Origin of the sequence: Paenibacillus sp. NPDC056722, from assembly GCF_042790635.1 — a bacterium.
Taxonomy (GTDB): domain Bacteria; phylum Bacillota; class Bacilli; order Paenibacillales; family Paenibacillaceae; genus Paenibacillus_AQ; species Paenibacillus_AQ agri.
In genome coordinates this window covers 1-57,671 of record NZ_JBHTYV010000020.1, presented here as the reverse complement: position 1 = coordinate 57,671, position 57,671 = coordinate 1, and the positions used below count along the sequence as shown (strand labels likewise).

Here is a 57,671-nt window from a genome sequence, read left to right as displayed (position 1 = left end):
AGATGATCTGCTTAGCAGTGAGCAAGGCCGTATAGATCTGTTGGGCAAGGTGGGAGAAATCCGAGGATTATTGTTAAACCTTGCTTTTTAAGAGTGATTTGGGAGGAATTTATGTCTTTTCATGATATATTGGGTCAGGAGGATGCCAAAAGGCTGCTTCAGAACGCACTGCGCAATGATACCGTGAGCCATGCCTATCTGTTCAGTGGGCCATCTGGCAGCGGACAGATGAGTACGGCGCTAACATTCGCCCAGGCCATATTTTGTACAGTGTCCGACGATGATGCTTGTGGGGAATGCCTGGAATGCCGAAAGGTAGAGCATGGCAATCACCCGGATCTGACGATCCTGCGGCCTGATGGAGCTAGCATCAAGATTGATCAGATTCGTGAACTGCAGCGAATGTTCTCATATCGGTCCGAAGGTGTTAATCCCAAGATCTACATTATAGATGAAGCGGACAAAATGACGGTGCAAGCCGGCAATAGTCTGCTGAAGTTTCTTGAGGAGCCTTCGGCACCGGCAGTGGGCATTCTGATCTCGGATAATAGCCGGGCGTTGCTGCCGACGATACAATCGCGAACTCAGCGTATCCCATTCAGTCCTGTACATCCGGATCTAATGCTGCAGGCGCTTGCTTCTGACGGAGTTCCGCTTCCCTTGGCCCGCTGCGCCGTATCCTTGACCTCTGGTCTTGAGGGCTGCAGGCAACTTTTGGAACAGAATTGGTTTGCAGAAATGAGAAATCTAGTGTTACAATTAGCAAAGGAGTCTTTGGGCAAAGGCAGCTCCGCGCTTGCAACTGCGGGGGTGAAGCTGTTCAAGACCGGGCTCGGTGAACATTTGGATACTCTATTCAGCATGTTCCATCTATGGTTCAAAGATATGCTCTACTTCCTGTACCGAAAGCACGAAAGTATCGTTTTCATAGATCAGTTAGACTTTATTTCCAGACATGCCCGTCAGCGGACTACGGAACAGTGGGTTGGATACATGGAGTTTGCTGCAGAGAGCAAAAGAAAGCTGCGCTCCAATGCCAATGCCCAGCTTTGTCTGGAGCAGTTCTTAATCCGTCTGGAAAGCTAAAGGATAATTATGAATATCCTCCATATGTCGCTTCAGCCTGGAAGTATTGGTGTAACCGATGAGGAAGGACAAGCATGCATTACCAGGGAGCGGACTTGCCCTTAGGTTCCTTTTACCGGCAAACAAGGGGGTTAATTTTTGTACAGCGTAGTAGGTGTCCGCTTCAAAAAAGCGGGTAAAATATATTACTTCGATCCGCTGGATTTTCCGATTGAACGGGATCAGTGCGTGATTGTTGAGACGGCACGTGGGGTGGAGTACGGTAAAGTCGTCATTGGCAAAAAAGAGGTGCAGGAGTCTGACGTTGTACTGCCTCTGAAGAAAGTCATGCGTATTGCCGGTGAAACCGACGCACGTGTGGTGGAAGAGAACAAGGGTGCGGCAAAAGATGCCTTTACCACCTGTTTAAATAAAATTCGTGATCATGGCCTTAAAATGAAGTTGGTGGATGTCGAATTCACGTTTGACCGCAACAAAATCATCTTCTATTTCACGGCTGAGGGACGTGTCGATTTCCGTGAATTGGTCAAGGATCTGGCTAGTATCTTCCGTACCCGGATCGAGCTTCGGCAGATTGGTGTGCGTGATGAAGCTAAAATGCTGGGTGGACTGGGTCCCTGCGGGCGGGTTCTCTGCTGTTCATCCTGGCTGGGCGATTTCGAGCCGGTATCTATCAAAATGGCCAAGGATCAGAACCTTTCGCTCAATCCGACCAAAATTTCCGGATTATGCGGACGGCTTATGTGTTGCTTGAAGTTTGAGCATGATAATTATGAAAGTGTGAAGGAAGAAATGCCGGCAGTCGGTAAGATGGTCATTACCTCTTTAGGGGAAGGCAAGGTTGTAGGCATTAATGCCGGAAACCGTACGATTCATGTGCAGCTGTTTGAAGTGGGCAAAGTGAAGGAACTTCCAATGGATGATGTTGTCGTCAAGTAAACCATATAAGGTTACTTTCGGGGTGGAAACTTGGAGAAGAAAAATATATTTGCACACATGCAGGATATGGAAGCGCAGATGGAAACGATGCGCGCCAATCTTGGCGAATGGAAACAGACGGTAAAAGAACTGATGGAAGCCAATCAAAGGCTCAGTCTCGAAAATGAACAACTTAGAAAAATATTAAAGAGGGAAGCACCCCTAGATCCTAACGTGGATTCGGCGGAAGCAGAAGCGCTTCTGGCGGCAAGCGAAGGAACAGAGGAGGTTGTCGGGGAAGGTTATGATAACCTGGCCCGTCTATACCATGAGGGCTTCCACATCTGTAATGTTTACTTTGGGCATTTGCGTACAGAGGGTGATTGTCTGTTCTGTCTTTCTTTTCTTAATAAATGAGGATATCCAGCCGTAGGGGATTTACGCCTACGGTTTTTTTGTAATATAGAAGAGATTTATGGTATTTCAATTTTTCAAGGGTAAGGAGAGCTACAAGATGAATTCGTTCAAAGATTCAGCCATTCCTCTGCTTCCGTCGGAGCGAGTGGATGATTTATTGACCCATGATTTGCATATTATACAAAGCGATGAGGTATTCAGCTTCTCGATGGATGCTGTGCTGCTGGCCCGATTCGCAGGTATTCCGCCGCGTGGAAGAGTGCTTGATCTCTGCACCGGTAATGGCGTTATTCCTATGCTCCTGACTACACGTACTAGTGCTTCTATAGAAGGAATCGAGATTCAACCTCGTCTTGCTGACATGGCCCGCCGCAGTGTGGCTATGAATGGTCTGGAGGAGCGGATTGTCATTCATGAAGGCGACTTGCGGGAGCTGCATACAGTGGCTGGCTATGGCGTATATGATGCAATCACCGTGAATCCGCCATACATGCCGCTGAACGGGAGTGATCTCAAAATGAACACGCACCAGGCGATGGCCCGTCATGAACTGGGCTGTACACTGGAGGAGGTCATTCAGGCCTGTGTCCGGCTTGTCCGTACTGGAGGTAAGGTGAGTATGGTACACAAGCCGCAGCGTCTTGCAGATATTATCAGCCTGATGCGGCAGTATAGACTGGAGCCGAAAAGTATCCGTTTTGTGCATCCGCGTGCACATCTTGAAGCGAATATGGTGCTGATCGAAGCAGCGCGTGACGGGAAGCCGGAGGTGCGTTTGCAGCCGCCGCTGATCGTTTATAATGAGAACAATGAATATTGTCCGGAGATCATGGACATCTATTTTGGAGCCGGAGAGGGTAGATCATGACAATATCTTGCCAGAGTAGTTTTCAAAACAGTAAAGATGGAGGGCGTCCAGAAGGGAGCGGTTCTCTTTATCTTGTAGCTACACCGATTGGCAACTTGGAGGATATGACTTATCGTGCTGTGCGCACCCTCCAGGAGTGCGATATTATCGCTGCTGAGGATACACGAAATACGCGAAAACTGCTGAGCCATTTTGAAATTACCCCATCCATGTTATTCAGCTATCACGAGCATAATAAGGCGGCAAGTGGGCCGGAGCTGATACGCTATATAATAGAAGGTAAAAATTTAGCGCTTGTGAGTGACGCTGGTCTGCCGGCCATTTCCGACCCTGGTTCTGACCTCGTTGCGCTTGCTATTAGTCATGGTATTCCGGTCATTCCAGTGCCGGGTGCTAACGCTGCATTGTCGGCGCTGATCGCTTCCGGCTTGCCGACGACAACTTTCACTTTTGCCGGTTTCCTGCCCCGGGAGCGAAAAGACATTCGTGCTGTCTTATCCCCTCTGCGTTCTGCCCAGGGAACACTGTTGTTTTATGAGTCTCCGCATCGGGTACTTAAGACCTTGGAGCATTTGCTGGAGGCGTTCGGCAACCGCCGTATCGTTCTGGCCCGGGAGCTGACCAAGCGGTACGAGGAATTTCTGCGCGGAACGATTGAAGAGTGCAGCGCCTGGCTAGCTGAGCATCCTCCGCTTGGGGAATATGTCATTGTCGTTGAGGGCGAGAGTAAAGAAGAGGCAGCTGCTGCCGAGTCCGCTTGGTGGCGTGAGCTGAGCATTGAAGAACACGTAGCCCACTACGAGGCCAACGACATCCCCCGTAAAGAAGCTATGAAAAAAGCGGCTTCCGACCGCGGCGTCGCCAAACGGGATATTTATAATGCGCTGCTGGAGCGGGAATAGCAGTCTAGAAGATTCGTTCATTAAAATGGATTTAAGTGTATAAATTGGATGAGTTATATGATGTTAGATAATGCTGAGGGAATATTGGGAAAACATTAAGCGGTTATTTTGGAGAGGTAATGCTAAACGCCGATGCCAGCGATTCCCGCAGGGAGAGCAGCCGTAGTCCGCACGACGTAACTCATTCGCCGAATCAGCTGTACGCCTATAGCCGAGGTAAGCCGATTCCCGGAGGGAGAGCGATCAAGCCCCGTCGTCAGTAGCTTATTCGGGGTTAGAAGTCCCATCGGTTCCAACGTAAGGCAATTCCCAAAGGGAGAGCGATGCCCCCCCCCGCCATCTGTAGCAAGCTGGGGTTAGACGTATCACCCGGCGCTAACGTAAGGCAATTCCCGAAGGGAGAGCCGCTACAGTCCACACGCCGTAACTCATCGAACCGCACTAAAAGTACGGATCACCGTCGACGCAAGGCGATTCCCAAAGGGAGAGCCGCCGCAGTCCGTTCGTAGTAACTCACCCATCCGCGCCGCATGACGAGGCCCGCAGGGCCGGGCCTACCACTACCGCCTGCTTCCGTCCGCGATTGCCGCACTGTCCGCGGGTGTGCCCTTCCGGGTGTCCAGAGGGCTGGCAGCCCTTTGGGGCCCTCCCTACAGGGAGGGTTTGGGAGGGTGCACCCACAAAAAAAGTGCCCCCCGCATAAACGGAGGGCCAAGGAGATATAAAAAGGTTAGAATTAACAATTTGATTTATTCTTATTATATACTATTTGTTTTAGTTTGTCACAGGGGTAGGGATAGTAGAAATGCATTCATGACAAACAATTTTTCCTTTGAAATAAGTTACATTCTCGGCATTGCCACAGAAGATGCAGGCAGGCTCATATTTCTTAAGCATGATCCGCTCACCGTCCACGTAAATTTCGAGCGCATCCTTTTCACCAATGCCAAGCGTACGGCGCAATTCAATTGGAATAACAACCCGTCCCAGTTCGTCTACTTTTCTTACAATTCCTGTTGATTTCATCATAGCCATCGTTGCCCCTTTCAAATATCAAAAGCGTCATTATTCGACATTCTTCACTGTTTTATGATATCCATAATACCAACGATTCCCAAAACAGTCAACCTTTTTTCTAACGAATTTTAGGGTAATTTTATGGAAATGTACAGTGCTGTTAGGTTTGAAGCAAAACCACCCAAAAATTACATAAATAAATTTTGTCGATTCAACCACTCATTTTGTGTCATAATTCGACAAAGTGCGACATTATTACCCATTATATACCGTCAAGAGCGAAATGACTAATTAAAATTAGATGAAGGAGTTGATCTCATGAAGAAGCCGCTCACAGAAGAGAAGGTTTTCAAAGATCCGGTTCACAATTACATTCACGTGCAGGATGTAATCATCTGGCGTTTGATTAATACTAAGGAATTCCAACGCTTGCGCCGGATTCGGCAACTAGGTACCTCTTATCTGACTTTCCATGGTGCAGAACACAGCCGATTCTCGCATTCTCTTGGTGTCTATGAAATTACACGTCGAATTATTTCCCAGTTTGAACGAAGTGGATATAAAGGATGGATTCCGGAAGAACGATTGCTCACGCTCTGTGCAGCGCTGCTTCATGATTTGGGGCATGGACCGTTCTCCCATTCTATAGAAGAAGCTTTTGAAATGAACCATGAGGACTGGACGTGCCGGATCATTCTGGAGAACACAGAAATCACCAATATTCTAAGGGATGTAGAGGAAGATTTCCCTCAGAAAGTCGCTTCAGTTATCGCAAAAACCTATGAGCACGCAATTGTTGTCAATTTGGTGTCTAGTCCCCTCGATGCTGACCGGATGGATTATCTTCTGCGGGATGCTTATTACACTGGTGTGAATTACGGTACGATTGATATCGATCGAATTCTGCGGGTGCTCCGTCCCTATAATGGAAGAGTTGTAGTTAAGGAATCAGGAATGCATGCGATAGAGGACTATCTGATGTCGCGGTATCAAATGTACTGGCAGGTATATTTTCATCCGGTAACCCGGAGTTCTGAAATTATTTTAAGACAGATTTTCCGCCGGGCCAAAGAGCTGTACTTAGAGGGGTATAATTTTAAATTTATGATTCATCCACTAGGTGACTTGCTTCAGGGGGAAGTGACAGTGCAGCAGTATTTGCTGCTAGATGAAGCGTTAGTTCAAACGGCCTTCATGCAATGGACACTGGAGGAGGATGGACTGCTAAGCGACTTGTGCAGCCGGTTTATTCATCGTAAACTGTATAAATATGTGGAGACGGAGAGTCTCAATCCGGAGACGATTGACGAAATCCGCCGCAGTTTTGCGGGAGCCGGGCTGGACCCGGAATATGATCTGGAAATTGATTTTCCGTCAGACCTTCCGTATGATGTGTTTCGTCCAGGAGAGGGTTTTGACAGCAATCAAATATTGCTGCTTGACCGGAAGGATCGGCTCCGTGAAATCTCGGAGGTTTCAGATATTGTACGTTCCATCAGCGGCATTCACCGTGGAAGATATCACCTATATTTTCCTCAAGATAAGCTGAATAAGGCGCTTTCACAACTGCCTGACTCTGTTGCTGAAATATTCGCAAAATAAAGATTAAATAGTTATTTTTGAACATAGAGACCAAGACCGGGAGGACAACAGTACATGTACTTATTCGACACACATACCCATCTGGATGCTCCGCAATTCGACGAGGACCGCGAACAGGTCATTGCTCGTGCGGTAGAGGCCGGTGTCAGCAAAATGATTAATATCGGATTCAATCGGGAGACGATCCCAACCACGATGCAGCTCGCAGAAAAGTATGATTATATTTATGCAGCAGTGGGGTGGCATCCACAGGATGCGATTGACATGAAGGAGGGGGACCTTGATTGGATTGCCTCGCTATGCAGCCACAAAAAGGTCGTCGCCATTGGTGAGATCGGACTCGATTATTACTGGGATACCTCACCGAAGGACGTGCAGCACGAGGTCTTCCGCAAGCAGATCGGACTAGCCCGCGAGCTGAAAATGCCAATCTGTATTCATAATCGGGATGCCCATGAGGATGTAGTGCGAATTCTTCGCGAGGAGAAGGCTAACGAGGTTGGCGGTGTAATGCATTCCTTCTCGGGTAGCTGGGAAACAGCGAAAATGTGCCTGGATTTGGGATTCCACTTATCCTTCGGAGGACCGATAACGTTCAAGAATGCAAGGGTTCCCAAAGAGGTGCTGGCGCAGACGCCGCTGGACCGTTTATTGATCGAAACAGACTCCCCGTATCTGACGCCACACCCCTTCCGTGGGAAGCGAAATGAGAGCGCTCATGTCAAGTTGGTGGCAGAAGCTGCGGCAGAAATTAAAGGGATAACTTGGGAGGAATTGGCTGAAATTACGTATGCGAACGCACTGGAACGATTTGGCATTGAGTGAAATCGGGAGGAAACACGGTGAAAAATAGAGTATAGCCGATGTATTAAACTTTTTTAACAAAAAAACAGCCGAATATTACAATATTTTAACCATATATTTGCGTAAACGTGGTTGAATCGTCCTTTACAACATGCATCAAAACAGGATATCATCTTTTCAGTGCAGTGAGCTGTTGTTACAGTGACAGCCCACGCTATCATGGATCGTCTCGCTGAGTCTCCGTATGGAGAACGGGGGAACCAATATTGTTTGCCGTATACAGAGCACATCAAGTACAGCTTAGAATGCCGCAGACAGTAGTTGATTTCTTCACGTGGTCTTTGGGGTGAATTTTAGGGCAACCGCCGTGAGCGGGTGACCCGAGATAGGGCGTCTCTCTTTCGTCCGAACCCGACAGCTAACCCCGTAAGCGAAAGTAAGAGAGGAAACCTCGTGCATGAGCCGCGTATTCTGACATCGGAGAAGCCACGAAAGAGTCCTCATAGAACTCTTTTAGGCTTCTTTTATTTTGAATATTGCGCATGTACCCTGCATACTGTTATATAACAGATGTGGGGGGAGCACTATGCCGGGCAGGCGATCCATGAGCAGGAGACGCAAAGGTATTGCAAATAGCGTGTCCTGTGACAATCTCGAATAGTTTCGTCCGAATGATAACAGTCATCTTGGTATACAGCTGACGACGGGGCTATGTAAGGAGGATGGAGAGAATGGGCGTATTCCAACCAGAAGTATCCCATGATTCGCAATCATCCAGCAGGTCTTACGCTTTACGGTGGGAACAAGTGAACTTTCGCGTACTTTCACTTGCCGGCGTGTTATCGATTTTGATCACGCTGATCATTCTGCTGTACGTGCACGGTCAAAGCAGCAAGCAGATCACTTTAGTAATTGACGGGAAAACGCAGTCTCTGGAAACGCGTGAAGCGATTCTCAGTGATGCACTAGCAAAAGAGCAAATTTCGCTGCAGCCGCATGATCAACTATCTATAGGCCTTAGTGATGAAATAAAAGACGGCGACCGTGTCGTGATTAACCGTGCGCAGCCATTCAGTCTTACTGCGGATGGTGCAAAAAAGATTTTTTATACGACCGAGAAAACAATCGGTCAGGCCATCAAGAAGCTGGGTATTGCCCTCGAAGGCCATGATAAGATTTTCCCTTCGCTAGATACCACTATCTCTGCCAATATGGATATCAAGATTGTCCGCATTAACAAACAAACTGTACAACGGACAACGAACTTGCCATATCGAGTCATCAAGACGGCAGACCCCTCCCTTACCAAGGGAACAGTTAGAGTGGCACAGGCGGGCGCACCAGGCGTCATGATCCAGCACATCGAAAAGATTTATCAAGACGGTGAACTGGCTTCCATGCGTATGGTTGGGAAAGAAGTTCAGACGGTGACCAAAGACAAGATTATCGCCGTTGGCACAAAGCCTCTCCCTAAACCTGTTACAGTGGCCCAAACAACAACTTCCAAAACAGCTAATGCTACCATTTCAACAAAAACCAGTGCCAAGAGCAGCAATGTCGCCACTAAATCGGGCGTCAATTTTGAATACAAGAAATTAATCAAGAACGTCTCGATGACTGCTTATTCTTCAGAAGAACCGGGCATTGGAACTCGTACCGCCTCCGGCACACGCGTAACGGAAGGACGTACGATTGCAGTGGACCCTAATGTAATTCCTATCGGTTGGTGGGTATATATCGAAGGCCTTGGCTTCCGCCGTGCAGAAGATACTGGTGGTGCTATCAAAGGCAATAAGGTGGATGTCTACTACGATTCGTTGAACCATGCACGTAACTTCGGACGCAAGTCGCGTACGGTGTATGTGATTGGACCTGTAAAACCGGAGCTTAACTAAGTCCTGGCTTTTGCAAAATTAGGTTGAATCAGCTATAGTGAGGGTAGCAGTTAAGAATAACATGTGCTCATGAAATGATCGCAGAGCTACCGCTCATCACTTATACATTCTTTAGCCAAAAAGAAGGGGAGCGAATCCTCTTCTTTTTGCGTTTACGAGAAGGAGTCAACACTATGATCAAGGAAGTGATCGTTGTCGAAGGCAAGAGCGACACGATAGCCATCAAGCGGGCGGTACAGGCTGATACCATTGAGACTGGCGGCTCCGCGGTGGACAAGAAGGTGATTGCCAAAATCGCGCTCGCCATGGAGCGGCGGGGGGTAATCATTCTAACCGATCCGGACCATGCAGGAGAGCGTATCCGTAAGATCGTTTCAAGCAAGGTGCCAGGCTGCAAGCATGCCTTCATCCCCGAGAAGGATGCGACCCGCAAGGGTGACATTGGCGTGGAGAATGCTACACCTGAGGCGATTCGCCACGCGCTGGCACATGTACATACGTCCTTTGAGGGCGCACCGGCCCTGATCGGGCTGGATGACCTGATGGCGGCAGGTATGCTCGTGCATCCCCGGGCCGCAGAGCGGCGGATGGCACTTGGCAATCTGCTTGGTATTGGGTACTGCAATGGCAAGCAGCTCTTCAAGCGGCTTGCAATGTTTGGTATTACGCGGGAGGAGTTTGCCGGAGCCCTCGCCCAAATTGAACAGGGAGGCATAACTTCATGACTGACAAAGAGAGCGTTTCAACCCCTAAACGGACAAAGGAAATCATTCAACGGTACGGATTCTCATTCAAAAAAAGTTTGGGCCAGAACTTTCTGATTGACCAGAATATTCTCGACAAAATTGTAAATGCTGCTGAACTGGACGATACTGCAGGTGCTTTGGAGATCGGTCCTGGAATCGGGGCGCTGACAGAGCGCCTGGCACAAACGGCGGGTGCAGTAACGGCGGTCGAAATCGACAGACGGCTGATCCCGATTTTGAAGGATGTACTGTCACCATATCCCCATGTAAAGGTTCGTAATGATGATGTCCTGAAGGTGGACTTACAGCAACTGTTCAAGGAGGACTTTGCCTCCGTAGATCGAGTAAGCGTAGTTGCTAACTTGCCCTACTACGTTACGACGCCGATCCTTATGAAGCTGCTAGAAGAGAAGCTGCCGCTTGATAATATCGTTGTTATGATCCAGAAGGAGGTTGCCGAACGGATGGCAGCATCTCCAGGTGGCAAAGAGTATGGCAGTCTGAGTATCGCCGTGCAGTATTACAGTGAGCCTGAGTTGGTCTGCATTGTGCCGCATACCGTATTCATCCCGCAGCCAAATGTGGAGTCGGCAGTGATCCGACTCAAGGTACGTGAGCGTCCGCCTGTAGAGGTTGCCGATGAGAAGCACTTCTTCGATGTGGTACAGGCCTCCTTTACCCAGCGGCGCAAGACGATCGCTAATAACCTCAAGGCCCGTTTCTTCCCGGGAGAGGGACGCGAGCGCCTGGAGGCGCTGCTAAGCGAAGCAGGAATCGAGCCAACAAGACGCGGAGAGACACTTAGCTTGGAGGAATACGCCCGGCTAAGCGGAGTTCTTTTGGCTGCAGGAGTCGTCTGAGTTAAGCAGAAACAGCTCCCATCCTTAACTGGGGCCAGATATTTTAAAATCACGCTGGAATACGAACCAACCGCGGCCTTTGCCCATACGATGGGGTAAAGGTGGTGTTTTGATGAATTCAGGAGACTTGGTCGTTCGCAAATCTTATGGCGGTGACGTGACTTTTCGAGTAGAGCGCATCGTACAGACCGGAGCCGTTATCAAGGGGACAGAATTCCGTCTGCTGGCGGATTCCCCCCTGGACGACTTGGTACAGGTGCCTCCTACCCGGATCACAGAGCTGGGGCAGCGAGCGCAGATAAAGGCAAAGGAATCGTTAACACAGCTGCACAAGGACCGTCAGGACCAGACACAGCGCAGCGGTAACAGTACGGGCGGGCTGTGGAATCAATCCTCTGCAGAAGCGGCTTATTTTGAAGTACCAGGCAAAGTGCTGCATTTGGACGGGGATGCGTCCTATTTGAATAAAAGCCTTAGCTTGTATGAGCAATTGCGGATTCCTGCGGAGGGTCATCATGTTCATGAGTCTTCCATGGCGGATACGCTACACCGGCTACTGCCCCGTGTCCGTCCGGATATTGTGGTGATTACCGGTCATGACGGGGTGTTAAGGCAGCAGCATACTTATGATCTCTACAGCCTGAACAGCTACAAAAATTCGCAGAATTTTGTGTCCGCGGTTCGGGTCGCGCGGGAGTATGAACGGAATTTTGACTCGCTCACCATCATTGCGGGTGCTTGCCAATCGCATTTTGAGGCACTGCTGGGCGCAGGCGCTAACTTTGCCAGCTCGCCGGGACGGATTCTGATTCACGCGCTGGACCCTGTCTATGTGGCCGCCAAAGCGTCATTTACCTCCGTCCGGGATACGGTTAACCTGAACGATGTGCTTAGCAATACAATCAGCGGCAATCAGGGTGTGGGAGGCATTGAGACACGCGGCAGCTTCCGGGTGGGGATGCCACGCTTGCAGAACCTCTCTGCGCTGAAGGTTACCCCTTCAGTCGTTTAACACGGGTTTACGCGTCTTAGAGGAAGAGAGAGCCGTCTCGCGGCTATATAATTTATCAGAGCCGGGCTTCCGCCCGGTTCTTTCTTTTTCTTTTAAAAAAGGGTCTTTCGCTCATAATCTGGCGGGAACAGGACACACTCCTCATAAGGACAATTCAAGATCAGTCGATCCAGGCGAATAACTATTACTGATAACAAGGTAATTATTACAGCCAATCTTTCCTCCGAAAAAAATCCATTGACATCCTTTTTGGCATAATTTATAATTATTTATTTACTTTGACAAGGTCTGTAAAATGATGTATAATGGACAAGGAAAGAGGTGGTCGTCAGGCAATGGCTAATAACGCGCTGTTGGAAATCAAACGCAGTCTCGAAGCTCACGTCGGTCATAAGATTACGCTACGTGCAAATGGTGGTCGCCGTAAAACCGTCGAACGCACCGGTGTCCTGGAAGAAACGTACCCTTCTGTTTTTATTGTCAAACTAGATCAGGAGCAGCAAACGTTCAAACGAGTCTCCTACAGCTATGCCGATATACTTACCGAATCTGTGGAAATCACAGTGTGTGAAGATGACGGGCAGATGCGGATCATGTATATTAAATCTTAACGATTCATGGGCAGCCTCCTTTTGGGGGCTGTTTTTTGTTGGATGAATGATCTCTTCCCCTGGCAAGCATACTAGTAAGGCAAGTTGCTCATCATCAAATACGCATTAAGGGAGGAACCTTAAGTGAGCCGAAGAAGACGTAGCACGATGTCGGAGGAACTGAAGACCGAGCTGGCCAAAGAACTGGGGTTCTATGATACTGTGGAGCGCGAAGGCTGGGGCGGAATCAGAGCGAAGGATGCCGGGAATATGGTCAAGCGGGCCATTCAGCTCGCTGAGCAGGCTGCACGCAGATCGGATTGAGGCTTGGGGTGTATGAACCTGAAGAGGGCGCTGCCACAATGGGGCGTCTTTTGTGCTGTCTTGGGGCCCATTACATTTGAAGAATGGACTTCGATACCAGTTTCTCATATAATATGTTAAGTTGTTTTTAGGGGAAAAGCTGAAGGTGGGTGAACGCCTTGAAAATGTACGAAAAAGCGCCGGCCAAAATCAATTTGATGCTGGACGTATTGAATAAGCGCGCTGACGGTTTTCATGAGGTGGAAATGATAATGACGATGGTGGATCTGGCAGACCGTTTGGAGCTATCAGAGACGCCGAGGGATTCGATTATAATATCCAGCCAGGCGGGATACATCCCCCTGGATGAGAAGAATTTGGCCTTTCAGGCAGCAAGGCTGATTAAAGACCGCTACAATGTGCGGAGCGGCGTACATATCCATCTGGATAAAAGAATTCCAGTCGCTGCCGGGCTCGCCGGCGGCAGCAGTGATGCCGCAGCTACGCTGCGCGGCCTTAACCGGCTCTGGCGCCTCGGGATCCCCGCGCAGGAGCTGCAAGAGCTCGGCGCCGAGCTGGGCTCGGACGTGCCTTTCTGCGTGACGGGCGGCACTGCCCTTGCGACGGGCCGTGGGGAGCAGCTGACGCCGATTGCAAGTCCCCCGCAGTGCTGGGTGGTGCTGGCGAAGCCGCCGATCAATGTATCGACGGCTGAGGTGTACGGCCGCGTGCGTGCCGGGAATATCGCCGTACATCCGTCCGCTAGCGAAATGCGCGCGGCGATTGAGGCTGGCGATTTTCACGGTGTGTGCAGCAAGCTAGGCAACGTCCTGGAGGACGTGACACTGAAGCTGCACCCGGAGGTGCAGCAGCTCAAGGATGCAATGATCAAGCTGGGAGCCGACGGTGTGCTGATGTCTGGCAGCGGGCCAACCGTATTCGGACTGGTGTCCAAACAATCTAAAGTAGCGCGGATCTATAATGGACTGCGCGGATTTTGTAAGGAAGTATATGCAGTACGGTCGCTGACATAGCAGGCTTCTCTTGTATAAACCCGTACAAAAGTGATATATTTTTCTATAATATTCGGTTTTGGCGAGGAGTATTCTGTGAAGAAACTAAAACGAAGTCAGCGTTTGGTTGACATGACCCAATTTTTGCTGGAGAAGCCGCATGATTTGCTGCCGCTGTCCATTTTTGCGGAGCGTTACGGTGCGGCGAAGTCATCCGTAAGTGAAGATCTGGCTATTATAAAAGAGGTATTTGAAGGTGAAGGCATGGGCGAGCTTCAGACCCTGGCTGGTGCAGCAGGCGGAGTGCGCTATATTCCGATGATTCCGAAGGAAATGGCGCTAGAGTTTGCCAAGCGTCTGTGCGAGCAGCTCGAGCATAGTGATCGCATTCTTCCGGGCGGATATTTGTATATGTCTGATCTGCTCGGGCTTCCTTCCTTGATGGAGCAGGCTGGCAAGATCATTGCCACTGCCTACAGCAATCAGGACATCGACGTGGTTATGACGGTAGAGACCAAGGGAATTCCCCTGGCTTATGCCACGGCAGCGCAACTGGGATTGCCTGTGGTAATTGTGCGCCGTGACCATCAGGTGACGGAAGGCTCGGCGGTGAGCATTAATTATGTGTCCGGATCGCATAAGAGCATTCATACGATGTCACTGTCCAGACGGGCCCTGAAGGAGAAATCCAGGGTACTGATCGTGGACGACTTCATGAAAGCAGGCGGAACCATTCGCGGAATGGTGGATTTGCTCGGTGAGTTTAATGCCGAAGTGGCTGGTGTTGGTGTGCTGGTGGAGTCTGGCGCGGTAGAATCAGAAGAGAGGCTGCTGCACGAGTATGTGTCGCTTGTGAAGCTAAGCGAAGTGGACGCCAAGGAACGGAAAATTTCCGCACATCCGGGGAATTACTTTTTTTAACGGAAATGTGAATTGAGATACGCGGGCCGGCTGGAATGCCGGGTTCGCGTATTTTTCAAATACGGAGTAATTTGTCGAAATTATGAGGAATAAACCGTAAACCGCCCGAAACGTGTCGAAAACAATGGATGTTCAAAAATAATCTTCTTAAACAGTCATTTTTTGGTATGGAAAAGAAGGATTTAGCATTGTTGTGTGGAATTATACACCAAGTCTCTGATGGAAAAAGGTGGTGAACACACACATGCAAATTACGGATGTCAGACTCCGCCGGGTTAACTCTGAGGGGAGAATGAAAGCAATTGCATCCATTACCATCGACAACGAGTTTGTTGTTCATGACATTCGCGTCATCGACGGGAACAATGGGATGTTCGTTGCTATGCCGAGCAAGCGTACACCGGATGGAGAATTCCGCGATATCGCACACCCGATCTCTTCGGGCACACGCGAGAAGATTCAATCTGCGGTTCTGGCCGAGTACGATCGCGCCGCTACAGAAGAAGAAGAAGTCATCGAAGAGGGAGCCTAGGATGCGCTTTCTACTCGCTGACAGCTGCCTTTCGGGGCGGTGCCAGGCCATGCCGTTATTTATAATATCAGAAAGTATGAGCATCCCTTTGAAGTGACTTCCTGATATTGCAAAATGGGCCGCCTTTACTGATGGTTTTCTATACGTCATTTAAGGTCCAGCATGAACGGTCTTTCTCATTGGGGTTCGGAGAAAAGGGAACCATGCCTACATGGTTCTCTTTTCTTTTTGCCCGGAATGAGATATATTCAGTAGTGAGTTCAAGAGTAGGAGGTTGGCATTCTTGAAAAGAATGGCTGTAGTACTTGCCGCAGGCCAGGGCAAGCGGATGAAATCTAAATTATACAAGGTGCTGCACCCCGTTTGCGGAAAGCCGATGGTTGGGCACGTGCTTGATACAGTAAAAGCGACCGGATGCCAGCGGAGTATTGTCATCGTCGGACACGGCGCGGAAGCGGTTCAGGCTTATTTGGGCGACAAGGCGGAATATGTGCTGCAGGAACAGCAGCTCGGAACCGGCCATGCCGTGAAACAGGCCAAGGATTTGCTGGGCGGTGAAGAAGGAACAACAATTGTGATCTGCGGGGATACCCCACTGGTTACAACTGAGACGCTTAACGGGCTGATGACGCTGCATGAAGAGAACCAGGCGGCAGCAACTGTGCTCAGCGCTGTTATGGATGATCCAACAGGATACGGACGCATTATCCGCGGGGAAGACGGCGGAGTACAGAAGATTGTCGAGCAGAAGGATTGCACTGCCGAAGAAGCTGCTGTACAGGAGATTAATACAGGCACTTATTGTTTTGATAATGCTAAATTGTTTGCTGCTCTGGAGAAGGTCACGAACAGCAATAATCAGCAGGAGTATTACTTGACCGATGTAATCGGTATACTGCGGGCTTCGGGCGAGGTTGTACTGGGTTACCAGACAAAGGATGCCGCGGAGTCTATTGGTGTGAATGACCGATTGGCGCTGTCAGAGGCTGAAGGCCATATGCGTAGCCGTATCAACCGTTACCATATGCTTAATGGAGTAACCATTATCGACCCTGCCTCAACTTATATTGGAGCAGACGTAGTCATTGGAGCGGACACTGTTCTGTATCCGGGGACAATCCTGAAGGGCTCAACCGATATCGGAGAGAACTGCGTGATCGGTCCTTCAACAGAAATCGAGGATTCCCGTGTGCTTGACGGAGCCGAGATCAAGCAATCCGTACTGAATCAGGCAGAAGTTGGCGCACGGACCACCGTTGGGCCTTTTGCGTATTTACGTCCTGGTGCTGTACTTGGTGAGGAAGTCAAAGTTGGCGATTTCGTAGAAATCAAGAATGCCACGATCGGCGACGGTTCCAAGGTATCGCACCTTAGTTACATTGGTGATGCATCAGTCGGCTCCAATGTAAATGTGGGCTGCGGTGCAATCACCGTCAACTATGATGGTTATAATAAAGCCAAGACAGAGATTGGCGATGATGCCTTTATCGGTAGCAATGTGAATCTCATCGCTCCCGTTAACGTGGGCAAAGGGGCCTATGTTGTTGCGGGGTCAACCATTACCCGTTCCGTTCCGGATCATGATCTTGCCATTGCCAGAGTGCGGCAGGAGAACAAAGAGGGCTATGCGGTCAAGATCCGCGCCCGTGCGAAAGCTAAGAAAGATCAATCCAGTCCATCGTAAAGTCCTGCTGTAACCGCCGGACGGACTGAACATCTCCGCTCCGGCGCCTTTGGAAAGCTAAATTCCGTCACGGAGGGTTTATATTTTATGACTTATTGTGATTCCAAGCTAAAAATTTTCACCTGTAATTCTAATCCCAAGCTGGCCAGTCAAATTGCGGACTATATCGGTATTCCGATGGGTGAATCGCATACTACCAGTTTCAGTGATGGCGAGATTCAGGTGAAGCTGTCGGAAAGCGTACGGGGCTGCCATGTATATGTAGTACAGTCGACCTGTGGGCCAGTCAATGACAACCTGATGGAGCTTCTCGTCATGGTAGACGCACTCAAACGCGCTTCCGCGAAGAGCATCAACGTTGTTATTCCATACTACGGGTATGCGCGTCAGGACCGTAAAGCGCGTTCACGCGATCCGATTACGGCCAAGCTGGTGGCGAACCTGATTGAAAAAGCAGGAGCGCACCGCGTCATTACGATGGACCTTCACGCAATGCAGATTCAAGGCTTCTTTGATATTCCAGTGGATCATTTGCTCGGCGTGCCGATTTTGGCCCAGTATTTCCGCTCGAAACAAATCGAGAATCCTGTCGTTGTGTCTCCTGACCACGGCGGTGTGGTTCGCGCCAGAAAACTGGCTGATTTCCTGAATGCTCCGTTGGCCATTATCGACAAACGTCGTCCGGAGCCAAATGTCAGTGAAGTTATGAACATCATTGGCAACATTGAAGGCAAAACAGCGATTCTGATTGACGATATCATTGATACAGCCGGAACGATTGTACTGGGTGCTAATGCCCTGATGGAAGGCGGCGTGAAGGAAGTATACGCTTGCTGTACCCACCCGGTTTTGTCCGGACCTGCGCATGAGCGTCTGGAGAACTCGCCGATCAAGGAGATTATCGTGACGGATACCATTCCAATCCGCAGCGAGAACCCTACTTCGAAGCTAAAAGTGCTATCCGTTGCTCCACTGATGGGCGAAGCCATCATCCGCGTGCACGAGGAGCTGTCGATCAGCAAGTTGTTCGAGATTGAATAAGATAGATAGACTAGAAGTAACTGTATAATAAATAAAGGGTTACACCTCTCCTATCAGGAAGATGTAACCCTTCTCGGCGTGATGCCGGGGAAAGCATATGGCTTCTAGTACCCGGGACGGGAGATGAAGGTATAGCGATTGCGGTTGTACAGCGTACCCTGCAGCTCGACAAAGCCTTCATCTACTGCCGTCAGTATACCGATGTCTATGTGCACATTGTCCAGGTAAATCTCGACAGGCACAGCATACTGGATGTGATACTGGAAATGGCGGTGAAGCATTAATTTCTCGCCCTGGCGTAACATAGAATAATCACCTGTCTTCGAAAGTGTAATGTCGGTCCAAGAAGCTCTTATGCTTCCATTGTACCAAAAACAGTAATCACTTGCGCAAAAGAGCCGAAGAGAAAGGAACGTTCAGCAATGAAATGGATAGTTGGACTCGGAAATCCCGGTCCGCAATATGCGAAAACCAAGCATAATGTCGGATTCATGGCGCTGAATGAACTGGCAGCCAGACATGGAATTTCCTTGAATCAGAACAAATGCAAATCGATTATCGGTGAAGGGGTGATCGGCGGCGTCAAGACCGTACTGATCAAGCCAATGACCTTCATGAACCTTTCCGGTGAAGCCGTACGCGCATATATGGATTATTACAAGGTTCAGCTTGAAGATATGATCGTAGTCTACGATGACCTGGACACAGAGCTAGGCAAGGTACGACTGCGTTATCAGGGAAGTTCTGGCGGGCATAACGGAATTAAATCCATCATACAGCACACAGGAACCCAGAACTTTAATCGGGTAAGAATGGGGATCTCCCGCCCTGAGCCGGGTTATGCGATAGTGGATTATGTACTGTCCACTTTTGCCAAGAAGGACGGGGATAAGCTGCAGGATACGATTACGAGTACCTGCGATGCGCTCGAGTTCAGTCTCAAGAATACATTTGAGCAGACCATGGCCAAATTCAACGGTTAATATGTAGCAATGGTCTTTATACCGGGCTAAAGACAGTGTCAGCCGGGCATACTGAAGGTATATACTACCTTCAGGAGGCATATAGATGGCAATAAACTATGTATGCAGGCACTGCAGAACCTTTCTGGGCAGCATTCACAGAAGCGATGCGACAGAAGTGCAGCTAGGCCTACATTCCTTGACCCCTGCGGAGCGCAGAGATATCATAGCGTATGATTCAGAAGGTGAGATTACGGTAAAGGTTACTTGCGATTATTGCAAGCAGGCCTTGGATAACAATCCCGAGCTCAGCCTACTGGCCAGTCCGCTTCAGTAAGTGGAAGCGCCTGTCTCTATCGTCATCCGCAAGCCTTGGCGTTACAGCTGAGGCTTGTTTTTCGATTCCAATCATAATAGGTAAGGCGGCATCAGCCGCCTTCAACCTGTTTAGTAAGAGAGGTGCGCCTGTTGTTACAAGGTCTTATAGAAGCTTTTTCCAAAGATCCCGATTTTCAATCTGTCACCCGCGGTGTTGCAGCAGGTATGAAGGAACAACTCATATCCGGCCTGTCCGGATCTGCCCGGCAGATCATGCTGGCGGCGCTGCATGAAGAGACGGCACGCCCGCTGCTGGTGGTGACGCATAATATGTTCTCGGCCCAGAAGATGGCTGATGACTTGCAGGAAGCGCTTTCTCCGGATCGCGTACTGCTTTACCCTGCCAATGAACTGGTGGCTGCTGAGGCGGCGGTCTCCAGTCCAGAGACGTTAGCTCAGCGAATCGATGTGCTGACACGATGTGCTCAGGGCTTCCGTGGCATTGTAATCGCCCCTTATTCAGGTGTGCGCCGTTTGCTGCCCTCCCCTCATGTTATGGCTGGGGCGCAGGTGACGATCTCACAGGACGGTACACTTAACCTTGAGGAATTCCTGCTGTCCATGATCGAAATGGGCTATGAGCGGGTAGAACGGGTAGAGAACCGTGGCGAGCTAAGTGTAAGAGGGGGGATTGTCGACTTTTATCCAATGACCTCTACCTTGGCATACCGGGTGGAGCTGTTCGACGAAGAAGTCGATTCGATCAGAACTTTCGATCCGGCCGATCAACGCTCGATTGACAAAGTACGTAGTGTGAAGATTACACCAGCCAAGGAGATCATCGCGGACAAGTCCCGTCAGGAAGCGGCAGCTGCAGAGGCGGCGGTTCTGCTGGAACGCCAGCTAGAGAAAATGACGGACCGCCAGGCGAAGCTGCGTCTGCGGGAGGAAATGGGCCGTGAGCTGGAGATGCTCCGCCAGGGCACTTATTTTCCGGAAATCTATAAATATATCAGTTTGCTTTATCCTGAACGTTCCCATCTGTATGACTATATGGTCGAGGATACATTGCTTGTATTCGACGAGCCAGCACGGCTCTTGGAGACGGCGAAGCAGTTGGAACGGGATGAATCGGAATGGAACCTTCATTTGCTGCAGAATGGCAAGACGCTGCCGGATCTGCAGCTCTCTGTAGAGACTGACACAGTAATGTATCACCGTCCGTTCCAAAGTCTGTTTATGTCGATCTTTCTCCGCCAGGTTCCACATGTTCAGCCTCAGAACATATTGGGGTTCATCAGCCGTGGGATGCAGGATTTCCATGGACAGATGAATGTGCTGAAATCAGAGATGGAGCGCTGGCACAAATCCGGCGTTAAAGTCATCATGCTGGCGAATGGCGAGGAACGTATTGAGCGTGTGCGCAGAGTCCTTTATGACTACGGCATTGAGGAGCCAACCATTGTTCAGGGAAATCTGGGCTCCGGCTTTGAGCTACCGTCTATTCACCTTGCGGTGATTACTGAAGGCGAGATGTTCTCCCAGAAGCAGCGCAAAGCGCGCAAAGTGTCGAAGGGTATAGACAATGCTGAACGAATCAAGAGCTACACGGAATTGAAAATCGGCGATTATGTCGTTCACCAGAACCACGGGATTGGTAAATACATGGGGATCGGTACGCTGGAAGTCAGTGGGATCCACCGTGACTACATGCATATTATGTATGCTGGCGGCGACAAGCTGTCTGTGCCGATCGAACAGATTGACCTGATCCAGAAATATGTCGGTTCCGAAGACAAAGAGCCTAAGGTATACAAGCTGGGTGGAAATGAATGGACCCGTGTCACTAATAAGGTGCGTTCTTCGGTACAGGATATTGCCGACGATCTGATCAAGCTGTATGCCGAGCGTCAAAGCGCGATGGGATACGGGTTTGAGAAGGATACTCAGGAGCAGCAGGAGTTCGAAGAAGTATTCCCGTACGAGGAGACTCGTGACCAGCTGCGGGCGATTGAGGAAATTAAAAAGGACATGGAGCAGAACCGTCCGATGGATCGTCTGCTATGTGGCGATGTTGGTTATGGTAAGACTGAGGTAGCCATTCGCGCCGCCTTCAAAGCAGCCATTGAAGGTAAGCAAGTGGCTGTATTAGTGCCAACGACGATTCTAGCCCAGCAGCACTACGAGACTTTTCGTGAGCGATTTTCCAATTACCCGTTGAATATACAGGTGCTGAGCCGGTTCCGCAGCCGTAAGGAACAGAATGATACGATCAAAGGAGTCAAACAGGGTACGGTTGACGTGGTCATCGGTACACACCGGCTGCTCTCACAGGATCTGGTCTTCAAAGATTTGGGTCTGTTGATTGTGGATGAGGAGCAGCGTTTCGGCGTGACTCATAAAGAAAAGCTGAAGAAGCTGAAGACGAACGTGGATGTACTGACATTGACCGCAACACCGATTCCCCGCACACTGCACATGTCGATGCTTGGGGTACGGGATTTGTCTGTCATTGAGACGCCACCGGAGAACCGCTTTCCCGTACAGACGTATGTCGTTGAACATAGCCAGACTCTGACCCGTGAGGCAGTGGAGCGGGAGCTCGCACGCGGGGGTCAGGTCTACTATCTGTATAACCGTGTCCAAGGTATTCAGGAAATGGCTGCGCAAATCTCCATGCTGGTGCCGGAAGCACGCGTTGGCATCGGTCATGGCCAGATGTCGGAACAGGAGCTGGAGAAAACCATCCTGGACTTCCTTGATGGCGAATACGACGTGCTTGTCAGCACAAGTATTATTGAGACCGGGGTAGATATTCCTAACGTTAATACGCTCATAGTGCATGATGCTGATAAAATGGGTCTTTCCCAGCTCTATCAGCTACGGGGACGGGTAGGCCGGTCCAACCGGATCGCTTACGCCTATTTTACGTATCAGCGGGACAAGGTTCTGACTGAAGTAGCGGAGAAGCGGCTGCAGTCGATCAAGGAGTTCACGGAGCTTGGCTCCGGGTTCAAAATCGCTATGCGTGACCTCTCCATCCGTGGAGCGGGGAACCTGCTGGGGGCAGAGCAGCACGGTTTTATTGCCTCTGTGGGCTTTGATCTATATTCGCAGATGCTGGCAGAGGAGATCCGCAAACGCAAAGTGACTGTACTAGGCGAGGAAGATACCTCGCTGAAGGAAGGTAATACAGTCATTGATTTGTCGATTGACGCCTATCTCCCGTCAGAGTATATTTACGACAGCATCCAAAAAATTGAAATTTATAAAAAGGTAGCTGCTATTTCCGCCTTTGACGATGCTTCCGAGCTTGAAGACGAGTTGCTTGACCGCTTCGGGGAGCTGCCGGAGGCAGTCGTTAACCTATTGTCTGTAGCCCGGTTGAAAGTTTATGGCAAGATGTACGGCATCGACGCGATGGTGCGGCGAGGAGACGAGGTCTCGCTCAATTTCTATGAGGACCGGATCGGAGCTTTTGATACGACAAAGCTCGCTAAAGTTGGAAATCGTTTCGAAAGACGTGTACAATTTGAAAAGGATGCAAAAGCCGTCATCCGGGTCAAGTCCAAAGGACTCGGGGACAAAGAGCTGCTTGACTTACTTGAGCAATTCCTGGAGGAAGTCAAACAGGCTTTCAAATCGAAGGGAGAACTTCACAATGTCGTTAAATAAAACAAAAACCTGGAAAGTGCTGCTCGTATCACTGGCAGCAGCTCTTTCCTTCTCTGTACTATCTGCTTGCAGCAGCAGTAAGGGAGGCAATGCCGCGGATAACAGTACGGCAGTTGCTACTTATAAAGGTGGTACTATTACAGAAAAAGCATTTGATCTGGATCAGAAGATCATGAAATTCCTGTCGCCTGATCAGGCGCAATATTTGCAAATTGATGCCTTTAAGGAGTCCATCCTCAAGCAAGAGGTAGCCTTCGAATATTTGGCTGGACAAGCTACCGACGAGGCCAAGAAAGAAGCCAAGAAGGAAGCCGATGCCCAAGTTGAGGCTATGAAAAAAGGCCTTGGCAAAACGTATAAAGATACTTTGAAGCAGCAAGGGATCACGGAAGAAGATATCCATGCATACATGGTGCGCGTGCTGACTGTGTATCAGGATATGCTGCTCAAGGTCACGGATGAAGATGTGAAGAAAGAATTTGAAGCGACAAAGGGCGACTTTACCGTAGCTAATCTGCGTCATGTCCTGATTGGCTTTACAGATGCCGACAAGAAGGAACGCAGCAAAGAGGATGCTCTGAAGCTTGCGAAGCAAGTAAAGGCAGAGCTTGACGGCGGAGCCGATTTTGCGGAAGTTGTGAAGAAATACACCGACGATACGGCTTCCAAGGAAACGGGTGGCGAGTATAAAGATAAACCACTTGGTACCTATGTAGAGTCGTTTAAGAAGGCTGCACAGACCCTGCCGCTGAACACGATCAGTGAACCGGTAGAAAGCCAATTCGGATATCACATTATCAAAGTGGAATCCCGTACGGAGAAGACCTTCGACCAATTGACCGATGAGCAGAAGGAAAACATTAAGCAATCATTGGCTTCCAAGAGCCTGGAGAACTTCATGGAGAAGGAACTTGACGGCATCATTGAGAAGATCAACCTGCCGAAGAGCTCTGCCCCTGCTGATGAAAAAGGCACAGAGCCAAGTGCGTCTCCTGAGGCAACAAAGGCCGCTGAATAAGCCGGGACAAGCTCCCCTGTATAATTCATTACACACTGAAGAAAGCATCATCGCTTTCTGTTTCAAGTACCGCCCCTGTGGGCGGTATTTTTTTGTTTTATTCAGACTTTCACAGCAATTGTCGAAGTTTGCCCGAGTTTTTTTATACAGGCAATGATATGTATAAGGAACTGGGAAGAGATGAATACTATGGGCAGATATTACGATAAATCACTGGGATTATCCATTCCCATAATGGACAGTAGTTGAACAATACTTCTTAAGAAAGCGGGGCAACATGTGAATGAAAGCTACTGGAATTGTACGACGTATTGACGACCTCGGACGAGTGGTGATTCCCAAAGAAATTAGACGGACGCTTCGGATCCGGGAAGGAGACCCTCTGGAAATCTTCGTTGACCGCGATGGTGAAGTCATCCTCAAGAAATACTCTCCAATTGGCGAGCTTGGTGATTTTGCCAAAGAATATGCCGAGTCGCTGTATGAAAGCACAGGTCATATAACCATAATCGCAGACCGAGATACCTTCATTGCACTTGCTGGCGGCTCCAAGAAGGAGTATCTGGAGAAGCAAGTTGGCGTGCTGCTGGAAAAGGTAATGGATGGCCGCAAAACGGTGCTGGAAACGAACGGTGGCAATTATGAGATAGGCAAAGACCATTCAGAACTGCTGTCCACTTATGTAGCATCACCGATTATTTCAGGAGGCGATCCGATCGGCTGTGTAGTGATGCTGAATAAGGATGATTCGGTGAAGATGTCCCAGATGGAAGTCAAAATGGCTGAAACGGCTGCCGCATTTTTGGGCAAGCAGATGGAACAGTAATATCTACGGTACTATGGCTCCTGCTCTCCTTTTGGTATGATGTACAAAGGAAAGCGGGAGTTTTGTCGTTCAGGGCATACATACGTTATAATTAAGCTTGTTTTGACTACAGTTGTTTGACTGGGTGGCAGTTACGTTTCTTTTCAAATTCAGTGTTAGAAGCAGGTAATCTCATGAAATCGACAACACAAGCTTCCCGTTTGCTCCAGGGAGCCTTTATTCTTAGTGCGGCGGCCATTATCTCGAAGCTGATTGGCACTTTGCAAAAAATTCCGCTGCAAAATCTGGGCGGTGATGCTGTATTCGGCATCTACAATACGGTTTATCCGCTATATACGATGCTCATAACTATCGCCATGCTGGGCTTGCCTTCAGCCATATCCAAATTCGTGGCAGAAGCATCCGCCGGAAGGCGGGAAGATGAAGGCCGCAGGATCCTTCTGCTGTCCACGCTGATTACTGGCCTCTGTGGTTTGGGGCTTGGTCTCCTCACCTATGCTGGCGCGCCTCTTATTGCTGTATGGGTTGGCAGTTCCCATGTTATTCCGGCACTACGCAGTGCATCGTGGGGGCTTGTATTCGTTCCGGTTATGGCGGCATTACGGGGTTATTTCCAGGGTCTCCACAATATGACCCCTACTGCGGTATCACAAATTGTGGAGCAGTCGGTCCGCGTAGCGGTAATGATTGTCCTGCTGCTTTATTTGACTTCACACGGGGCCGGAGTGGAAAGTATTGCGGCTGGTGCTCTGCTTGGCTCTGCCGGGGGCGGGGCCGCCGGCTTGCTAGTGATGCTGCTGTATTGGAGGAAACACCGGCGCAATACGGGGCTTTCCGCTGTGGCAGAAGTGGCGGCTACTGCAGAAGTAACGAGGTCCCAGGGTGCAGCCAAGTCCCTGCAGGGACAAGCTTCAGGAATTAAGGCCAGCAGCCTGCTGGCCTATGGGGTTCCTGTAATGCTGGGGGCATTGGCCCTTCCACTGATCGGACTGGTCGACGTATTTACTGTTCCTCGTTTGCTCTCGGAGGGTCTCAGTGAAAGTGCGGCCATGGCACAGTTTGGCATCTACAACCGCGGCCTGCCGCTTGTGCAGATTGTGACCATGCTTGCCACATCCCTGTCCGTCGTGTTCATTCCCGCACTGGCAGAAGCCAAGTACAACGGTGACCTGAAGCTGATCGAGACCCGCTGCAGCTTGTCGCTGCGCTGGTTCTGGCTCTTGGGCCTCGCAGCAGCCGTGGGGCTGGCGGTGCTGGCCGAGCCGATTAACATCGCGCTCTACGGCGATACTGCCGGCAGCAGCACGATGATCTGGCTGGCCTTCACCGCCGCCGGCGGCACGGTCAGCATCATCTCGGCCGCGCTGCTGCAGGGGCTGGGGCATGTGCGCGCCCCAGCACTACATCTCTTGGCCGCCGCGGGGCTCAAGGCGGCCCTCAACCTGCTGCTTGTCCCGCAGCAGGGCATTACCGGCGCGGCCATCGCCAGTGTGGCCGCGCACCTGCTGGCAGCAGCGCTGAACGTGCTGCTGCTGCACCGCCAGGGCTATCTGCGGCTTCGCCTCGCAGATGCCCTGGTGAAGCCCGCGGTGTTACTCGCGGGCTTGGCCGCCGCCGCTGCGGCTGTCAGCTATGGAGCTGACGCGCTGTTCGCGGCGGCAGGGCTGGCTGGCGGGCGTACCGCCAGCCTGGCCCAAAGCCTGCTCGGCGTGACGGCGGGCTGCGTCGTCTTCGCCGTGGGCGCGATCGCCCTGCGGCTGCTCAGCGAGAGCGAGTTGCGCCAGCTTCCGGGCATCGGCCCGTCCCTGGCGAAGGGCTTTAGTAAGCTGCGGCTGTTCCGCTAGTTGTTGTAAATGAATCATTCACTGTCTTTTGGCCTCCCGTAGCGAGCCCAAAAGAACATTCAAGGATAGAGTGCCTTCTGCCTGTTATTAAGGCTAGAGAAGGTCAATAAGGAGATGAACAAGCATGAGCGCATCATTAACGATTGTCGGACTGGGTTCCGGCAATCCCGATCGGCTGACGCTGGGTATTATCAAGAAACTGAAGGCAGCCTCCACCGTGTACGTACGCACCAAGGAACATCCGATGATGTCCGCGCTTGCGGAGCTGGAGATTAAATGGCAATCGTTCGACGGATTGTACGAGTCTTTGTCCTCTTTCCCCGAGGTCTATGAGGCAATTGCCTCCCGTCTAATTCAAGAGGCTTCTACTGCCGAGCAAGGCACGGAAATTGTCTATGCGGTGCCAGGGCATCCCATGGTCGCCGAATCTGCGGTTTCCTTACTCCGGCAACGCTGCCCCGAATGGGGCATAGAGCTGCAGATTCTGGGCGGCGAGAGCTTCCTGGACGAGGCTTTTGTGCGGCTCGGCTTTGACCCTATCGAAGGGTTCCAGCTGCTAGATGCTTCCGGTATTCGCCGCTCACATCTTCAGCCCGAGCTGCACACTCTGATCGGTCAGGTGTATGACACCTTCACCGCTTCGGAGACCAAGCTGTGCCTAATGGAGCTGTATCCACCCGAATATGAGGTTGTGGTGGGGCATGCGCTTGGCGTAGAGAACGAGGAACAAATTCTGAAGGTGCCTCTCTATGAGTTGGACCGTCTGGACGGGTACGGCAACCTGTCGCTCATCTATATTCCGGCGAACCATGCGGAAGACGTGCGGAATCGCACCTTTGCCCGTTTGCATGAAATTGTCGATATTCTCCGCAGCCCGGAAGGCTGTCCTTGGGACCAAGAGCAGACCCATGAATCGCTGCGCAAGAACCTGATCGAAGAAACCTACGAAGTGCTGGAAACCATTGATGAGGATGACCCGGACCACATGAAGGAGGAACTGGGTGACCTGCTGCTGCAGATCATGCTGCACGCTCAGATGGAAGAAGAAGTGGGAACGTTCAATGTGTTTGACGTTATCGAGGGACTGAACAACAAGCTGGTGTTCCGTCATCCCCATGTATTCGGCGACCGGGAGGCCGGCAATGCGGATGAGGCACTACAGAACTGGGAAGGCATGAAAGCAGAGGAGAAGCGGCGTAAGGGTGTGAAGCCGGAGGAGCAATCTGTCCTTGATGGCGTCCCCCGGGATTTGCCGGCCTTGATGAAGGCCTATAAGCTGCAGAAGAAAGCCTCTAAGGTAGGCTTTGACTGGGACAATGCACTGGACTGCCTGGTGAAGGTTCGCGAGGAGGCAGACGAGCTGCAGGAGGCTATTAATAGCGGAGCCCCTGCGGAAGAACAGATTCTGGAGCTGGGTGATCTGCTCTTTGCAGCCACTAATGTGGCCCGGTTTATCGGCGCCGATCCGGAAGATGCGCTGACTCGAACCAACCGCAAATTTGTCCAGCGGTTCCAATATATCGAACAAAGCCTGCGCAGCAAGGGGAAGAGCGTGCAGGATAGCAGTCTTGATGAGATGGAGGCACTTTGGCAGGAAGCCAAGGTCCAGGAGCGCAAGTAACGACAGGTACTGCAGAAGGCTTACTGAACCTGCTTCACGCTTGGCGATCTATCGAAAGATACTTAGCCGTATATATACGCGAAGAAGCGGCTATGCTATGAATATAGCGGCTATGAATCTTTGATTTGAAGCAGGGATTGCAGTTTATAATGTAATAGTGCTATACTCTGCTAACCCTCTTCTTGCCGGGAAGAACGAAGCCCGCTTTTAAAAAAAACGGCGAGTCATGGCAGGATTTTCGGGTGGCATCCAGAATATCATAAAGACGAAATGGGGATTTGTGGCTGATAATGGCGATAAATCTCGTTTCATTTATTTTTTCGTATCCTAGGAGGAACCTTAAACTATGAACAAGACAGATTTGGTTAACAACATTTCCGAGAAAAACGGATTGGCAAAGAAAGACGTAGAAGCAGTACTGAATGGATTCCTGGGCGAGATCACCGAAGCTCTGGCTAAAGGCGATAAAGTCCAATTGATCGGTTTCGGCACTTTCGAAACCCGCAAACGTTCCGGTCGTACAGGCCGTAACCCGCAAACGGGCACAACTATTGAAATCCCTGAATCCACTGTACCGGCCTTCAAGGCAGGTAACAAGCTTAAAGAAGCCGTTAACTAATGCGTCTCGACAAATTTTTGAAAGTCTCCCGTTTGATTAAGCGCCGTACAGTGGCCAAGGATGTGTCCGAACAAGGCCGGGTGCTGATTAACGGACGGGAATCCAAACCTAGCAGCACAGTAAAGCTCGGCGATGAGATTACAGTGCAGTTCGGTCAGAAGCTGGTGACGGTCAAGGTAGAAAAACTGGTGGAGACGACCCGCAAGGACGAAGCCGCTGGAATGTATACCCTGCTCCGGGAAGAGCCGGTTGCGAAGAGCAACGGGCTGGAGTGGTAAGTGCCGGTACCTTAGCTTATACGGATGCCTGATGAAAGAAAGCGTAACTTTACGATAATGTAGAGTTGCGCTTTTTTTGCGTGGATAAGAGGGTTTCAGAGAGAGTAAGCATATTTTTAAAACAAGCCCTTGTTCTATCTTAAACTCCCCCACCATAGATTAGAGATAAGAAGGAGGGGTACATGCTATGATCGAACCAGTAAAAGCCAATAAGCAACATGATCTGCATATGCACGACCGCAAGCAGCTCGAACTTACGGGCGTGCAGAATGTGGAGAGTTTCGACAGCGAGGAGTTTCTGCTTCGTACAGAACTCGGCCATCTCACCATTCGCGGGAGCCATTTACATATCAAAAATCTCAGCCTGGAAAACGGACTCCTGTCGCTAGAAGGCAATGTTCATTCATTGATTTATCTTGATCCCGGTTCGCAGGGCAAAAACAAGGGAATTATCGGCAAGCTCTTCAAATGAACCCCGGGGTCCAATGGGTAACCCTGCTCTACATGATGCTGGCCGGGGTGGTAATGGGACTCGCCTATGACGGCTACCGGGTGCTGTCGTTCAAGTTAAGGTTTCCCAACTGGCTGTGCGCCGCCCTGGATTTGCTGTACTGGCTGTGGGCTGCCCTCCTTGTGTTTCGTCTGCTGTATGCCGGTAATCAGGGGCAGTTGCGGTTCTACGCGTTCCTTGGTCTATTTCTGGGTGTATGGATCTATTTTTTGATCTTCAGTGTTACGGTGCGGCGTTTTGTGGTAATGTTAATTCAGTTGGTTCATTCTGTGTTCAAATTCCTTTGGAAGCTTGTAACCATCCTGATCGGGATGCCGCTTCTGTGGCTCTGGCGTCTTCTCAAAGGGATACTAACGCTGCTCGGACGTATTGTGCTGTTTGTTCTCAAGCTGCTCCTGCGTCTAACGAAGCCGCTTTGGATACTGCCTGTTAGATGGCTTTCTCCCTATTGGGCACGGCTTGTTCATAGCACATGGATGACAACAATTACTACTTGGCTGACTAGGCGATGGAAACGCTGACCTTGAAGAGGGGGACGCAGCATGAACAGATTTTCTGCAGAAGAGAAGAATGCGAATAAGGCTTCAGCTGCCGGCGCGAAGCGAAGGAAATTTATCTGGCTGGTCGTTGTGACGGTTTTTTTCGGCTGGGCAGGCTATATTTTCTTTTCCCAGCACGCGTTGATCGCGGACAAGAGTGCCGATCTGGCTAAGAAGCAGGAGACTAAGGATAGTATTACCAAATCGCTGGATCAATTGAAATACGATGTATCCAGGCTGAATGATGATGAGTATATCGGCCAATTGGCGCGTAAATGGTATAATATCTACCCTCAGGGGGAGACTCCGATCCGGACAGAGCAATCAGGGAAATAAAGCAGGTCAAAAGGGCTTTTCGCTCTGTTGCCTTGCTGTTCTCTTTACTGTATAATCAAATCACCGCAGACAGGATGACCTTAATATTCGTCTGTATATTTTTAAGGGAGGATCATTTTATTCTATGGCAATTGAAGTGGGCACCAAGTTAGAAGGCAAGGTGACAGGCATCACGCATTTCGGAGCATTTGTGGATCTGTCAGGAGGTGTCACAGGTCTCGTTCACATCTCGGAAATCGCCGATAATTACGTCAAGGATGTCAACGATCATCTGAAGATTAGTGATGTAGTAACAGTCAAGGTGATCAACGTCGACAAGGACGGTAAGATCGGACTTTCCATCAAGCAGGCCGTAGATAAGCCGGCATCGGAAGTACGTCCCCCAAGAGCACCAAGACCTGAACGTCCAAGCGGTGGAGACCGTTTCGGCGGCGGTGGAGGTAACGGTGGTGGAGGCGGTGGATTTAATCGTGAACGGGGAGGGCGTCCATTCAAGCCTGCAGCCGGTAAACCTTCATTCGAGGATAAAATGTCACGCTTCCTGAAAGACAGCGAAGAGCGCATGTCTTCGATTAAGAAGAACACAGAAGGAAAACGCGGAGGCCGTGGAGCCAAGCGCGTATAATCCCAAACTTGAACATCATAAATAACCGCAGGGGCCTTTGGCCCTTTGCGGTTTTTTTGTTTTTTCTTTAGTAGATAGACAAGGTTTCACGACCCTTAACTTTTTTTGTCGGGGACCGTCAAATCGCCGACAGCATCCTCGCCAATCTCGCAGTAGTTTAGGGCAATCGCTGGCGAATGGCTGCTGTCAATCACTGACAGAAAGCCGGCATTGCTTCTGCTCAAGCAGAGTAAGCCACTGTCCCATAAGGTATAAAGGGCCTTTTTCCGGGGTTTGTCGGGACAGGCTTTTTTGTCGGAAATTTCTTATGACTTACCTTCCGTTTCTGACAAACTTTCTCAGAACCGCCACTATATAATGAGAACCATAAATTTGGAAACGGGTGGTGTAGAGTAATGAGTAAAAGCAATGTGGTTAATTTGCCGGAGTGGACAAGAACAGGAAACAAGGACAACAAAGCACAAAAAGAAAGCTTGGGATCGCGTCTGAAGACATGGGCACAGAACCAGCGGGCCCTTCAGCTGCTGGCAGCGAAGAAATGGATGCTGCTCCTTAGCGTTATGGGTTTCCTGCTTGGACGAGCTACTATCTTGAATGAGCTGTCCCCGTTCGCTATCGCTTATTTTGCCGTCATTATGTTTATGCGCAGAGACTCTATGCTCCCCGTGGCCGTAGCGATTATCGCAGGCAGCCTCTTCACGCCTTTCCCTGGAGGCCTGGTGATTGCTGCAGAGTTGATAATATTTATGTTGGTCTATAAGGGAATGGAAAGCTTCCAGCGTATTGACCTTTCTTATGCCCCGCTTATGGTCTTCGTATCCTCCTTTATGGTCGGTCTGTTCCAAATCGTGATTGGCCCTTCATTCACCTGGTATCCGATGATGATGATGACCCTCGACGCAGGCCTTGGTTTCGTACTGACGTTGGTATTCGTGCAGGCGCTTCCGCTACTGACTTTTAGGCAGAAAAGCCGATCGCTGCGTAATGAAGAAATTCTCTGCTTGATTATATTGCTCGCCTCCGTAATGACCGGACTGGTCGGCTGGGTTGTAGGAGGGCTGTCTCTGGAGCATATTCTTTCCCGATACCTTATTCTATTGTTTGCAATGGCTGGCGGTGCCCCGCTAGGGGCTGCTGTTGGGGTCGTTACCGGGCTAATCCTCAGCCTGGCCGATATTGGGGCGATCTATCAGATGAGCCTGCTAGCTTTTTCCGGGATGCTGGCGGGCATGATGCAGGGAGGCCGGAAAGGTGCTGTTTCGATCGGAATGCTGCTGGGCTCCAGTATTCTGTCGGTCTATTTCACGGGTCCGGGTGATATGATGGTTTCAACATGGGAGACTTGTGTAGCGGTGGTGTTATTTCTTCTGACTCCGCGCAGCATGATTTCGGCAATTGCCAAATATGTACCGGGTACAGCCGACCATAGTCGATCTCAGCATGAATATGCCCGCAGGGTAAGGGATATTACGGCAGAAAGGGTGACACAGTTCTCGCAGGTATTCCGCCAGCTGTCCAGCAGCTTCGGGCAAATCTCACGCGCCGGAGAAGCGGGAACAGCCGAACGTGAGATGGAAGATTTCATGAGTACGGTAACGGACAACGTCTGCGCAGGTTGTGTGCGCCGTGGTCATTGCTGGGATGCGAAATTCTATCAGACCTATCGTTATATGACGGATATGATGACTACCGTGGAAGAATGCCCGGATGTGACGGCCGCTCAACTCCCCCCTGAGTGGAACCGGATTTGTGGCAAAACGGGTGAGGTTCTGGAGTTCATGAAGGGTCAATACGGCCTTTACCAGCATGATATGCGGTGGAAAAGACAAATATACGACAGCCGGCAATTTGTTGCCGAGCAGCTGTCCGGCGTCTCCCAGGTGATGGAGGACCTGGCCAAAGAAATTAAAAGGGAAGGACAGGCGATGTATCGCCAGGAAAGCCAGATTCGTGAAGCCTTGGAGAAGCTGGGCTTGTCCATCCATAGCATTGATATATTAAGCCTTGACCCCGGACGCGTAGAAATCGAGGTCGTTCATGCCTATACTCGTGGGTTCGATGAATGCCGCAAAATGATTGCTCCGCTGCTCTCGGACATTCTTAATGAGAACATAGCTGTCATGAGCGAGACGGCAGTCCATCCCCGTGAAGGGCTTTCGATGGTTACGTTCGGATCGGCAAAAGCTTATGAGGTGAATACCGGGATAGCTAATGCGGCCAAAGGAGGGGATTTACTGTCCGGTGACAGCTTCAGTACCGTTGAACTGGGCAACGGAACCTTTGCTGTATCGATCAGCGATGGAATGGGCAACGGCGAGCGTGCACGGATGGAGAGTAGCGCGGCGCTGGGAATGCTGGAGAAGCTGCTGCAATCCGGCATGGACGAGAAGCTGGCGGTCAAATCCGTCAATTCGGTGCTGATGCTCCGTTCCCCTGACGAATTCTATGCTACAGTGGACATGGCACTGATTGATCAATATTCTGCACAGACTACTTTTATGAAAATCGCCTCTGCGCCTAGCTTTATCCGGCGGGGCAGCGAAGTGATTCCGGTGACAGCTAGCAATTTGCCCATCGGTATTATTCAGGATATGGAGGTGGACCTGGTCACCTTGCAGCTCCATCCGGGCGATATTCTCATTATGATGACCGACGGTATTTATGATGCACCGGGATATGCCGTTAATAAAGAGATATGGATGAAACGTATGATACAGGAGCTTGAGGGCGATGATCCGCAGGATATGGCTGACACGCTTCTAGAGAAGGTCATTCGTTATCAAGGCAATGAAATTCATGATGATATGACCATCGTCGTCAGCCGGATCGACCATTATCATCCGGAATGGTCCAGCTTGCAGCTGCCTGGAATTGGGCGAATGGAGCGCCCTCGTACGGTGAGCTAGAGTGCAACTGCTCTGTTCTTTTGTTGTCTAAACTTTTATAGCATCGGCCTTCTAATGCTAGTGCTTATGCACTTGTTACACTTGTTGCACTTCAAGCACTTGCCTTTGCCTGCCGAGTCGAATGAAATGATGACTCGCCACCACTTGTTCCTCCCCACCCAAACACCGCAATTTTGTGGTGGTGTTAGGCTTTTGAAAAAGTGAATGGTATGGAACGGAGAGAAATTTTGGAGCTGTAGAAGCGAAGCGTTCGCCTTTATTCTCTGATTTCGACCACTATAACGGTTCTGATGAAAGAAATCAGAGAATAACAGCGATCGAAAGCCCAACATTTCTCGCAGTTCCCCTTCATTCACAGTCTTTCTAAAAGCCTTTCACATCACAAAATGCGAGTTTGAAATCTCTCATTTCTGGACATGCTAGAAACAGAGGTTTCAGACAAAGGGGAGTGAATGGTTATGAAGCAGATTCTGCTCATTACAGACGGATGTTCGAACGTGGGGGAAAGTCCGGTGATGGCAGCGGCTCATGCCCTGCAGGAGGGAATCACCGTTAACGTGGTCGGTGTGATTGATCATGGAACAATTGGCGAGCTGGGTAGCCGGGAGATTGCCGATATTGCGAAGGCCGGAGGGGGGCTGAGCCGTATAGTCGGAACACCGCAATTGGCCCAAACGATACAAATGATGACGCGCAAGACTGTAGTTCAGACCATTCAGCAGGCGGTTAATAAAGAGGTAAAAAAAATACTCGGTGATGGCTCGCTGGAAGAATTGCCGCCGCTACAGCGTTCTCAGGTCGTCAATGTCGTGGACGAGCTGACGGAAACATCGCCGCTGCGTATTGCTCTGCTTATTGATGCCAGCGCCAGCATGAAGCCCAAGCTTGCTGCGGTAGAGGATGCTATCCGAGATCTGGCGCTAAGTCTGGAGGCACGGGAAGGTAAAAGCGAGATCGCTGTCTTTCATTTTCCCGGACGCACCAGCAGTGAGGATGCAGAGCTTGATATGGACTGGACCAGCAACGTATCTGGTGTCCGCTCTTTGTTCTCCAAGCTGCGGATGAGAGGCGCCACTCCTACAGGACCGGCGATTTTCAGGGTGCTTGAGCATTACCGTTATGATACACTGGATGGACATCATGGACGCCGGATGACTGAAGATCCAGACGAAAGAGAAGGGATGATTGGTGGGTATGTCGTCTAATCCGCCTTATCCTCTCGGCACTGTTATCACCGGGAAATGGCGGGGAAACCGTTATGTGATACAGCGATTGCTGGGAAGGGGCGCGAATGGAACCGTATATCTCGTGCAGCGACAAGGGAGACGGGAATACTATGCGCTTAAAATAGGATACGATGCGCTTGATCTGCAATCCGAGATCAATGTGCTCACTTCCTTGCAGTCCCGCCGGAAGCGCAATGAATACCGCGCCCATCGGGAATCGCCCTTGTCGTCCTATCTGCTAGAAGCAGATGATAACAGGGAGGACGACAATAAGCCGTTCTATGTAATGAGATATGTGCAGGGCAGACCGCTGCATCATTTTCTTTCTAAGAACGGACCGGACTGGCTTGGGCTCGTGGGCCTGAAACTGCTTGATAAGCTGCGCAGGCTTCATGAATGCGGCTTTGTATTTGGTGATTTGAAACCGGAGAATGTTATGGTTTCTGACGTCGGGGAAGCGGAACTGATTGACTTTGGCGGCGCAAGCCCAATGGGCCGTAGTGTGAAGCAATTTACTGAATGGCATGACCGTGGCTTCTGGAATGCTGGCAGCCGGACAGGGGATGAGGCTTATGATCTGTTTGCCTTTGCCGTTCTCTGTCTTCGCCTGCTCAATGAACCTGGTCTGAAGAGTGCAGCTCTGCAGCTTCCGCAGACGCGAAGTGTGGATGAACTGTTGAAGCTTGCCCGCAGCCTGCCGGACAAGAAGTTGTCCTCCTGGATTTGCCATGCGCTGAAAGGTGGATTCAACGGCTCGGCCGAGGCTATGGAGGTGTGGAAGAATCATATATATGGCTCGCGTAAGGCCAGACCAGAGCATATGGCCACGCCCCGCTGGCTGAAAAACGCGTTTGGCTTGTCTTTATTCATGCTGGCCTTTACAATTTATTGGCTACTGCGATTTTGAAATTATACATACTGCCGGTTAAGGACCAAGGGTTGCCGGTATACGAACCTGTGCAAACGGCCGGGCGGGAAGGGAGCCGCATATGGAGCAAATGAACGGACTGGTGGATGCTGTACTGGAGTCTGCAGCTGAACATGGGCTGTGGTCGCCTCATGACACCATTGTAGTCGCAGTATCCGGAGGCTCGGATTCTGTGGCTCTTTTGCATGTACTGCATGAAATTGCGGCAAATCGGACACCTTTAAAACTAATATGTGCCCACGTAAATCATGGATTCAGGGTGGAGTCGGTAGAAGAGGCAGAGCTTGTCCGTCAGTTGGCGGTACGGCTCGGCATTCCTTTTGAAATGGCGGAGTTTGATATTCCTACTCTGGCCAAGGACAGTGGTCTTGGTCCGGAGGGAACTGCCCGGGAGAAGCGTTATCAGTTTCTTATTGATACCGCTCACCGGTATGGGGCTCAAGCTGTCGCGCTGGCCCATCATGCCGATGATCAGGCTGAGACCGTACTGATGCGGCTGTTGCGTGGGAGCGGGCTCTCGGGACTTGCCGGCATGAGATGGAAGCGGTCTGAAAAAAAGGTGCAACTCATTCGCCCCTTCCTCCGTATTAACAAAACGGCCCTTGTGGGCCTGTGCCAGGAGAATGGTTATCCCTATGCGGAAGATGCCAGCAATCTGCTGACGCAATATACGAGGAATGCTGTGCGGCTGGAGGTGCTGCCTTTTCTGGAAAGATACAATGGACGCTTGGGACATTCTTTGCTGCAACTGGCAGAGATTGCTGGGGCCGAGGATGATTATATGGAAGAAGCTGCTACCAGATGCTTTGATGAACTGGTTTCCGTAAATAGCGGGAAATATACATTTGAAAGGGTATCCTTTGCGGCCGTACCCTCCGCTTTACAACGGCGTTTGATTAAACTAATATTAAATTATCTGTCGGCGGATTCTTCCATTACGGATTTCTCCAAAATTGAATCTGTACGGCGGCGGACATTACAGGAATATCCTACGACCTGGAGTCTTGATCTGGGCGGGGGACTTACCTGTATCCGGCAATATGACATGATGTTGTTCTCGTCCAAGCCTCCGAAGGTGCAGGCAAGCTATACATATCGGATTTCTTTGCCCCAGACCCGGCTTTCGCTCGGTGAGATTGGGAAAGTGATGACGATGACGGTGCTGGAGAGAGAAAGCTTTTTTTTACGCGGGGAGCAGTCTGAATTGATGTCGGCATGGTTTGACTTAGATGAATTGGTCTTTCCGCTGACCATCCGTTCCAGATTGCCTGGAGATACCATTAAGATTATGGGATTAAACGGAAGCAAAAAGGTAAAAGATATTTACATTGATGATAAAATACCTTCTTCCGAGCGATCTATAATTCCCCTCGTGTGCGATGGTTTGGGCAATATCGTTTGGATTCCGGGCGTAAGACGCTCGATGCATGCCGCAGTAGGGCGGCATACGGCCGCGGTCCTTCTCCTGTCGCTAGAAGACGGTGATGGGACTGAAGAAACGTAATGGTCGAAGTAAGTCTTTCATAGTATAACTTAGGAGGTCTCGCAAGTTGCAAAATGATATTAAAGAGGTTTTAATCAGCGAAGAGGAAATTCAGAAGAAAATCAAGGAGCTTGGCACTGTGCTGAGCAAGGAATATGCAGGACGTAACCCTTTAGTGATCTGTGTTTTAAAAGGTGCGTTTATATTTATGGCAGATTTGGTTAAAGTCATTACAGTACCTCTGGAGATGGACTTTATGGCGGTATCGAGCTATGGAGCATCTACAAAGTCTTCCGGCGTTGTCAAAATCATTAAAGATCTTGATGTGTCGGTAGAGGGCCGTGATGTGCTGATCGTTGAGGATATCATCGACAGCGGCCTTACGCTCAGCTACCTGATCGAGCTGCTGCGTAATCGTAACGCCAAGTCAGTCTCAGTAGTTACCCTGTTTGACAAACCTGCGGGACGTACAGTCAACCTTGAAGCAGAGTACACAGGGTTTGTATTGCCCGATGAATTTGTTGTAGGCTACGGATTGGATTATGCCGAGCGGTATCGGAACCTCCCTTACGTCGGCGTGCTGAAGCCTGAAATTTATTCCAACTGAACAATTGACAGCCTTACAGCTGGTGATCAGACTCCAGGACTTCCCTTATTTGAGGTGTCCCGACAGGCTATGGTACAATAACTTGAGTGTTGTGAGAGGAGGTAGGGGATGAATCGGTTCATCCGGAATTCTGGTTTTTATTTGATTTTATTTTTAGTCGTGGTGGGCATTGTCCAGTTTGTAAGCAATGGAAATGAATCCGCCGATTTCCCTAGATATGACCAGTTAAGACAGGAAATCAAGAGCGATAATGTGAAGAGCGTAACGGTTCAGTTTGAAGGCAACGCGTTCCTGGTTACAGGTGAGTATAAAGAGCTGCCGGCAGACAAAAAATCTAAAAGCTTCTCCACATATATCCCTCCTACAGATGCTGCTCTTAACGAATTGGTTAAGGCCAGTGATGAACACGGCGTAGAGTATGAGCAGAAGAAGATGCAAGGCGACAGCATTTGGCTGACGTTCCTCTCCTCCATTATCCCGCTGGTGATCATGTTCATCCTGTTCTTCTTCCTGTTCAATCAGGCGCAGGGTGGCGGCGGCAAGGTCATGAATTTCGGCAAGAGCAAAGCCCGGTTATATAATGAAGAGAAGAAGCGAATCAGCTTTGAGGATGTTGCAGGGGCCGACGAAGAGAAGCAAGAGCTTGTAGAGGTCGTGGAATTCCTGAAAGATCCACGCAAATTCGCTGCTGTGGGTGCACGTATCCCTAAAGGCGTATTGCTCGTAGGTCCTCCGGGAACAGGTAAAACCTTGCTGGCCCGTGCGGTAGCTGGTGAAGCTGGTGTTCCATTCTTCAGTATCTCCGGTTCTGACTTTGTGGAAATGTTCGTCGGTGTCGGTGCTTCTCGTGTACGTGATTTGTTCGAGAACGCCAAGAAGAATGCGCCTTGTATCATCTTCATTGATGAGATTGACGCAGTCGGACGCCAACGTGGCGCTGGCCTCGGCGGTGGACACGATGAGCGTGAACAGACACTCAACCAATTGCTCGTTGAAATGGACGGCTTTGGTGGCAACGAAGGTATTATCATTGTAGCGGCAACTAACCGCGCAGATATTCTTGACCCAGCCTTGCTTCGTCCGGGACGTTTTGACCGTCAAATTACGGTTGACCGCCCTGATGTGAAAGGCCGTGAAGCAGTACTGAAAGTTCACTCCCGCAACAAACCGCTGACGAAGGATGTTAAGCTGGATGTAATCGCCAAGCGTACAACTGGATTCACCGGTGCTGATCTGGAGAACCTCCTGAACGAAGCGGCATTGCTCGCTGCACGTCGCAACCGCAAGGATATCTCCATGCGTGAAGTGGATGAAGCGATTGACCGCGTGATCGTGGGTACGGAGAAACGCAGCCGTGTCATCAGCGATCGCGAGAAGCGTATTGTGGCTTACCACGAAGCAGGTCATACCATTGCTGGTTACTTCCTGGAGCATGCTGATATGGTGCATAAAGTAACGATCATCCCGCGCGGACGCGCAGGCGGATATGTCATTATGCTTCCTAAGGAAGACCGGATGCTTGCAACCAAGCAGGAATTGCTTGATAGAGTAACTGGATTGCTTGGTGGCCGTGTCGCTGAAGAAATGTTCATCGGCGAAATCGGTACAGGCGCATACAGTGACTTCCAACAGGCTACGTCTATTGTTCGTAGCATGATTATGGAGTACGGTATGTCTGATAAGCTGGGACCTCTGCAGTTCGGAACATCCCAAGGCCAAGTATTCCTGGGCCGCGATATCGGGCATGAGCAGAACTACAGTGACTCCATCGCTTATGAAATTGATCAAGAAATGCAGAACTTTATCCGCACGTGCTACGAGCGTTGTAGAGAACTGTTGACCAAGTACTCCAAGGAAATGCACCTTATTGCTAACACCTTGCTTGAGAAGGAAACACTGGAGCTGGATCAGATCAAAGAACTGATCGAGCAGGGTTACCTGTCTGAAGATGGCAAGCCTGAGGAATCCGAAGGTGTTGCCCATGAAGGTGGAGAGCCAGTAATTGATTCTATCGGAGATGTGCGTGTGCGTATTCAAGGCAAGCCTGAGGATACCCAGTCCACATCACCAGATCTGGCCAAGGATATCCCGAACAATCCGGGATCTGAAGGCAATGATGGATCGGATGATAATAAGGGCGGCGGAAGTCTTTCCTAAGCTGTCTTTTAACTAAATTAACTGCTTCAAATCCGGAGAACGGTTATGTTCTCCGGATTTTTTGTGTCTGCACTCTGGAAAAGAAGTCGTGGGCTGTCTTTCCAGTTACATTGACAGGGGCTGGAACGTTGTGTACATTAGTGATTAATATTACTTACTTTTTATATGATCCAATTTGACATGAACGTGCCGGCCTCAAGCCGCGAAGACATAAGGGGGAGTACAGACCATGGAAGCTTTGGCGCTGGAGCGCAAGCAGGAACAGAATCGTGAACTTCGTATACGTCTCGAACAGCTTAAGAAAGAACGAAACGCAATCATTTTGGCTCATTACTATCAACGGGATGAAATTCAGGAGGTTGCTGATTTCCGGGGTGACTCGTTTTTGCTGGCTCAGAAGGCAGCGGAGACAGATGCAGAAGTGATTGTGTTCTGTGGTGTGCATTTCATGGGGGAAAGTGCTAAAATTTTGGCGCCTAACAAGACAGTAATCATTCCTGATGAACGCGCCGGCTGCCCAATGGCTGATATGGTCAATGTGGAAGGACTTCGTAAGCTGAAGGCCCAACACCCTAATGCTAAAGTCGTTACTTATATCAATTCGTCCGCAGAAATCAAGGCGGAGACGGATATTTGCTGTACCTCCGCGAATGCGGTGAAGGTAATTGAATCGCTGGATGCCGAAGAAATCATCTGGGTACCGGATAAGAATCTCGGACAATATGTTCAAGATCAAACCGGCAAGAAGCTGATCATTTGGGAAGGCTACTGCAATACCCACGACATGTTGACCGTCAAGGATGTAGTGGAGATGAGAGCCAAATATCCTGACGCAGAGTTCGTGGTTCATCCGGAATGCCGCCCTGAAGTTGTAGCCATGGGGGATTATGTTGGTAGCACCACCTCGATTTTGGAATACTGCCGCAAGTCGGATCGCAAGCAGTTTATTGTTGGCACCGAAGATGGTACCGGATATCAGCTCCGTAAGGATAGTCCGGATAAAGAGTTCCATTTTGCCACAAAGTTTCTTGTGTGCCCGAATATGAAGGTTAATAATCTCAAAAAATTGGTGAAGGCCCTGGAAACGATGAAACCGCAAATTTACGTTCCACCCGCTATCGCCGACAAAGCCAGAACTTCCTTAGAGCGCATGCTACTAGTCAAGTAGCATGCGCTACTCTTTCGTTGAAACAGGTGAGCGGTCATGATTCCACAATATTTGGTTGATTTTGATCTCCGGGATATTCCAACTGTAAAAACGGATTGCATTGTCATAGGCTCCGGAATTGCCGGATTATTCACAGCAATTAAAGCCAGTGAAGACCGGCGTGTCATTATGATTACTAAGAAGTCGCTGATGGAGAGTAATACCCGCTATGCACAAGGTGGGATTGCTGCAGTTATTTCCGATGATGATTCCCCGGCCTACCACCGCCAAGATACCTTAATGGCGGGAGTAGGCCTCTGCTCTTCTACTGCTGTGGATGTCCTCGTCAATGAGGGTCCAGAGGGTGTGCATGAGTTGATCAGACTTGGTACATTGTTCGATAAGGAAGATGGTGTTCTGGCGCTGACCCAGGAAGGGGCACATAGCCATCGGCGCATTCTCCATGCCAACGGAGATGCTACAGGCTATGAGATTGTAAGGGCCTTGGGGCAGCAGGTGGCGGAGCATAACAATATTGAAGTATGGGATGATCATTATGTTATAGATCTCATTACTGAGGATGGGGAATGTGTCGGCGTGCTGTTGCAGCAGCCAGATGGCGGAAAGCTATTTCTGCAAGGGGACGCAACAATATTGTGTTCCGGCGGGGCGGGGCAGTTATACCGTTATACGACTAACCCTGAGGTTGCTACCGGTGACGGTGTGGCCATTGCATACCGGGCAGGTGCTCACATTCGTGATATGGAGTTTATCCAGTTTCATCCTACAGCACTCAGTTACCCCGGCGCCCCTCGGTTCCTGATCTCGGAGGCGGTACGTGGGGAAGGTGCGGTGCTGCGTAATATCAACGGTGAGCGCTTCATGGAGCGGTATCATGAATTGCTTGAGCTGGCACCACGTGATATAGTTGCCCGGGCGATTGTCAGTGAGATGGAGCTGACCAAATCGACTTTTGTCTATTTGGATATTACCCATGAATCGGCAGAGATGGTGAAGCATCGCTTTCCAACCATATATGAGACTTGCATGAGCTATGGACTGGATATTACCTCAGATTGGATTCCAGTGGCTCCAGCTGCGCATTATATGATGGGGGGCATCAAGACTGACCTGAACGGGGAAAGTAATATTTCACGCTTGTTTGCCTGTGGTGAAGTGTCTTCTACAGGTCTACATGGAGCAAACCGCCTGGCGAGTAATTCTTTGTCCGAAGCTGTTGTATTCGGCCGACGGATTATTGATCGGGTTCGTGAACTGCCACCTCTGGGTCGTGATGTGAATGCTGTCAGCATTCAGGAAGGACGTACGGAAGCATCGACCCAGGCTATAGTGGAACGCCGTTTGAAGCTGCAAAAGGTGATGGTCCGCTATGCCGGACTTCGGCGTAATGAGGAGATGCTATCTAAAGGTATGGAAGAGCTGAAGCGGCAGGTGCCGATCTTTGGGGCATCATTATCTAAGCGTGAAGAATACGAATTCGCCAACATGCTGACCTGCTGCCTGCTGATCACAGAGTCGGCGCTCGCTCGGCAAGAAAGCCGTGGAGCGCATTACCGTGAGGATTATCCGCAGCGCAATGATGAGGAGTGGCGCAAACACCTGCTCCAGACTCGTGAGCTGGGAATAGTGGAGGAATTAAGCGATGATGTTTAACGGATATAATGAAGAACTGGTACAATCCATCAAGTCATGGCTACGTGAGGATGTGGGCTCGGGTGATATCACTACCCAGACTACAATTCCTGCCGGTCATGAGTCGAAGGCTATAATACATGCCAAGGAGAGCGGCGTCATTTGTGGCCTGCCTGTGGCGGAGCTGGTGTTCGAGGTAGTAGATCCGTCACTGACGTTTACTGCCCATGTCCAGGAGGGTCAGATGCTGGAAAAAGGCACTGTTATCGCCGAGGTAGAGGGTAGCACGCATGCTATCCTGACAGGTGAACGACTTGCTCTTAACCTGATGCAGCGGTTATCGGGGGTGGCTACGCGTACATCTTCTTTTGTACAGGAGCTTGAAGGCCTATCAACCCGACTGGTCGATACTCGCAAAACGACTCCGGGCCACCGGATGTTGGAGAAATATGCAGTTCGAGTGGGTGGAGGGGCGAATCACCGTTTTGGATTGTATGATGCGGTGATGATCAAAGACAACCATATCAAAGGTGCTGGTGGAATCCGGCAGGCAATCGACCGGGCGCGAAAGAATATACCGCATACGATGACCATCGAGGTCGAGACGGAGAACCTGGAGCAGGTGGAAGAAGCATTGGCTGCTGGAGCCGATATCATTATGTTGGATAATATGTCTACTGACATGATGAAGGAAGCTGTAGCCAGAATTAAAGCGAAAGCGCCGCATGTGAGAACTGAAGCCTCAGGCAATGTGTCGCTGGAGACCGTACGGGGAATGGCCGAGACAGGTGTCGACGTGATTTCGGTTGGCCGCCTAACGTATTCTTTCTCCTCGCTGGACATCAGCCTGGACCTTAACGCGAAGAAGGAGGGTCCTGTCTCATGATGCTGGCAGTAGATATCGGCAATACTAACATCGTCCTTGGTGTATATAAAAAGCGGGAGCTGCTGCATCACTTTCGGCTGAGTACTGCCCGTCAATCAACGGTGGACGAATATGGTGTGCTGATACACAATTTGTTTCATATGTCTGATATCTCGGTCAAAGATGTAGAGGGTGTCATTATATCCTCAGTGGTTCCTCCACTGGTTCAGACGATCGTTGATATGTGTGTAAAATATATTGGTAAAGACCCCTTATTGGTTGGACCAGGGATTAAGACAGGACTTAATCTGCGGTATGAAAACCCGCGTGAGGTAGGAGCAGATCGGATCGTGAATGCTGTTGCAGCTATTGAACAGTATAAATGTCCACTTGTTGTTGTTGATTTCGGGACCGCGACCACTTTTGATTGCATTGATGGCGATGCCAATTATCTTGGCGGTGCCATTGTCCCTGGTCTAGGCATTTCTACCGAAGCGCTGTATCAGCGGGCTTCCAAGCTGCCTCGCATCGAACTGGAGAAGCCGAAAAAGGTGATTGGCCGCAATACAGTTCATGCGATGCAGGCTGGAATCATTTTTGGTTACGCAGGTCAGGTTGAAGGGATTGTTAAACGTATCAAGATCGAAATGAATGCGCCGGAGCTGAAGGTTATTGCAACAGGTGGGCTAGCCCCGCTTATCGCCGGAGAGACGGAATGCATTGATGAGATTAATCCGCTGCTCACGCTTGAAGGACTGCGCATTGTTTACGAACGTAATAAATAAGATTGCCTAAAGAGGCTATATAAGATGAACAAAAGAAAGTAATAAAAAGCGAGGAGGAACGAGGGGGAGGTTTGGAACTGTAGGAGCGAAGCGCTCGCCTGAAAGCTTTCCACAGGAAGGCTGGCAACGGAAGCCTAAGCTGTATCCAGATTTCAACCGCTAGAAGCGGTTAAAAAAAGCAAATCTGGACACAACAGCGAACGGAAGTCCAAACATTCCACCGTAGTGACGACCAAGCCTTACGTTAGGATCTTAATTTTATCTTATATAGTCAGAATAAATGATAGGAGGAGTATGCACCCAATGGAAAATAAGAAGGATCGGCTTGTCCGGGGAACGGCATTTGACGGGAGAGTAAGAGCGTTTGCAGTCCGCACGACAGAATTGGTTGAAGAGCTGCGGCGTAGACACGATACATTTCCGGTGGCTACAGCCGCTCTGGGGCGCACCGTTACTGCTGCGTCCATGATGGGAGCCATGCTCAAGGGCCAGGAGAGACTTAATATTAATGTCAAAGGTAATGGGCCACTAGGTCGAGTATTGGCAGAGTCCAACGCTCTGGGAGAAGTTCGGGGATATGTGCACAACCCGCATGTTCATCTGCCGAGCAATAGTTTGGGCAAACTCGATGTGGCAGGTGCTGTCGGCACTGAAGGATTTATTGAGGTCATTAAGGATTTGGGAATGAAGGAGCCATACCTTGGCAGTGTCCCGATTGTCTCCGGAGAACTTGGTGATGATTTTACCTATTACTTCGCGGTTTCGGAGCAAACACCGGCGGCTGTAGGCTTGGGTGTATTAGTAGATACGGACAACTCCGTCATTGTTGCCGGAGGTTTTATCATTCAACTGCTTCCGGGTCTTACGGATGCCGAGATCACAGAGATTGAGCAAAAGCTGGGGACGATGCCTTCCGTTACCGCTCTGCTGGAGCAGGGATTGGAACCTGAAGAGATGATGCGTTGGCTTTTGCCGGATGCTGTGTTGCTGGATGAACTGGATGTTCATTTCGCATGCCAATGTTCACGTGAACGGGTGGAGCAGACCTTGATCAGTTTGGGCCAGCATGAGCTGGAGCGTCTGATCGAAGAGGATGAAAAGGCTGAAGTAGTATGCCATTTCTGTAACGAAGCATATCAATTTAATAAAGAAGAAATGCAGGCGATCCTGGATCAAGCGACATCGTAGGGCCGGCAGATGATGACAAGACAGGAACGCGCGCTGCGCAATGCCGTTGTCCTATTAGCTGCTGCGACCTTGGTATGCGGAGGGCTGCTCATTTGGAGCCTGCGTGCCATGGCCGTTCTTGAAGGAAACGAAGGTGATCCGGAATCGCCAGATGTTGCTGCGGCGGGTGGACAAGAAATCACCGAACAGCAATGGATTGCTGAGTTAAAAAAGAAACACGGCTATGAGGTGCTATTGGAAATAATCAATCACATCGTTGTTGGCCAAGAAGCACAGACCTTGGGAATCCAGGTGACGGATGCCGAAGTCAAACGAGAGCTGGAGCGCGTCATTGCTGGTTATCCGTCAGAAGAGCAGTACTACGCTCAAATGCAGTCTGAACTGGGCCTATCTCGTAATGATGTGCGGGAAGAGACCGTGTACCGGCTCACGCTTCAGGCCATAGCTACCGTTGGAATAACGATTAATGATTCCGACATTGACAGCTATCTGGAGCAGAACGAGGATCGCTATCGCCCTAAGAGAGAAATGCAGCTTTCTATGATTGAGGTGTCTACCTACAAGAAGGCACAGCGGGTCATGGACCGTTTGGAGAAGGGTGAGGATTTCGCCGCTTTGGCGAAGGAACTGTCTATTAACGAAGAGAGTCGCTTGCAGGGCGGAAATCTGGGAACTGTAGAGGAAGATGATCCCTTCTGGCCGAAGGAGCTGCTGAGTACAGCGGCAGAACTGGATATCGGGGACATTGCGGGTCCGCTTCAGACGGATGAGGGCTATGCTGTAATCCGATTGGAACACAAAATTGAGCGTCCAGCACCGGATACAGAGGAGATGCGATCTCAGGTTCGTCAGGAACTGGCTTTGGAGCAGGCGCCTACGCTTCGGCAAGTGGAGAGCGATTTGCGTCTCAAATATGAAACTTTAATAAATATTGACAATAGTCTGGAACATTGATAATATGAGATTATTGAAAACCTACTGATTTAGTCGGAAATAATTCATTGCACTAATATTCATTTACCATTCCAAGGAGGTTTTTGCTCATGGCTAAAGTCGTCAACAATGTTACAGAACTTATCGGAGGAACTCCACTCGTTCGTTTGAACCGCATTGTACCGGAAGGAGCAGCTGAAATCTATGTGAAGCTGGAATATCAGAACCCGGGCTCCAGTGTAAAGGACCGCATTGCAATCAGCATTGTGGAAGAGGCTGAGAAGGAAGGCCGTCTGAAACCAGGTGACACCATTGTGGAAGCGACCAGCGGTAACACCGGTATCGGTCTGGCTCTTGTGGCTGCTGCCAAAGGGTACAAGGTTGTTATTGTGATGCCTGAAACCATGAGCTTGGAGCGTCGGAACCTGCTGCGTGCTTACGGAGCGGAACTGGTGCTGACTCCGGGAGCAGAAGGTATGAACGGTGCGGTTAAGAAGGCAGAAGAGATTCTGGCCGAGAACCCAAGCTATTTCATTGCAGAGCAGTTCAAGAACAAAGCGAATGTGAAGATTCACCGCGAAACTACAGGACCTGAGATCGTGGAAGCGATTGAGTCCATCGGCGGACCGCTGGATGCATTCGTTGCAGGGATTGGAACTGGCGGTACAATTACTGGTGCTGGCGAAGTGTTGAAGAGCCAATATCCGGGTGTGAAAATCTATGCGGTAGAACCTGCGGCTTCGCCTATTCTGGCTGGCGGCAAACCAGGCCCGCACAAGATCCAAGGGATCGGTGCGAACTTCATTCCTGAAATCCTCAACCAGGATGTTTATGATGAAATCGTTCATGTTGAGAATGAAGAAGCCTTCGAAACAGCACGTCGTGTAGCGAAGGAAGAAGGCATTCTTTCCGGTATTTCATCGGGCGCTGCGGTATTTGCTGCGATCAAGATCGCCAAGGAACTGGGTGCTGGTAAAAAGGTAGTCGCTGTGATCCCAAGTAACGGCGAGCGTTACCTGAGCACACCGCTCTACAATTTCGAAGTTTAATTAACTGCGTCTGTTCGGACGCTTCAGGGCCTTCGTCCCACCATATGGTGGAGGCGAAGGCCCTTTTTGATGTTTTAACACGATCATTTTGTTGTCGATTCTACCTTGTAATGCGTAATTTCTTACCTTGTATCTTGCCGTTGGTGGAGTTATTTTGCTGTGCGGTCTTTTCAAAAGGGCCAAATGTACAGTATACTGACAGGCAATATACCGATAATTAATAATGACTATATGAAGTAATGCTCAACAAAACTTAAACTTAGGTGAATGCTTACGAAGCAAGTTTTGTTACGTAGTGAAATCTAAAGAAGCGCAGCTTCACAAAACTTAAGTGGCTGCTTATGAAGCGAGTTTGTTACGTAGAAAGATCAACGAAGTAATGCTAAACAAAACTTTTAGGAGGATGGCTTTGGAAATCTTAACGACACGGCAGTGGTGGGAGCAGTGGGCGAATGAAGGCTGGAGCACCCTGCCATTACTTATACAATCACAACAACAGTCCAGGGGTTTGCCTGCATCATGGAAGGCGGCATGGGAATTGGCGTCTCCATACTCTGTCCTGCTGGAAAGCGGTAAAGGTGGCAGATACACGTATCTCGGTCTTACACCTGTTTCCGTACTGCAAGGGAAAGGCGATTCTGCCAAAGTAATCGACCCTTCGGCTGAAACAACTGATCTGGGATCGGGTGGCTCAACGCAAACGGCGGCGAGCCTGCTGCAGGGTCAACCGCTGGAGGTGCTGCAGCGCTGGATGTCGGGCTACACCTCCCCGCGGCTGCCTCTTGAGGGCGTTCCGCCGTTTACGGGCGGCTGCCTCGGGTTTCTCGGCTATGATGTTGTCCGTTCGCTAGAACGCTTGCCGTCCCTGGCCGAAGACGATCCGGGGTTCCCTGATTATCTCTTCATGAGAATGGAAGAAGTATGGATTTATGATCATGAAACGGACATGCTCTATTGCGCAGTGCATGTGCCGCTGTCAGGGAAGGATTCGCCTCGCTCAGATGAAGTGGAACAGCTATACGATGATGCGCTGGGCCGTGCGGAGCGAATGCTGGCTCAGTGGGGTACGATCACATCCGCGGCGGGGCTAATAGATGACAGCGCCGAAATAGCCAAAATCTATGACCGTGCCACCGGAGAATGGCCGGGTATGTCCTCAGCCTTTACTAACGAGCAATTCCAGCAGGCTGTGCTGGACGTTCAGGAATACATCCGCAAGGGCGATGTATTCCAGGTGAACCTGTCGCTGCGTCAGGAAGCAGCGCTGAAATCGCAGCCAGAGGATATCTATGAGTGGCTGCGCAGACTTAACCCGTCCCCATACATGGGGCTGCTGCGCTCTCCTGGCTTCGCGCTCTCCAGCGCTTCCCCCGAGCTGCTCGTCAAGCTGCACGGGGACAGCGTCAGCGCACGCCCCATCGCCGGCACCCGGCGGCGTGGGCTGACTCCCGCTGAAGATGCCGCCATGGAGGCGGAGCTGCGCGGGAGCGAGAAAGAGCGCGCCGAGCATATTATGCTCGTCGATCTGGAACGCAACGACATCGGACGTGTCGCTGCTTACGGCTCGGTCCATGTGCCCGAGCTGATGACTGTGGAGCGCTACTCCCATGTCATGCACCTGGTCTCGCAGGTAGAAGGCACTATTGCTCCTGGCAAGGACGCCTACGACGTCATCGCAGCCCTCTTCCCGGGCGGAACGATCACTGGCGCGCCTAAGGTGCGCACCATGGAGATCATTGAGGAGCTGGAGCCGGTCCGGCGTGGCCCATATACTGGGTCTATGGGCTGGATTGACTATAACGGCAATATGGAATTAAATATTATTATACGAACACTAGCTGTGCAGAACGGTATCGGATACATTCAAACGGGCGCGGGAATCGTGATCGACTCCGATCCGTACCGTGAATACCGGGAATGTCACAATAAAGCCAAAGCGATAGTCACAGCAGTTCTTTGTAGTGAACACACACAAGAATTGCAGGCTTCCGGCGGCGCCGAAGGGGGAGCAACATTATGATCTTGGTCATCGACAATTATGATTCCTTTACGTATAACCTGGTACAGTATTTAGGAGAGCTGGGCGAAGAAGTGAAGGTATCCCGCAACGACGAGATTAGCATTGAGGAGATTGAAAAGCTGGCTCCGGACCACATCCTGATTTCCCCAGGACCTTGTACTCCAAATGAGGCAGGTATCAGCCTGGAAGTGCTGCAGCATTTCAAGGGGATCATTCCGATCTTCGGAGTGTGTCTGGGCCATCAGGCGATCGGACAAGCCTTTGGAGGCAACGTCATCCGTGCTGAACGTCTAATGCATGGCAAGACCTCTCCGATCCACCATCACGGCACTTCGGTGTTTGAAGGACTGGAATCACCCTTCACAGCAACGCGCTACCACTCGCTGATCGTAGAGAGGGAGACCCTGCCGGAATGTCTGGAGATTACTGCTGAGACTGAAGAAGGCGAGATCATGGCCCTGCGCCATAAAGAGTACCCGATCGAAGGTGTACAATTCCATCCCGAATCCATTATTACGAATCATGGTCACACCATGCTGCGCAATTTCCTGAAACGGAGAGCCGGAGAAACGGCATGAACTATATAGGGATCAATGATGGCGTAGTCGACGCCAAGGAAGCCGTGGTTTCTGCTCTGGATCACGGCTTTTTGTACGGTATCGGACTGTTTGAGACCTTCCGCACTTATAACGGAGCCCCTTTCTTGCTGGAGCGGCACTTACAACGGCTGGCGTCAGGTTGCCGGGAACTGGGTATTCCTTTTGAACAGGAGCAGGGACGTCTATTGCAGTGGATCAAGCGGGTAATGGATAAGAACGGTCTGCAAGAGGCTTATATCCGCTATACAGTAACTGCAGGTGAGGATATTCTGGGATTGCCCGCGGGAGACTATAGTCAGCCTAATCACCTTCTATATATCAAGGAATTGCCCAAACTATCAGATAAGCTCTATACCGCAGGCAAGCCACTGCAATTATTGTCCCACCGCCGGAATACACCGGAAGGGACGCAGCGGTTCAAGTCATTGCATTATATGAATAACATTTTGGCCAAGCGTGAGCTTTCGGGATATGCCTCTTCTGCTGAAGGGGCCGAGGGCTTGATGCTTACTGCTGATGGCTACCTGGCTGAGGGAATAGTCAGCAATCTATTTTTTGTTCATCATAATGTGCTATATACACCTTCACTCTCTACAGGCATTCTTCCAGGCATTACCCGGGAAATGGTATTGGAACTGGCTTCTGGTGCCGGATTAAGAATTGAGGAAGGACAATATGATTGGGAGCATTTAAGATCTGCGGACGAGGTGTTTCTGACCAACTCCGTGCAGGAGCTTGTCCCAGTCACTGCATTGTGGGAACGAAATGAGCGTCACACCGTCGGAAGTGGAAGCTGCGGTGTCATTACTAAAGAACTGATCTCTTTATACAAAGAGAGAACGGGGGCGAGACAATGAAGCCTGTGATTTACAAGCGGACCTACCGCTGTGGCGATACGGAACTAACCTTGGGGCAGCGGACTCTTGTAATGGGGATTCTCAATATTACCCCGGATTCTTTCTCCGATGGTGGACTCTGGAATGAGCCGGAGAAGGCTGTTGAACATGCGCTACGAATGGCTGCCGATGGTGCAGATATTATCGATATCGGTGGAGAATCGACACGTCCTGGCCATAAACCGGTTAGTCTGGAAGAGGAATTGGAGCGGGTCCTTCCAGTCATCGAAAGCATCCACCGCGCCGCACCCCACCTGCCGTTATCGATAGATACCTATAAAGCCGAAGTGGCACGTCAGGCACTCCTGGCAGGTGCGCACATTATTAATGATGTATGGGGAGGCAAAGCCGATCCAGCGATGGCCAGAGTGGCCGCAGAAGCAGACTGCCCGATAATTTTGATGCACAACCGTCATGATCGCAATTACACTGATCTCATTATGGATATGTGTGAGGATTTAAAAGAGAGTGTACATCTCGCTCTTCATGCAGGCGTCAAACCGGAACGAATCATCCTTGATCCCGGAATCGGTTTTGCGAAGGATCAGGATGAGAACCTGAAGGCAATGACGGCTCTCGATACTTTGGCCGGATTAGGTTACCCGCTGCTGCTGGGTACCTCGCGCAAAAAATTCATCCGCACTGTGCTAGATTTGCCACCGGACGATGTCTTGGAGGGAACTGCTGCTACAGTAGCCTTTGGATTGGCTCAAGGCTGTCAGTTTGTGCGGGTGCATGACGTGGCTCTTATCAAGCGTACAGTGAAGATGTGTGATGCCATGCTATACGCTGCACCACCTGTGGTGCAGGAATAATTGATACTTGGAAGGGCGGCTGTCAGATGGATAAAATGAAACTGCACCGAATGGAGTACTATGGGTATCACGGAGTTTTTGAGGAAGAACGTAAGTTAGGTCAACGTTATTATATTGATCTGGAGTTCGATATGGATCTGCAGAATGCTGGTCTGAATGACGATCTCACACAAACAGTAAATTATGCCGAAGTGCATGATTTGGTTAAAAATATTGTCGAAACCAAGTCCTTTAAGCTGATTGAAGCTTTGGGTGAATGTATTGCATCACATGTATTGGACACTTATACTATTATCAATGCGGTAACGGTCAAAGTCACCAAGCCGCATCCGCCGTTCGACATTCATTTTCAGGGAGTGACCGTAGAGCTGCGCAGAACTAGAAAGTGAGAGTCGAACTATGAATAACCATTCCACCTCTGAGGAATCAGAGGCTTATATTGCTTTAGGGGCTAATTTGGGTGACCGTGAGGGAACCTTGAAGGAAGCCTTGCACCGGCTGGACAGTCATGATGGAGTTCAAGTCGTTCGTAGTTCGGGCGTGTATGAGACAGAGCCGGTCGGTTATCTCGATCAGCCGCAGTTTTTGAATATGGCAGCTGCGCTGCGCACGACCCTTGCACCGGAGACGTTGCTGGACGTCATGTTGGAGATTGAGAATCAGCTCGGCCGTACCCGCGATATCCTCAATGGTCCGAGAACGGTAGATCTTGATTTGTTGTGGGTAGAAGGAAAGACCTTCGATACCCGTAAGCTGACGCTGCCCCATCCGCGTATGCTGGAGCGCGCGTTTGTGCTTTTTCCGCTGAATGACATCGTTCCAGAGCAAGAACCCTCCGGACTCCGTGCCAGGGTCACAGAAGCGCTCCAAGATGTAGACGGAAAGGAAGGAATTCGGCTGTGGACAACAAGCGTATGGGAAGGCGGGTCAGGGCATTCCGTAAGCTGAAGGGCTTTACTCAACAGGAATTGGCCGATAGTACGGGAATATCTTTGGCTGTGCTTGGTGCAGTCGAGCGTGGTAATAGACGATTGGAAGATCAAATTTTAAATAAAATTGCGGACGTTTTAGGAGTCACGGTTCAAGAACTGTCCGACCCAACGTAACTCCAAAGAATAAAGGAGTGAAAGAAATGTTGAAGATTGGCGGCATCGAGATGAAGAACCAGGTTGTTCTGGCACCTATGGCTGGCGTATGTAACCCTGCTTTTCGTCTGATCGCCAAGGAGTTTGGCACGGGACTGGTATGTGCGGAGATGGTAAGCGATAAGGCGATCATCCATGGCAATAAGCGGACGCGCGAAATGCTATTCGTAGACGAGCGTGAGAAACCGCTGAGCCTGCAGATTGTTGGGGGTGACCGCACTTCATTGGTGGAAGCGGCTAAAGTAGTCGACAAGGAAACCAACGCCGATATTATCGACATTAACATGGGCTGCCCTGTTCCTAAAGTAACCAAGTGTGATGCAGGTGCCCGTTGGCTCTTGAATCCGGATAAAATCTATGAGATGGTGTCTGCGGTTGTAGATGTCGTGGAGAAGCCGGTTACAGTTAAAATGCGGATCGGCTGGGATAGCGAGCATATTTTTGTCGAAGAGAATGCGCGTGCAGTGGAACGGGCTGGAGGTCAAGCGGTCAGTGTGCATGGTCGTACTCGGGAGCAGCTCTACACCGGACGTGCAGACTGGAACTATATCAAAATGGCCAAGGAAGCTGTGTCGATTCCCGTGATCGGCAACGGCGACGTGAACACGCCAGAAGATGCGCGGGCCATGCTGGATCAAACCGGCTGTGACGGTGTCATGATCGGTCGTGGGGCGCTAGGCAATCCTTGGATGCTGTATCGCACTATACAGTATTTGAGTACCGGTGAACTGATGCCTGAGCCGGGAGCGGAAGAGAAGATCAAGGTGGCCATTCTCCATATGGACCGTCTGATCGCGCTCAAAGGTGAAGCTGTAGCCGTGCGTGAAATGCGTAAGCATCTTGCTTGGTATTTGAAGGGCTTGAAGGCTGCGGCGCGGGTGAAGGACGTCATTATGGAAGAGACGAAACGCGATGAAATGGTGAAGATTTTGAATGATTTTGTCGAACAGTTGAAATATGAGGGAGATAACAGCAACCCGGGTACTGGAGCGACTCTTACTGCGGTGTAACCTTTCTTCAGCGAGCATGGTTTGAATACCCACAACATTATATGTGCCATCATTGACATTTTGTAGCGGTTCCAATATAATTTCTCAGTATAAAATCGCCGTTACAGTTAGATCAATGCAGCAAGGAGGGTTCTTAACCCTTCAGATTCGCATATAGTTATGGTGTTTTCAATAAATGTATACGACAGGAGAATCGGTTGAGATGAGCGATAAAGAAGTCATCCTTACCCCGGACGGACTGAAGCGTCTGGAAGAAGAGCTGGAGAACCTCAAATCCGTAAAACGCCGCGAAGTGGCCGAGCGGATCAAAGTGGCGATTGGCTACGGAGATATCAGCGAGAACTCGGAGTACGAAGACGCAAAGAACGAGCAGGCGTTTATCGAAGGACGCGTCATCACTTTGGAGAAAATGCTTCGCAACGCGCGTATTATCAATAGCGACGAGATCGTTACAGATGTTGTAAGCATTGGTGTTACCGTAAGTGTAGAGGATATGGAGTATGGCGATGTTATGGAATATACGATCGTCGGCACGGCTGAATCCGATCCGCTCAATAACAAGATTTCCAACGAAAGCCCTGTGGGCAAAGCCATCATCGGCAAGAAGCAAGGCACTATTGTGGATGTAAGTGTACCTGCAGGCGTTATTCAATATAAAATTCTTGATATCCGAATGAAGTAAGCACGGACGCTTGCCGTCTGATATAGCATTGCTGTGGCAAACACCGGTTTGGCTGAACCGGGCTGCAGACGCGGGAACATGTTTGGGAAAGCTTCCTTAGGGAAGCTTTTTTCAACATCAACCGGCAATACAGAACCACATATAGTTTCCTAAGCTGGAACGGGACTGTCCTCACAAAGGCTGAAGGGCGGCGCCGTTTCTTCTTGCGTATATGACATTAATGAGTTTAGAGGGGATGAAAGGCATGACTGAAGAATTGAATAACGATGCGATTCAGGAGAATGAGTTAAGCGAATTGCTGCAGATCCGCCGGGCCAAATTGGACGAGCTGCGGGGACTAGGAATCGATCCTTTCGGCAAAAAGTATGAGCGTAACGCCAATGCGGGTGATTTGCTGAAGGAGTACGATAGCTTCACACAGGAAGAGCTGGAAGAGAAAAATGTCCAGGTCAGCGTAGCTGGTCGTATTATGGGTAAACGTAAGATGGGGAAAGCCAGCTTTGCGCATATTCAGGACCTTTCCGGCAAAATCCAAATCTATGTTCGTCAGGACAGCATTCCTGAGACCCAATATGCAGCATTCAATATTCTGGATCTGGGCGACATTATCGGTATAAAAGGTACCGTGTTCAAGACCAAAACAGGCGAGACCTCCATTAAGGTGAAGGATCTTGAAGTTTTGTCGAAGTCTCTGTTGCCACTACCTGAGAAATATCATGGTCTGAAAGATGTAGAATTGCGTTATCGTCAGCGCTATGTCGATCTGATCATTAACCCGGAAGTTCAGCAGACCTTCATTGCCCGTTCTAAAATCATCCAATCTATGCGTCGTTATCTCGATTCGCTCGGTTATCTTGAAGTCGAAACGCCGACTCTTCATGCCATTGCCGGCGGTGCCGCTGCTCGTCCCTTCATTACTCACCATAATACGCTCGACATGCAGCTTTACATGCGGATCGCCATTGAACTGCATTTGAAGCGTCTGATTGTTGGCGGTTTGGAAAAAGTATATGAAATTGGCCGTGTCTATCGTAACGAAGGTATCTCTACGCGTCACAACCCGGAATTCACGATGATTGAGCTGTACGAAGCCTATGCGGACTACCAGGATATCATGAACCTGACGGAGAACCTGATTGCTCATATCGCACAAGAGGTGCTTGGAACTCAGAAGGTTAACTACCAAGGGCAAGAAGTAGACCTCTCCCCTGGCTGGCGCCGTGTCTCCATGGTGGACGCTGTTAAAGAAGTAACCGGTGTTGACTTTGGTGTGCAAATGACTGATGAGGAAGCTCAGCAATTGGCGAAGGAGCACCGTGTGCCTGTTGAGAAGCATATGACCTTCGGACATATCCTCAATGCGTTCTTTGAGCAATTTGTAGAAGAAACGCTGATTCAGCCTACTTTTGTTATGGGACATCCAGTAGAGATTTCTCCTCTGGCGAAGAAGAATGATATTGATCCGCGGTTTACCGATCGTTTTGAGTTGTTCATCGTAGCTCGTGAGCATGCCAATGCCTTCAGCGAGTTGAATGATCCGATTGATCAACGCCAGCGGTTTGAAGCGCAGCTTCATGAGAAGGAGCAAGGCAACGATGAAGCGCATGAAATGGACGATGACTTCATCCGCGCGTTGGAACACGGAATGCCGCCTACTGGTGGACTCGGTATCGGTGTAGACCGTCTGATTATGCTCCTGACCAACTCTGCGTCCATTCGTGATGTGCTGTTGTTCCCACATATGCGCAATCGTACTGCCGAGTAAGTGCAGTCTTAGTAATAGATAAAGCAAGAAGAGCCAAGGGGACCTCTACAGAGGGTTCTGCTTGGCTCTTGTTTTATTGAATCTATTAATTTTCAAAAAAACACTTGCATTGGCCTTCTATACATGGTATATTCTAATTCCGGCCAAGAAATAACGATGCCGAGCTCGAAAATGAAGTTCGAAAAACGAAATTCAAAAAAAAGAGCTTGACATTAAAACGCCGGACATGATATAGTATAAGAGTTGCTGCTGAGACATTAAGCGGACAACGAGAACAGCTTGGTCTTTGAAAACTGAACAACGAGTGAGTATCGAATTCTCGAAAGTGAATTCGAAAATGAGAATTTTAATTCTCGTCAGATGTTTCAAAATGAGCAATCGCTCTTTCTAAATACCAATTTGGAGAGTTTGATCCTGGCTCAGGACGAA

59 protein-coding genes and 1 riboswitch (1 of these 60 running past the window's edge) are annotated in these 57,671 nt (G+C 50.0%); of the genes, 55 read left to right on the top strand and 4 right to left on the bottom strand.

The annotated features are described in order from the left end of the window. From ACFRAM_RS27365 to rsmI, 6 genes are all read left to right on the top strand, one after another. Window positions 1–91, top strand: the 3' portion of a protein-coding gene (locus tag ACFRAM_RS27365; protein ID WP_175370233.1) for a YaaR family protein. The gene continues 353 nt to the left of window position 1, outside the view; 91 of the gene's 444 nt are visible here — the last part of the coding sequence; its start codon lies beyond the left edge, outside the window; its stop codon occupies window positions 89–91. Between the two features lie 20 nt (window positions 92–111). After that, window positions 112–1,086 (top strand): DNA polymerase III subunit delta', encoded by a 975-nt coding sequence (holB, locus tag ACFRAM_RS27360; RefSeq protein WP_379470084.1) that lies wholly within the window; start codon window positions 112–114, stop codon window positions 1,084–1,086. 138 nt (window positions 1,087–1,224) lie between these two features. Continuing rightward, entirely contained in the window at window positions 1,225–2,025 is an 801-nt protein-coding gene (locus tag ACFRAM_RS27355; RefSeq protein WP_066367989.1) for a PSP1 domain-containing protein, read from the top strand. A 30-nt stretch (window positions 2,026–2,055) separates the two neighbouring features. Then, a complete protein-coding gene (gene yabA / locus ACFRAM_RS27350) occupies window positions 2,056–2,421 on the top strand; it encodes a DNA replication initiation control protein YabA (protein WP_066367987.1) in 366 nt (121 codons plus the stop codon). A 97-nt stretch (window positions 2,422–2,518) separates the two neighbouring features. Then, complete coding sequence (locus ACFRAM_RS27345) at window positions 2,519–3,289, top strand: tRNA1(Val) (adenine(37)-N6)-methyltransferase (RefSeq protein ID WP_175370231.1); 771 nt, start codon at window positions 2,519–2,521, stop codon at window positions 3,287–3,289. After that, window positions 3,286–4,191 (top strand): 16S rRNA (cytidine(1402)-2'-O)-methyltransferase, encoded by a 906-nt coding sequence (rsmI, locus tag ACFRAM_RS27340; protein WP_379470081.1) that lies wholly within the window; start codon window positions 3,286–3,288, stop codon window positions 4,189–4,191. The genes ACFRAM_RS27345 and rsmI overlap by 4 nt, the downstream gene beginning before the upstream one ends. Before the next feature lie 122 nt (window positions 4,192–4,313). Here the strand turns inward: rsmI and ACFRAM_RS27335 are convergent, their stop codons facing one another. Together ACFRAM_RS27335 and ACFRAM_RS27330 are read right to left on the bottom strand one after the other, a co-directional pair. Next, window positions 4,314–4,487: a hypothetical protein gene (locus ACFRAM_RS27335; protein WP_379470079.1), complete on the bottom strand. Its 174-nt coding sequence runs from the start codon at window positions 4,485–4,487 to the stop codon at window positions 4,314–4,316. A 478-nt stretch (window positions 4,488–4,965) separates the two neighbouring features. Beyond that, window positions 4,966–5,220, bottom strand: coding sequence for an AbrB/MazE/SpoVT family DNA-binding domain-containing protein (locus ACFRAM_RS27330; protein ID WP_042123095.1), 255 nt, complete (start codon window positions 5,218–5,220; stop codon window positions 4,966–4,968). A gap of 306 nt (window positions 5,221–5,526) precedes the next feature. Here ACFRAM_RS27330 and ACFRAM_RS27325 point away from each other — a divergent pair, with 306 nt between their 5' ends. From ACFRAM_RS27325 to ACFRAM_RS27265, 13 genes are all read left to right on the top strand, one after another. Continuing rightward, window positions 5,527–6,810: an HD domain-containing protein gene (locus ACFRAM_RS27325; protein ID WP_379470077.1), complete on the top strand. Its 1,284-nt coding sequence runs from the start codon at window positions 5,527–5,529 to the stop codon at window positions 6,808–6,810. A gap of 54 nt (window positions 6,811–6,864) precedes the next feature. Next, window positions 6,865–7,635, top strand: coding sequence for a TatD family hydrolase (locus ACFRAM_RS27320; protein WP_379470075.1), 771 nt, complete (start codon window positions 6,865–6,867; stop codon window positions 7,633–7,635). 199 nt (window positions 7,636–7,834) lie between these two features. Then, window positions 7,835–8,062, top strand: a riboswitch (cyclic di-AMP (ydaO/yuaA leader). Window positions 8,063–8,345: 283 nt separating this feature from the next. Continuing rightward, window positions 8,346–9,509, top strand: coding sequence for a resuscitation-promoting factor (locus ACFRAM_RS27315; RefSeq protein ID WP_379470073.1), 1,164 nt, complete (start codon window positions 8,346–8,348; stop codon window positions 9,507–9,509). Between the two features lie 173 nt (window positions 9,510–9,682). Beyond that, entirely contained in the window at window positions 9,683–10,234 is a 552-nt protein-coding gene (gene rnmV / locus ACFRAM_RS27310; RefSeq protein ID WP_175370226.1) for a ribonuclease M5, read from the top strand. After that, window positions 10,231–11,115, top strand: coding sequence for a 16S rRNA (adenine(1518)-N(6)/adenine(1519)-N(6))-dimethyltransferase RsmA (rsmA, locus tag ACFRAM_RS27305; RefSeq protein WP_175370225.1), 885 nt, complete (start codon window positions 10,231–10,233; stop codon window positions 11,113–11,115). Before rnmV ends, rsmA begins: the two co-directional genes overlap by 4 nt. Window positions 11,116–11,227: 112 nt before the next feature. Next, window positions 11,228–12,127, top strand: a complete 900-nt coding sequence (gene yabG / locus ACFRAM_RS27300; protein ID WP_379470070.1) for a sporulation peptidase YabG — start codon at window positions 11,228–11,230, stop codon at window positions 12,125–12,127. Window positions 12,128–12,462: 335 nt separating this feature from the next. Beyond that, window positions 12,463–12,738, top strand: coding sequence for a biofilm formation stimulator Veg (veg, locus tag ACFRAM_RS27295; RefSeq protein ID WP_066367960.1), 276 nt, complete (start codon window positions 12,463–12,465; stop codon window positions 12,736–12,738). Between the two features lie 123 nt (window positions 12,739–12,861). Further along, on the top strand, window positions 12,862–13,041 hold the full coding sequence (locus ACFRAM_RS27290) for a small, acid-soluble spore protein, alpha/beta type (protein WP_066367955.1): 180 nt from the start codon (window positions 12,862–12,864) through the stop codon (window positions 13,039–13,041). A gap of 158 nt (window positions 13,042–13,199) precedes the next feature. Next, complete coding sequence (gene ispE, locus ACFRAM_RS27285) at window positions 13,200–14,054, top strand: 4-(cytidine 5'-diphospho)-2-C-methyl-D-erythritol kinase (protein WP_379470068.1); 855 nt, start codon at window positions 13,200–13,202, stop codon at window positions 14,052–14,054. A 75-nt stretch (window positions 14,055–14,129) separates the two neighbouring features. After that, complete coding sequence (gene purR / locus ACFRAM_RS27280) at window positions 14,130–14,954, top strand: pur operon repressor (RefSeq protein WP_175370222.1); 825 nt, start codon at window positions 14,130–14,132, stop codon at window positions 14,952–14,954. A gap of 244 nt (window positions 14,955–15,198) precedes the next feature. Then, window positions 15,199–15,486 carry a septation regulator SpoVG gene (spoVG, locus tag ACFRAM_RS27275; protein ID WP_020425826.1) on the top strand — a complete coding sequence of 96 codons (288 nt, stop codon included), beginning with the start codon at window positions 15,199–15,201 and terminating at the stop codon, window positions 15,484–15,486. 283 nt (window positions 15,487–15,769) lie between these two features. Beyond that, on the top strand, window positions 15,770–17,170 hold the full coding sequence (gene glmU, locus ACFRAM_RS27270) for a bifunctional UDP-N-acetylglucosamine diphosphorylase/glucosamine-1-phosphate N-acetyltransferase GlmU (RefSeq protein WP_281364456.1): 1,401 nt from the start codon (window positions 15,770–15,772) through the stop codon (window positions 17,168–17,170). Window positions 17,171–17,257: 87 nt separating this feature from the next. Continuing rightward, on the top strand, window positions 17,258–18,211 hold the full coding sequence (locus tag ACFRAM_RS27265; protein ID WP_066367931.1) for a ribose-phosphate diphosphokinase: 954 nt from the start codon (window positions 17,258–17,260) through the stop codon (window positions 18,209–18,211). 104 nt (window positions 18,212–18,315) lie between these two features. On the opposite strand, the gene ACFRAM_RS27260 is transcribed toward ACFRAM_RS27265, so the two are convergent. Beyond that, window positions 18,316–18,516: a hypothetical protein gene (locus ACFRAM_RS27260; RefSeq protein WP_175370221.1), complete on the bottom strand. Its 201-nt coding sequence runs from the start codon at window positions 18,514–18,516 to the stop codon at window positions 18,316–18,318. A 117-nt stretch (window positions 18,517–18,633) separates the two neighbouring features. Here ACFRAM_RS27260 and pth point away from each other — a divergent pair, with 117 nt between their 5' ends. From pth to ACFRAM_RS27195, 13 genes are all read left to right on the top strand, one after another. Continuing rightward, the gene (gene pth / locus ACFRAM_RS27255) at window positions 18,634–19,194 is read left to right on the top strand and encodes an aminoacyl-tRNA hydrolase (RefSeq protein ID WP_379470056.1); all 561 of its coding nucleotides are present in this window, start codon (window positions 18,634–18,636) and stop codon (window positions 19,192–19,194) included. An 85-nt stretch (window positions 19,195–19,279) separates the two neighbouring features. Further along, a complete protein-coding gene (locus ACFRAM_RS27250; protein WP_066367922.1) occupies window positions 19,280–19,510 on the top strand; it encodes an anti-sigma-F factor Fin family protein in 231 nt (76 codons plus the stop codon). Window positions 19,511–19,641: 131 nt separating this feature from the next. After that, window positions 19,642–23,166 carry a transcription-repair coupling factor gene (gene mfd / locus ACFRAM_RS27245; RefSeq protein WP_379470054.1) on the top strand — a complete coding sequence of 1,175 codons (3,525 nt, stop codon included), beginning with the start codon at window positions 19,642–19,644 and terminating at the stop codon, window positions 23,164–23,166. Further along, the gene (locus ACFRAM_RS27240; protein WP_379470052.1) at window positions 23,153–24,184 is read left to right on the top strand and encodes a peptidylprolyl isomerase; all 1,032 of its coding nucleotides are present in this window, start codon (window positions 23,153–23,155) and stop codon (window positions 24,182–24,184) included. The genes mfd and ACFRAM_RS27240 overlap by 14 nt, the downstream gene beginning before the upstream one ends. A 283-nt stretch (window positions 24,185–24,467) precedes the next feature. Continuing rightward, entirely contained in the window at window positions 24,468–25,010 is a 543-nt protein-coding gene (gene spoVT / locus ACFRAM_RS27235) for a stage V sporulation protein T (RefSeq protein WP_066367915.1), read from the top strand. Between the two features lie 173 nt (window positions 25,011–25,183). Continuing rightward, a complete protein-coding gene (locus ACFRAM_RS27230) occupies window positions 25,184–26,854 on the top strand; it encodes a putative polysaccharide biosynthesis protein (protein WP_379470090.1) in 1,671 nt (556 codons plus the stop codon). Window positions 26,855–26,978: 124 nt separating this feature from the next. Continuing rightward, on the top strand, window positions 26,979–28,475 hold the full coding sequence (gene yabN, locus ACFRAM_RS27225; RefSeq protein WP_379470050.1) for a bifunctional methyltransferase/pyrophosphohydrolase YabN: 1,497 nt from the start codon (window positions 26,979–26,981) through the stop codon (window positions 28,473–28,475). A gap of 346 nt (window positions 28,476–28,821) precedes the next feature. Continuing rightward, the gene (locus tag ACFRAM_RS27220; RefSeq protein WP_066367909.1) at window positions 28,822–29,094 is read left to right on the top strand and encodes an HU family DNA-binding protein; all 273 of its coding nucleotides are present in this window, start codon (window positions 28,822–28,824) and stop codon (window positions 29,092–29,094) included. Then, window positions 29,094–29,372 (top strand): RNA-binding S4 domain-containing protein, encoded by a 279-nt coding sequence (locus tag ACFRAM_RS27215; RefSeq protein ID WP_066367906.1) that lies wholly within the window; start codon window positions 29,094–29,096, stop codon window positions 29,370–29,372. Before ACFRAM_RS27220 ends, ACFRAM_RS27215 begins: the two co-directional genes overlap by 1 nt. 187 nt (window positions 29,373–29,559) lie before the next feature. Continuing rightward, a complete protein-coding gene (yabP, locus tag ACFRAM_RS27210; protein WP_066367901.1) occupies window positions 29,560–29,844 on the top strand; it encodes a sporulation protein YabP in 285 nt (94 codons plus the stop codon). Then, the gene (gene yabQ / locus ACFRAM_RS27205; protein ID WP_175370214.1) at window positions 29,841–30,404 is read left to right on the top strand and encodes a spore cortex biosynthesis protein YabQ; all 564 of its coding nucleotides are present in this window, start codon (window positions 29,841–29,843) and stop codon (window positions 30,402–30,404) included. Before yabP ends, yabQ begins: the two co-directional genes overlap by 4 nt. 21 nt (window positions 30,405–30,425) lie before the next feature. Beyond that, window positions 30,426–30,758: an FtsB family cell division protein gene (locus ACFRAM_RS27200; RefSeq protein ID WP_175370213.1), complete on the top strand. Its 333-nt coding sequence runs from the start codon at window positions 30,426–30,428 to the stop codon at window positions 30,756–30,758. Window positions 30,759–30,882: 124 nt separating this feature from the next. After that, window positions 30,883–31,383, top strand: coding sequence for a S1 domain-containing RNA-binding protein (locus ACFRAM_RS27195; protein ID WP_175370212.1), 501 nt, complete (start codon window positions 30,883–30,885; stop codon window positions 31,381–31,383). 95 nt (window positions 31,384–31,478) lie between these two features. Here the strand turns inward: ACFRAM_RS27195 and ACFRAM_RS27190 are convergent, their stop codons facing one another. After that, window positions 31,479–31,607, bottom strand: a complete 129-nt coding sequence (locus tag ACFRAM_RS27190; RefSeq protein ID WP_379470047.1) for a hypothetical protein — start codon at window positions 31,605–31,607, stop codon at window positions 31,479–31,481. A 171-nt stretch (window positions 31,608–31,778) separates the two neighbouring features. On the opposite strand from ACFRAM_RS27190, the gene spoIIE reads away from it, so the two are divergent. The 23 genes from spoIIE to lysS all read left to right on the top strand — a co-directional run bounded on the left by spoIIE (window position 31,779) and on the right by lysS (window position 57,242). Next, entirely contained in the window at window positions 31,779–34,289 is a 2,511-nt protein-coding gene (gene spoIIE, locus ACFRAM_RS27185; RefSeq protein ID WP_379470045.1) for a stage II sporulation protein E, read from the top strand. 458 nt (window positions 34,290–34,747) lie between these two features. Further along, window positions 34,748–35,494 (top strand): vWA domain-containing protein, encoded by a 747-nt coding sequence (locus ACFRAM_RS27180; RefSeq protein ID WP_379470043.1) that lies wholly within the window; start codon window positions 34,748–34,750, stop codon window positions 35,492–35,494. Further along, window positions 35,484–36,422, top strand: a complete 939-nt coding sequence (locus tag ACFRAM_RS27175; protein WP_379470041.1) for a protein kinase domain-containing protein — start codon at window positions 35,484–35,486, stop codon at window positions 36,420–36,422. The genes ACFRAM_RS27180 and ACFRAM_RS27175 overlap by 11 nt, the downstream gene beginning before the upstream one ends. A gap of 82 nt (window positions 36,423–36,504) precedes the next feature. Further along, window positions 36,505–37,947 carry a tRNA lysidine(34) synthetase TilS gene (gene tilS, locus ACFRAM_RS27170; RefSeq protein ID WP_379470039.1) on the top strand — a complete coding sequence of 481 codons (1,443 nt, stop codon included), beginning with the start codon at window positions 36,505–36,507 and terminating at the stop codon, window positions 37,945–37,947. Between the two features lie 46 nt (window positions 37,948–37,993). Continuing rightward, a complete protein-coding gene (gene hpt, locus ACFRAM_RS27165) occupies window positions 37,994–38,533 on the top strand; it encodes a hypoxanthine phosphoribosyltransferase (RefSeq protein WP_379470037.1) in 540 nt (179 codons plus the stop codon). Window positions 38,534–38,641: 108 nt separating this feature from the next. Beyond that, complete coding sequence (gene ftsH / locus ACFRAM_RS27160) at window positions 38,642–40,690, top strand: ATP-dependent zinc metalloprotease FtsH (RefSeq protein WP_175370206.1); 2,049 nt, start codon at window positions 38,642–38,644, stop codon at window positions 40,688–40,690. Window positions 40,691–40,919: 229 nt separating this feature from the next. Continuing rightward, window positions 40,920–41,858 (top strand): quinolinate synthase NadA, encoded by a 939-nt coding sequence (gene nadA / locus ACFRAM_RS27155; RefSeq protein ID WP_175370205.1) that lies wholly within the window; start codon window positions 40,920–40,922, stop codon window positions 41,856–41,858. A gap of 36 nt (window positions 41,859–41,894) precedes the next feature. Beyond that, a complete protein-coding gene (gene nadB, locus ACFRAM_RS27150) occupies window positions 41,895–43,511 on the top strand; it encodes an L-aspartate oxidase (RefSeq protein ID WP_379470034.1) in 1,617 nt (538 codons plus the stop codon). Further along, window positions 43,501–44,376 (top strand): carboxylating nicotinate-nucleotide diphosphorylase, encoded by an 876-nt coding sequence (gene nadC / locus ACFRAM_RS27145; RefSeq protein ID WP_175370203.1) that lies wholly within the window; start codon window positions 43,501–43,503, stop codon window positions 44,374–44,376. Before nadB ends, nadC begins: the two co-directional genes overlap by 11 nt. Then, on the top strand, window positions 44,373–45,140 hold the full coding sequence (locus tag ACFRAM_RS27140; RefSeq protein WP_175370202.1) for a type III pantothenate kinase: 768 nt from the start codon (window positions 44,373–44,375) through the stop codon (window positions 45,138–45,140). The genes nadC and ACFRAM_RS27140 overlap by 4 nt, the downstream gene beginning before the upstream one ends. Window positions 45,141–45,443: 303 nt before the next feature. Next, window positions 45,444–46,328 carry an Hsp33 family molecular chaperone HslO gene (gene hslO, locus ACFRAM_RS27135; protein WP_379470031.1) on the top strand — a complete coding sequence of 295 codons (885 nt, stop codon included), beginning with the start codon at window positions 45,444–45,446 and terminating at the stop codon, window positions 46,326–46,328. 9 nt (window positions 46,329–46,337) lie between these two features. After that, a complete protein-coding gene (locus ACFRAM_RS27130; protein WP_379470029.1) occupies window positions 46,338–47,282 on the top strand; it encodes a peptidylprolyl isomerase in 945 nt (314 codons plus the stop codon). An 89-nt stretch (window positions 47,283–47,371) separates the two neighbouring features. Next, window positions 47,372–48,310 (top strand): cysteine synthase A, encoded by a 939-nt coding sequence (gene cysK, locus ACFRAM_RS27125; RefSeq protein WP_175370199.1) that lies wholly within the window; start codon window positions 47,372–47,374, stop codon window positions 48,308–48,310. Window positions 48,311–48,713: 403 nt separating this feature from the next. Beyond that, entirely contained in the window at window positions 48,714–50,330 is a 1,617-nt protein-coding gene (locus ACFRAM_RS27120; protein ID WP_379470027.1) for an anthranilate synthase component I family protein, read from the top strand. Continuing rightward, entirely contained in the window at window positions 50,327–50,908 is a 582-nt protein-coding gene (pabA, locus tag ACFRAM_RS27115) for an aminodeoxychorismate/anthranilate synthase component II (RefSeq protein WP_379470025.1), read from the top strand. Before ACFRAM_RS27120 ends, pabA begins: the two co-directional genes overlap by 4 nt. Then, a complete protein-coding gene (gene pabC / locus ACFRAM_RS27110; RefSeq protein ID WP_379470023.1) occupies window positions 50,905–51,786 on the top strand; it encodes an aminodeoxychorismate lyase in 882 nt (293 codons plus the stop codon). Before pabA ends, pabC begins: the two co-directional genes overlap by 4 nt. Beyond that, window positions 51,783–52,640, top strand: coding sequence for a dihydropteroate synthase (gene folP, locus ACFRAM_RS27105; RefSeq protein WP_379470021.1), 858 nt, complete (start codon window positions 51,783–51,785; stop codon window positions 52,638–52,640). Before pabC ends, folP begins: the two co-directional genes overlap by 4 nt. Window positions 52,641–52,666: 26 nt before the next feature. After that, window positions 52,667–53,029, top strand: coding sequence for a dihydroneopterin aldolase (gene folB / locus ACFRAM_RS27100; protein ID WP_066367836.1), 363 nt, complete (start codon window positions 52,667–52,669; stop codon window positions 53,027–53,029). Window positions 53,030–53,039: 10 nt separating this feature from the next. Beyond that, on the top strand, window positions 53,040–53,588 hold the full coding sequence (gene folK, locus ACFRAM_RS27095) for a 2-amino-4-hydroxy-6-hydroxymethyldihydropteridine diphosphokinase (protein WP_379470012.1): 549 nt from the start codon (window positions 53,040–53,042) through the stop codon (window positions 53,586–53,588). Next, window positions 53,555–53,746 carry a helix-turn-helix domain-containing protein gene (locus ACFRAM_RS27090; protein WP_353615566.1) on the top strand — a complete coding sequence of 64 codons (192 nt, stop codon included), beginning with the start codon at window positions 53,555–53,557 and terminating at the stop codon, window positions 53,744–53,746. Before folK ends, ACFRAM_RS27090 begins: the two co-directional genes overlap by 34 nt. Before the next feature lie 26 nt (window positions 53,747–53,772). Continuing rightward, a complete protein-coding gene (gene dusB / locus ACFRAM_RS27085; RefSeq protein WP_379470010.1) occupies window positions 53,773–54,795 on the top strand; it encodes a tRNA dihydrouridine synthase DusB in 1,023 nt (340 codons plus the stop codon). 202 nt (window positions 54,796–54,997) lie between these two features. Next, window positions 54,998–55,477: a transcription elongation factor GreA gene (gene greA, locus ACFRAM_RS27080; protein ID WP_379470006.1), complete on the top strand. Its 480-nt coding sequence runs from the start codon at window positions 54,998–55,000 to the stop codon at window positions 55,475–55,477. 244 nt (window positions 55,478–55,721) lie between these two features. Then, window positions 55,722–57,242 (top strand): lysine--tRNA ligase, encoded by a 1,521-nt coding sequence (gene lysS / locus ACFRAM_RS27075; RefSeq protein WP_379470004.1) that lies wholly within the window; start codon window positions 55,722–55,724, stop codon window positions 57,240–57,242. The last annotated feature ends 429 nt before the right edge of the window (window positions 57,243–57,671 follow it).

Bases quoted from the DNA above. Each gene is read 5' to 3' on its own strand.
- ACFRAM_RS27090 (WP_353615566.1), top strand. From the start codon at position 53,555: ATGGGAAGGCGGGTCAGGGCATTCCGTAAGCTGAAGGGCTTTACTCAA.
- lysS (WP_379470004.1), top strand. From the start codon at position 55,722: ATGACTGAAGAATTGAATAACGATGCGATTCAGGAGAATGAGTTAAGC.
- yabN (WP_379470050.1), top strand. From the start codon at position 26,979: ATGAGCGCATCATTAACGATTGTCGGACTGGGTTCCGGCAATCCCGAT.
- ACFRAM_RS27260 (WP_175370221.1), bottom strand. From the start codon at position 18,516: ATGTTACGCCAGGGCGAGAAATTAATGCTTCACCGCCATTTCCAGTAT.
- ACFRAM_RS27230 (WP_379470090.1), top strand. From the start codon at position 25,184: ATGAAATCGACAACACAAGCTTCCCGTTTGCTCCAGGGAGCCTTTATT.
- spoVG (WP_020425826.1), top strand. From the start codon at position 15,199: ATGCAAATTACGGATGTCAGACTCCGCCGGGTTAACTCTGAGGGGAGA.
- spoIIE (WP_379470045.1), top strand. From the start codon at position 31,779: ATGAGTAAAAGCAATGTGGTTAATTTGCCGGAGTGGACAAGAACAGGA.
- yabP (WP_066367901.1), top strand. From the start codon at position 29,560: ATGATCGAACCAGTAAAAGCCAATAAGCAACATGATCTGCATATGCAC.
- ACFRAM_RS27175 (WP_379470041.1), top strand. From the start codon at position 35,484: ATGTCGTCTAATCCGCCTTATCCTCTCGGCACTGTTATCACCGGGAAA.
- holB (WP_379470084.1), top strand. From the start codon at position 112: ATGTCTTTTCATGATATATTGGGTCAGGAGGATGCCAAAAGGCTGCTT.
- ftsH (WP_175370206.1), top strand. From the start codon at position 38,642: ATGAATCGGTTCATCCGGAATTCTGGTTTTTATTTGATTTTATTTTTA.
- folK (WP_379470012.1), top strand. From the start codon at position 53,040: ATGAATAACCATTCCACCTCTGAGGAATCAGAGGCTTATATTGCTTTA.
- yabG (WP_379470070.1), top strand. From the start codon at position 11,228: ATGAATTCAGGAGACTTGGTCGTTCGCAAATCTTATGGCGGTGACGTG.
- folP (WP_379470021.1), top strand. From the start codon at position 51,783: ATGAAGCCTGTGATTTACAAGCGGACCTACCGCTGTGGCGATACGGAA.
- ACFRAM_RS27215 (WP_066367906.1), top strand. From the start codon at position 29,094: ATGCGTCTCGACAAATTTTTGAAAGTCTCCCGTTTGATTAAGCGCCGT.
- nadA (WP_175370205.1), top strand. From the start codon at position 40,920: ATGGAAGCTTTGGCGCTGGAGCGCAAGCAGGAACAGAATCGTGAACTT.
- yabQ (WP_175370214.1), top strand. From the start codon at position 29,841: ATGAACCCCGGGGTCCAATGGGTAACCCTGCTCTACATGATGCTGGCC.
- rsmA (WP_175370225.1), top strand. From the start codon at position 10,231: ATGACTGACAAAGAGAGCGTTTCAACCCCTAAACGGACAAAGGAAATC.
- rsmI (WP_379470081.1), top strand. From the start codon at position 3,286: ATGACAATATCTTGCCAGAGTAGTTTTCAAAACAGTAAAGATGGAGGG.
- ACFRAM_RS27320 (WP_379470075.1), top strand. From the start codon at position 6,865: ATGTACTTATTCGACACACATACCCATCTGGATGCTCCGCAATTCGAC.
- ACFRAM_RS27220 (WP_066367909.1), top strand. From the start codon at position 28,822: ATGAACAAGACAGATTTGGTTAACAACATTTCCGAGAAAAACGGATTG.
- hslO (WP_379470031.1), top strand. From the start codon at position 45,444: ATGGAAAATAAGAAGGATCGGCTTGTCCGGGGAACGGCATTTGACGGG.
- ACFRAM_RS27130 (WP_379470029.1), top strand. From the start codon at position 46,338: ATGATGACAAGACAGGAACGCGCGCTGCGCAATGCCGTTGTCCTATTA.
- pabC (WP_379470023.1), top strand. From the start codon at position 50,905: ATGAACTATATAGGGATCAATGATGGCGTAGTCGACGCCAAGGAAGCC.
- rnmV (WP_175370226.1), top strand. From the start codon at position 9,683: ATGATCAAGGAAGTGATCGTTGTCGAAGGCAAGAGCGACACGATAGCC.
- ACFRAM_RS27315 (WP_379470073.1), top strand. From the start codon at position 8,346: ATGGGCGTATTCCAACCAGAAGTATCCCATGATTCGCAATCATCCAGC.
- ACFRAM_RS27120 (WP_379470027.1), top strand. From the start codon at position 48,714: ATGGCTTTGGAAATCTTAACGACACGGCAGTGGTGGGAGCAGTGGGCG.
- greA (WP_379470006.1), top strand. From the start codon at position 54,998: ATGAGCGATAAAGAAGTCATCCTTACCCCGGACGGACTGAAGCGTCTG.
- ACFRAM_RS27180 (WP_379470043.1), top strand. From the start codon at position 34,748: ATGAAGCAGATTCTGCTCATTACAGACGGATGTTCGAACGTGGGGGAA.
- ACFRAM_RS27240 (WP_379470052.1), top strand. From the start codon at position 23,153: ATGTCGTTAAATAAAACAAAAACCTGGAAAGTGCTGCTCGTATCACTG.
- tilS (WP_379470039.1), top strand. From the start codon at position 36,505: ATGGAGCAAATGAACGGACTGGTGGATGCTGTACTGGAGTCTGCAGCT.
- ACFRAM_RS27345 (WP_175370231.1), top strand. From the start codon at position 2,519: ATGAATTCGTTCAAAGATTCAGCCATTCCTCTGCTTCCGTCGGAGCGA.
- ACFRAM_RS27330 (WP_042123095.1), bottom strand. From the start codon at position 5,220: ATGATGAAATCAACAGGAATTGTAAGAAAAGTAGACGAACTGGGACGG.
- nadB (WP_379470034.1), top strand. From the start codon at position 41,895: ATGATTCCACAATATTTGGTTGATTTTGATCTCCGGGATATTCCAACT.
- spoVT (WP_066367915.1), top strand. From the start codon at position 24,468: ATGAAAGCTACTGGAATTGTACGACGTATTGACGACCTCGGACGAGTG.
- ACFRAM_RS27140 (WP_175370202.1), top strand. From the start codon at position 44,373: ATGATGCTGGCAGTAGATATCGGCAATACTAACATCGTCCTTGGTGTA.
- veg (WP_066367960.1), top strand. From the start codon at position 12,463: ATGGCTAATAACGCGCTGTTGGAAATCAAACGCAGTCTCGAAGCTCAC.
- pabA (WP_379470025.1), top strand. From the start codon at position 50,327: ATGATCTTGGTCATCGACAATTATGATTCCTTTACGTATAACCTGGTA.
- ACFRAM_RS27195 (WP_175370212.1), top strand. From the start codon at position 30,883: ATGGCAATTGAAGTGGGCACCAAGTTAGAAGGCAAGGTGACAGGCATC.
- ACFRAM_RS27250 (WP_066367922.1), top strand. From the start codon at position 19,280: ATGGCAATAAACTATGTATGCAGGCACTGCAGAACCTTTCTGGGCAGC.
- cysK (WP_175370199.1), top strand. From the start codon at position 47,372: ATGGCTAAAGTCGTCAACAATGTTACAGAACTTATCGGAGGAACTCCA.
- ACFRAM_RS27325 (WP_379470077.1), top strand. From the start codon at position 5,527: ATGAAGAAGCCGCTCACAGAAGAGAAGGTTTTCAAAGATCCGGTTCAC.
- folB (WP_066367836.1), top strand. From the start codon at position 52,667: ATGGATAAAATGAAACTGCACCGAATGGAGTACTATGGGTATCACGGA.
- pth (WP_379470056.1), top strand. From the start codon at position 18,634: ATGAAATGGATAGTTGGACTCGGAAATCCCGGTCCGCAATATGCGAAA.
- ACFRAM_RS27200 (WP_175370213.1), top strand. From the start codon at position 30,426: ATGAACAGATTTTCTGCAGAAGAGAAGAATGCGAATAAGGCTTCAGCT.
- nadC (WP_175370203.1), top strand. From the start codon at position 43,501: ATGATGTTTAACGGATATAATGAAGAACTGGTACAATCCATCAAGTCA.
- dusB (WP_379470010.1), top strand. From the start codon at position 53,773: ATGTTGAAGATTGGCGGCATCGAGATGAAGAACCAGGTTGTTCTGGCA.
- ACFRAM_RS27265 (WP_066367931.1), top strand. From the start codon at position 17,258: ATGACTTATTGTGATTCCAAGCTAAAAATTTTCACCTGTAATTCTAAT.